General features: G+C 69.2%; 52 protein-coding genes, 2 tRNA genes and 1 rRNA gene (1 of these 55 only partly in view). 29 read left to right on the forward strand and 26 right to left on the reverse strand.

Going from position 1 to position 57327, the window contains the following annotated elements; genetic code table 11:
- Nucleotides 1–5 precede the first annotated feature (5 nt).
- From rrf to DTO57_RS00105, 21 genes are all read left to right on the forward strand, one after another.
- Nucleotides 6–122: ribosomal RNA gene (rrf, locus tag DTO57_RS00005) — 5S ribosomal RNA — on the forward strand.
- Nucleotides 123–253: 131 nt separating this feature from the next.
- Nucleotides 254–2671, forward strand: coding sequence for a primosomal protein (locus tag DTO57_RS00010; RefSeq protein WP_114116207.1), 2418 nt, complete (start codon nucleotides 254–256; stop codon nucleotides 2669–2671).
- Nucleotides 2671–3708, forward strand: coding sequence for an HAD-IIA family hydrolase (locus DTO57_RS00015; RefSeq protein WP_114116208.1), 1038 nt, complete (start codon nucleotides 2671–2673; stop codon nucleotides 3706–3708). The genes DTO57_RS00010 and DTO57_RS00015 overlap by 1 nt, the downstream gene beginning before the upstream one ends.
- Nucleotides 3709–3814: 106 nt before the next feature.
- Nucleotides 3815–4600 (forward strand): TlyA family RNA methyltransferase, encoded by a 786-nt coding sequence (locus tag DTO57_RS00020; protein WP_114116209.1) that lies wholly within the window; start codon nucleotides 3815–3817, stop codon nucleotides 4598–4600.
- 128 nt (nucleotides 4601–4728) lie between these two features.
- Nucleotides 4729–5682: an NAD kinase gene (locus DTO57_RS00025; protein WP_114117220.1), complete on the forward strand. Its 954-nt coding sequence runs from the start codon at nucleotides 4729–4731 to the stop codon at nucleotides 5680–5682.
- 4 nt (nucleotides 5683–5686) lie between these two features.
- On the forward strand, nucleotides 5687–7372 hold the full coding sequence (gene recN, locus DTO57_RS00030; protein ID WP_114116210.1) for a DNA repair protein RecN: 1686 nt from the start codon (nucleotides 5687–5689) through the stop codon (nucleotides 7370–7372).
- A 131-nt stretch (nucleotides 7373–7503) separates the two neighbouring features.
- The gene (locus DTO57_RS00035) at nucleotides 7504–9192 is read left to right on the forward strand and encodes a CTP synthase (RefSeq protein ID WP_114116211.1); all 1689 of its coding nucleotides are present in this window, start codon (nucleotides 7504–7506) and stop codon (nucleotides 9190–9192) included.
- The gene (locus tag DTO57_RS00040) at nucleotides 9189–9752 is read left to right on the forward strand and encodes an NUDIX domain-containing protein (RefSeq protein ID WP_114116212.1); all 564 of its coding nucleotides are present in this window, start codon (nucleotides 9189–9191) and stop codon (nucleotides 9750–9752) included. The genes DTO57_RS00035 and DTO57_RS00040 overlap by 4 nt, the downstream gene beginning before the upstream one ends.
- A gap of 9 nt (nucleotides 9753–9761) precedes the next feature.
- Nucleotides 9762–10664 carry a site-specific tyrosine recombinase XerD gene (xerD, locus tag DTO57_RS00045; protein ID WP_114116213.1) on the forward strand — a complete coding sequence of 301 codons (903 nt, stop codon included), beginning with the start codon at nucleotides 9762–9764 and terminating at the stop codon, nucleotides 10662–10664.
- 146 nt (nucleotides 10665–10810) lie between these two features.
- On the forward strand, nucleotides 10811–11872 hold the full coding sequence (locus tag DTO57_RS00050; protein ID WP_114116214.1) for a hypothetical protein: 1062 nt from the start codon (nucleotides 10811–10813) through the stop codon (nucleotides 11870–11872).
- A complete protein-coding gene (locus DTO57_RS14250; RefSeq protein WP_162785599.1) occupies nucleotides 11872–13473 on the forward strand; it encodes an efflux RND transporter periplasmic adaptor subunit in 1602 nt (533 codons plus the stop codon). Before DTO57_RS00050 ends, DTO57_RS14250 begins: the two co-directional genes overlap by 1 nt.
- Complete coding sequence (locus DTO57_RS00060) at nucleotides 13470–14144, forward strand: ABC transporter ATP-binding protein (RefSeq protein ID WP_114116215.1); 675 nt, start codon at nucleotides 13470–13472, stop codon at nucleotides 14142–14144. Before DTO57_RS14250 ends, DTO57_RS00060 begins: the two co-directional genes overlap by 4 nt.
- Nucleotides 14144–15430 (forward strand): ABC transporter permease, encoded by a 1287-nt coding sequence (locus tag DTO57_RS00065; RefSeq protein WP_114116216.1) that lies wholly within the window; start codon nucleotides 14144–14146, stop codon nucleotides 15428–15430. Before DTO57_RS00060 ends, DTO57_RS00065 begins: the two co-directional genes overlap by 1 nt.
- A gap of 114 nt (nucleotides 15431–15544) precedes the next feature.
- Nucleotides 15545–16405, forward strand: coding sequence for a ParA family protein (locus DTO57_RS00070; RefSeq protein WP_373285633.1), 861 nt, complete (start codon nucleotides 15545–15547; stop codon nucleotides 16403–16405).
- A gap of 32 nt (nucleotides 16406–16437) precedes the next feature.
- The gene (locus DTO57_RS00075) at nucleotides 16438–17232 is read left to right on the forward strand and encodes a segregation and condensation protein A (RefSeq protein WP_114116218.1); all 795 of its coding nucleotides are present in this window, start codon (nucleotides 16438–16440) and stop codon (nucleotides 17230–17232) included.
- Nucleotides 17225–17785 (forward strand): SMC-Scp complex subunit ScpB, encoded by a 561-nt coding sequence (scpB, locus tag DTO57_RS00080; protein WP_114116219.1) that lies wholly within the window; start codon nucleotides 17225–17227, stop codon nucleotides 17783–17785. Before DTO57_RS00075 ends, scpB begins: the two co-directional genes overlap by 8 nt.
- 81 nt (nucleotides 17786–17866) lie before the next feature.
- A complete protein-coding gene (locus DTO57_RS00085; RefSeq protein WP_114116220.1) occupies nucleotides 17867–18631 on the forward strand; it encodes a pseudouridine synthase in 765 nt (254 codons plus the stop codon).
- Nucleotides 18628–19737 (forward strand): prephenate dehydrogenase, encoded by a 1110-nt coding sequence (locus DTO57_RS00090; protein ID WP_114116221.1) that lies wholly within the window; start codon nucleotides 18628–18630, stop codon nucleotides 19735–19737. The genes DTO57_RS00085 and DTO57_RS00090 overlap by 4 nt, the downstream gene beginning before the upstream one ends.
- A complete protein-coding gene (cmk, locus tag DTO57_RS00095) occupies nucleotides 19730–20416 on the forward strand; it encodes a (d)CMP kinase (protein ID WP_114117221.1) in 687 nt (228 codons plus the stop codon). Before DTO57_RS00090 ends, cmk begins: the two co-directional genes overlap by 8 nt.
- Complete coding sequence (gene der / locus DTO57_RS00100) at nucleotides 20406–21935, forward strand: ribosome biogenesis GTPase Der (protein ID WP_114116222.1); 1530 nt, start codon at nucleotides 20406–20408, stop codon at nucleotides 21933–21935. Before cmk ends, der begins: the two co-directional genes overlap by 11 nt.
- Nucleotides 21936–22039: 104 nt before the next feature.
- Complete coding sequence (locus DTO57_RS00105; protein WP_308420489.1) at nucleotides 22040–22528, forward strand: NUDIX hydrolase; 489 nt, start codon at nucleotides 22040–22042, stop codon at nucleotides 22526–22528.
- A 165-nt stretch (nucleotides 22529–22693) separates the two neighbouring features.
- On the opposite strand, the gene DTO57_RS00110 is transcribed toward DTO57_RS00105, so the two are convergent.
- A complete protein-coding gene (locus tag DTO57_RS00110; RefSeq protein ID WP_114116224.1) occupies nucleotides 22694–23083 on the reverse strand; it encodes an RNA-binding S4 domain-containing protein in 390 nt (129 codons plus the stop codon).
- 40 nt (nucleotides 23084–23123) lie between these two features.
- Between DTO57_RS00110 and DTO57_RS00115 the strand changes: the two genes are divergently transcribed.
- The 3 genes from DTO57_RS00115 (at nucleotide 23124) to DTO57_RS00125 (ending at nucleotide 23788) form a co-directional block, all read left to right on the forward strand.
- Nucleotides 23124–23534 (forward strand): nitroreductase/quinone reductase family protein, encoded by a 411-nt coding sequence (locus DTO57_RS00115; RefSeq protein ID WP_114116225.1) that lies wholly within the window; start codon nucleotides 23124–23126, stop codon nucleotides 23532–23534.
- An 89-nt stretch (nucleotides 23535–23623) separates the two neighbouring features.
- Nucleotides 23624–23694 (forward strand) — tRNA-Pro (locus DTO57_RS00120).
- A 20-nt stretch (nucleotides 23695–23714) separates the two neighbouring features.
- Nucleotides 23715–23788: transfer RNA gene (locus tag DTO57_RS00125), tRNA-Pro, on the forward strand.
- A gap of 206 nt (nucleotides 23789–23994) precedes the next feature.
- Here DTO57_RS00125 and DTO57_RS00130 read toward each other — a convergent pair.
- The 7 genes from DTO57_RS00130 to DTO57_RS00160 form a co-directional block, all read right to left on the reverse strand.
- Complete coding sequence (locus tag DTO57_RS00130; RefSeq protein WP_229730363.1) at nucleotides 23995–25146, reverse strand: tyrosine-type recombinase/integrase; 1152 nt, start codon at nucleotides 25144–25146, stop codon at nucleotides 23995–23997.
- Nucleotides 25147–25207: 61 nt separating this feature from the next.
- Nucleotides 25208–25399: a helix-turn-helix transcriptional regulator gene (locus DTO57_RS00135; protein ID WP_308420488.1), complete on the reverse strand. Its 192-nt coding sequence runs from the start codon at nucleotides 25397–25399 to the stop codon at nucleotides 25208–25210.
- A 17-nt stretch (nucleotides 25400–25416) separates the two neighbouring features.
- On the reverse strand, nucleotides 25417–26004 hold the full coding sequence (locus DTO57_RS00140) for a hypothetical protein (protein WP_114116228.1): 588 nt from the start codon (nucleotides 26002–26004) through the stop codon (nucleotides 25417–25419).
- Nucleotides 26005–26093: 89 nt separating this feature from the next.
- Entirely contained in the window at nucleotides 26094–27872 is a 1779-nt protein-coding gene (locus DTO57_RS00145; RefSeq protein ID WP_114116229.1) for a TraM recognition domain-containing protein, read from the reverse strand.
- Entirely contained in the window at nucleotides 27869–28351 is a 483-nt protein-coding gene (locus DTO57_RS00150; RefSeq protein ID WP_308420487.1) for a hypothetical protein, read from the reverse strand. The genes DTO57_RS00145 and DTO57_RS00150 overlap by 4 nt, the downstream gene beginning before the upstream one ends.
- A gap of 69 nt (nucleotides 28352–28420) precedes the next feature.
- Nucleotides 28421–29923 carry an ATP-binding protein gene (locus DTO57_RS00155; protein WP_114116231.1) on the reverse strand — a complete coding sequence of 501 codons (1503 nt, stop codon included), beginning with the start codon at nucleotides 29921–29923 and terminating at the stop codon, nucleotides 28421–28423.
- Complete coding sequence (locus tag DTO57_RS00160) at nucleotides 29917–30708, reverse strand: hypothetical protein (protein WP_114117222.1); 792 nt, start codon at nucleotides 30706–30708, stop codon at nucleotides 29917–29919. Before DTO57_RS00160 ends, DTO57_RS00155 begins: the two co-directional genes overlap by 7 nt.
- 78 nt (nucleotides 30709–30786) lie before the next feature.
- Between DTO57_RS00160 and DTO57_RS00165 the strand changes: the two genes are divergently transcribed.
- A complete protein-coding gene (locus tag DTO57_RS00165) occupies nucleotides 30787–31647 on the forward strand; it encodes a DUF4062 domain-containing protein (RefSeq protein ID WP_114116232.1) in 861 nt (286 codons plus the stop codon).
- Between the two features lie 10 nt (nucleotides 31648–31657).
- Here the strand turns inward: DTO57_RS00165 and DTO57_RS00170 are convergent, their stop codons facing one another.
- From DTO57_RS00170 to DTO57_RS00235, 14 genes are all read right to left on the reverse strand, one after another.
- Nucleotides 31658–33127 (reverse strand): SCO6880 family protein, encoded by a 1470-nt coding sequence (locus DTO57_RS00170; RefSeq protein WP_114116233.1) that lies wholly within the window; start codon nucleotides 33125–33127, stop codon nucleotides 31658–31660.
- A gap of 6 nt (nucleotides 33128–33133) precedes the next feature.
- On the reverse strand, nucleotides 33134–34513 hold the full coding sequence (locus DTO57_RS00175) for a TrbL/VirB6 family protein (protein ID WP_114116234.1): 1380 nt from the start codon (nucleotides 34511–34513) through the stop codon (nucleotides 33134–33136).
- 30 nt (nucleotides 34514–34543) lie between these two features.
- Nucleotides 34544–34813, reverse strand: a complete 270-nt coding sequence (locus tag DTO57_RS00180) for a DUF6112 family protein (protein WP_007926521.1) — start codon at nucleotides 34811–34813, stop codon at nucleotides 34544–34546.
- Nucleotides 34814–34901: 88 nt separating this feature from the next.
- Complete coding sequence (locus DTO57_RS00185) at nucleotides 34902–35168, reverse strand: DUF6112 family protein (protein WP_114116235.1); 267 nt, start codon at nucleotides 35166–35168, stop codon at nucleotides 34902–34904.
- Nucleotides 35168–36772, reverse strand: a complete 1605-nt coding sequence (locus tag DTO57_RS00190) for a M23 family metallopeptidase (protein ID WP_187346593.1) — start codon at nucleotides 36770–36772, stop codon at nucleotides 35168–35170. Before DTO57_RS00190 ends, DTO57_RS00185 begins: the two co-directional genes overlap by 1 nt.
- A gap of 66 nt (nucleotides 36773–36838) precedes the next feature.
- Nucleotides 36839–37528 (reverse strand): hypothetical protein, encoded by a 690-nt coding sequence (locus DTO57_RS00195; RefSeq protein ID WP_114116237.1) that lies wholly within the window; start codon nucleotides 37526–37528, stop codon nucleotides 36839–36841.
- Nucleotides 37529–37574: 46 nt separating this feature from the next.
- Complete coding sequence (locus DTO57_RS00200; protein ID WP_114116238.1) at nucleotides 37575–38585, reverse strand: ParB N-terminal domain-containing protein; 1011 nt, start codon at nucleotides 38583–38585, stop codon at nucleotides 37575–37577.
- Complete coding sequence (locus DTO57_RS00205; protein ID WP_114116239.1) at nucleotides 38582–39505, reverse strand: hypothetical protein; 924 nt, start codon at nucleotides 39503–39505, stop codon at nucleotides 38582–38584. Before DTO57_RS00205 ends, DTO57_RS00200 begins: the two co-directional genes overlap by 4 nt.
- 94 nt (nucleotides 39506–39599) lie before the next feature.
- Nucleotides 39600–40010, reverse strand: a complete 411-nt coding sequence (locus DTO57_RS00210; protein WP_114116240.1) for a hypothetical protein — start codon at nucleotides 40008–40010, stop codon at nucleotides 39600–39602.
- Nucleotides 40007–40705 (reverse strand): helix-turn-helix domain-containing protein, encoded by a 699-nt coding sequence (locus DTO57_RS00215; protein ID WP_114117223.1) that lies wholly within the window; start codon nucleotides 40703–40705, stop codon nucleotides 40007–40009. The genes DTO57_RS00210 and DTO57_RS00215 overlap by 4 nt, the downstream gene beginning before the upstream one ends.
- A 26-nt stretch (nucleotides 40706–40731) precedes the next feature.
- Nucleotides 40732–41637: a bifunctional DNA primase/polymerase gene (locus DTO57_RS00220; protein ID WP_229730361.1), complete on the reverse strand. Its 906-nt coding sequence runs from the start codon at nucleotides 41635–41637 to the stop codon at nucleotides 40732–40734.
- Nucleotides 41638–41663: 26 nt separating this feature from the next.
- A complete protein-coding gene (locus DTO57_RS00225) occupies nucleotides 41664–42758 on the reverse strand; it encodes an ImmA/IrrE family metallo-endopeptidase (RefSeq protein WP_114116242.1) in 1095 nt (364 codons plus the stop codon).
- A gap of 142 nt (nucleotides 42759–42900) precedes the next feature.
- A complete protein-coding gene (locus DTO57_RS00230; protein ID WP_114116243.1) occupies nucleotides 42901–43932 on the reverse strand; it encodes a helix-turn-helix domain-containing protein in 1032 nt (343 codons plus the stop codon).
- Between the two features lie 39 nt (nucleotides 43933–43971).
- Nucleotides 43972–45399, reverse strand: coding sequence for an MFS transporter (locus DTO57_RS00235; protein ID WP_222843206.1), 1428 nt, complete (start codon nucleotides 45397–45399; stop codon nucleotides 43972–43974).
- Nucleotides 45400–45810: 411 nt separating this feature from the next.
- Between DTO57_RS00235 and mobF the strand changes: the two genes are divergently transcribed.
- A complete protein-coding gene (gene mobF / locus DTO57_RS00240; protein WP_070638553.1) occupies nucleotides 45811–49365 on the forward strand; it encodes a MobF family relaxase in 3555 nt (1184 codons plus the stop codon).
- Nucleotides 49366–49373: 8 nt separating this feature from the next.
- Here mobF and DTO57_RS00245 read toward each other — a convergent pair whose 3' ends face one another.
- The 3 genes from DTO57_RS00245 to DTO57_RS00255 form a co-directional block, all read right to left on the reverse strand.
- Nucleotides 49374–50249, reverse strand: a complete 876-nt coding sequence (locus DTO57_RS00245) for a helix-turn-helix transcriptional regulator (protein WP_229730359.1) — start codon at nucleotides 50247–50249, stop codon at nucleotides 49374–49376.
- A 105-nt stretch (nucleotides 50250–50354) separates the two neighbouring features.
- Nucleotides 50355–51518, reverse strand: a complete 1164-nt coding sequence (locus DTO57_RS00250; RefSeq protein WP_070637989.1) for a Cmx/CmrA family chloramphenicol efflux MFS transporter — start codon at nucleotides 51516–51518, stop codon at nucleotides 50355–50357.
- A gap of 263 nt (nucleotides 51519–51781) precedes the next feature.
- A complete protein-coding gene (locus DTO57_RS00255) occupies nucleotides 51782–52783 on the reverse strand; it encodes a DNA-processing protein DprA (protein WP_070638547.1) in 1002 nt (333 codons plus the stop codon).
- Between the two features lie 211 nt (nucleotides 52784–52994).
- On the opposite strand from DTO57_RS00255, the gene DTO57_RS00260 reads away from it, so the two are divergent.
- Together DTO57_RS00260 and DTO57_RS00265 are read left to right on the forward strand one after the other, a co-directional pair.
- On the forward strand, nucleotides 52995–53324 hold the full coding sequence (locus DTO57_RS00260; protein WP_070637987.1) for a sulfate permease: 330 nt from the start codon (nucleotides 52995–52997) through the stop codon (nucleotides 53322–53324).
- Nucleotides 53325–53655: 331 nt separating this feature from the next.
- A complete protein-coding gene (locus tag DTO57_RS00265) occupies nucleotides 53656–54564 on the forward strand; it encodes a DNA adenine methylase (RefSeq protein ID WP_070637984.1) in 909 nt (302 codons plus the stop codon).
- Here DTO57_RS00265 and DTO57_RS00270 read toward each other — a convergent pair.
- Nucleotides 54515–56032, reverse strand: coding sequence for a hypothetical protein (locus DTO57_RS00270; RefSeq protein ID WP_070637982.1), 1518 nt, complete (start codon nucleotides 56030–56032; stop codon nucleotides 54515–54517). The genes DTO57_RS00265 and DTO57_RS00270 overlap by 50 nt on opposite strands.
- Before the next feature lie 521 nt (nucleotides 56033–56553).
- On the opposite strand from DTO57_RS00270, the gene DTO57_RS00275 reads away from it, so the two are divergent.
- A protein-coding gene (locus DTO57_RS00275) for an OLD family protein (protein ID WP_114116244.1) crosses the window boundary here: on the forward strand, nucleotides 56554–57327 show its beginning. It continues 948 nt past the right edge of the window; the window shows 774 of its 1722 coding nt (coding positions 1–774); the start codon lies at nucleotides 56554–56556; its stop codon lies off the right edge, out of view.

A 57327-nucleotide genomic window follows, 5' to 3' on the forward strand; every position in this document is an offset into this window, starting at 1 on the left:
GTTGTTTCGGTGGTTTTAGCGAGAGGGAAACGCCCGGTCACATTCCGAACCCGGAAGCTAAGCCTCTCAGCGCCGATGGTACTGCAAGGGGGACCTTGTGGGAGAGTAGGACACCGCCGGACTTAACGTAAGACAAAAGGGTCGCCCAACGCTGGGCGGCCCTTTTGTGCGTTTGCGGTTTGGTTTAGGCTCGTAGGACGAGCGAAAAAATAACATGTGCGGGCGCTGCCCCGTCTGACATAGGGGAGTGGGCATGGCCACCGACGAGAACAACGACAAGAACGATCGCCGAGACGACGGCGACCGTCGTCCTCGGCGTGAGGCCGGCTCCGACGGTAACGGGGCTCCCCGTTCGGGCGGTCGCGACGGCGGCTATCGCGGCAACCGCGACGGCGGCTCGCGCGGCGGCTACCAGGGCGGCGACCGCCGCGAGGGCGGCTACCGCGGCAACCGTGGCAGCGATTCCCGCGGCGGCCGCTCGTATGAGCGTCGCGAGGGCGGCTATCAGGGGAACCGCGATGGCGGCGCCCGTGGTCCGCGCCGTGACGACGACCGTCGTGGCGGCTACCAGGGCGGCGACCGCCGTGAGGGGGGCTACCGCGGCAACCGCGACGGTGACTCCCGCGGTGGACGCCCCTACGAGCGCCGCGAAGGTGGCTACCAGGGCAATCGGGACGGTGCCCAGGGCGGCTACCGCGGCAACCGCGATGGCGGAAGCCAGGGTGCCCGCGGTCCGCGTCGCGATGACGACCGTCGTGGCGGCTACCAGGGCGGCGACCGCCGCGAGGGCGGCTACCGCGGCAACCGTGACGGTGACTCGCGCGGCGGACGCCCCTACGAGCGCCGCGAGGGCGGCTACCAGGGTGGCCGCGACGGTGCCCAGGGCGGCTACCGCGGCAACCGCGATGGCGGCCAAGGTGGATACCAGGGTGCCCGCGGCCCCCGCCGTGACGACGACCGTCGTGGCGGCTACCAGGGCGGCGACCGCCGCGAGGGCGGCTACCGCGGCAACCGCGACGGTGACTCGCGCGGCGGACGTCCCTACGAGCGCCGCGAGGGGGGCTACCAGGGGAACCGCGACGGCGGGTACCAGGGCAACCGTGGCCCGCGTCGCGATGACGACCGTCGTGGCGGCTACCAGGGCGGCGAGCGTCGTGAAGGCAGCTACCGCGGAAACCGCGATGGCGACTCCCGCGGGGGCCGCTCGTTCGACCGCCGTGACGGCGACCGCGATGGCGGCTTCCGCGGCCAGGGCCGCGACGACCGTCGTGGTGGATACCAGGGCGGCGACCGCCGCGACGGTGGCTACCGCGGCGACCGCGATGGATCCCGTGGGTACGACCGTCGCGACGACCGCGGTTACGGCCGCGACGACCGTTTCGACCGTCGCGACGAGCGCGAAGAGAACCCGCTGGCGCCGCACCGCGAGCGCATCGCGGATCCGATGCTGCCCGAGGACATCACGCCGAAGGACCTCGCGCCCGCGGCTCGCAACGAGCTGAAGACGCTGAGCATGGAGAACGCCGAGCGCGTCGCCCGCCACATGGCGATGGCCGCTCAGGCGATCGACGACGACCCGACGCTCGCTCACGAGCACGCCCAGGCTGCCATGCGTCACGCCGGCCGCGTCGCCGTCGTGCGCGAGACGCTCGCGATCACGGCCTACGCGACCGGTGACTTCGCGCTCGCGCTGCGCGAGCTCCGCACGGTGCGCCGCATCACGGGCCGCAACGACCACGCGGCGATGATCGTCGACAGCGAGCGCGGCGTCGGCCGCCCCGAGAAGGCCCTCGAGGAGGGTCGCTCGGTCGACCGCGAGGCGCTCCCCGTGGCGCAGCGCGTCGAGCTCGCGATCGCGATGTCGGGCGCACGCCTTGACCTCGGCCAGACCGAGCTCGCGCTGCACGAACTCGACATTCCCGAGGACGACCCCAACAAGGCGTACGAGTGGAGCGCCGGGCTGTTCGCGGCCCGCGCCGCTGTGCTCGAAGACCTCGGCCGTTCGGACGAGGCCGCTGAGTGGGCGCATCGCGCCGAGGTGGCGGCCGACGCCGTCGAGACGCGCCTCGCCGAGGACGACACCGTGACGGTGCACGAGATGCACGCCCGCGACCTCGGCCTCGACTGGGAGGACGAAGACGAGTACTTCGGCGACGACGAGGACGACCGCGACGAGCGCGACGCCGATGAGGCTGACGGTGACGTGACGGAAGCTGACGAGGCCGACGCGGACGAGGACGACGCTGATGAGGCTGGTGCCGACGGGGCTGACGACAACACCGACGAGACCGTCAACGACGCCTCGGACGCCGACGCCACTGACGTGACGGCGGCTGACGCCGCCGCATCGGAGGCCGCCGAGGCTGACGCGGACGCCGCGGAGTCCGAGGAAGCGGACGTCGAGGTTGCCGAGACCGAGGCCGAGGCGGAAGCCGACGCCACGGAAACCGAGCCCGAGGACGCCCCCGCGAAGTCGTCGAAGGACGACGAGAAGGCGGCCAAGAAGGCGAAGAAGGCCGCGAAGAAGGCGAAGAAGCTCGCCGACGCCGCGAGTATCGCCGACGACGCGTCGTTCGACCCCGCCGAGGGCGAGCCGACGATCGAGGACGAGGTGAGCGAGATCCTCGCCGAGGCAGGCATCACCGACGACGAGAACGGATCCGAGAAGTAATGGCATTGTTCGGCAAGAAGCTGCCCACCCCGCTCGACGGCGTCGACGTCGTGCTGGCCGACCTCGACGGCGTCGTGTACGCCGGCCCGGGGGCGATCCCGCACGCCGTCGAGAGCCTGAACCGCGCGGAGAGCGAGGGGCGCAAGATCGGGTTCATCACGAACAACGCTTCGCGCACCGACGCGTCGGTGGCGCAGCATCTTGCCGAACTCGGCCTGCACACGGTCGCGGACGACATCGTGACGAGCCCGCAGGCGGCCGTCACGCTGCTCGCGCAGAAGGTGCCGACCGGATCCACGATTCTGGTGGTCGGTGGCGAGGGTCTCGTCACCGAGCTCGAGAAGGCGGGCTACGTCGTCACGCGCAGCGCGGAGGATTCGCCCGCGGCGGTGCTTCAGGGCTTCAACCCCGACGTCGCGTGGACCGACCTCGCCGAGGCCGCCTACGCGCTGAAGACGCCCGAGGAAGAGGGCGGGATCCCGTGGATCGCGACCAACACCGACTGGACGATCCCGCGCGAGCGCGGCATCGCGCCGGGTAACGGCACGCTCGTCTCGGCGGTTCACACCGCGGTGGGTCGCCTCGCGACCGTCGCGGGTAAGCCCGAGGCGCCCATCTTCCACGCGGCGACGAAGCGATTCGGCGCCCAGAAGCCGCTGTTCATCGGCGACCGCCTCGACACCGACATTCAGGGCGCGCAGGCCGCGGGCATGGAATCGGTGCTCGTGCTCACGGGCATCGACCGCCCGAAGCAGGTTCTCGCGGCCCCGCCGCACTCGCGCCCGACCTATATCGTCGGCGACCTGCGCGATCTCTTCGAGCCGTACCCCGAGATCAAGCAGAAGAACCGCGTGACGACGGTCGGATCCGCGAAGATCCGCACGAGCGACGGCCCCGAGATCGAGATCCTCAGCGAGGGTGACAACCAGCTCGATCTGCTGCGCGCCGCAGCGCACGCGATCTGGTCGACCGACCGCGCGATCTTCGGCTTCCACGTTCCCGAGATCCTCTACCGCGACACGTTCCACCGGCAGTGATGATGGATCCGGAATCGATCGAGGAGCTACCGCTCGCCGAGCGCGCGGAGGCGTACCAGCGCGCGCACGACGAGCTCGCGAGCGAGCTCGAGCGGGATCCCGAGGAGTGAGCGCGCGCCTTGACGCCGAGCTCGCCGACCGCGGGCTCGCGCGCTCGCGCTCGAACGCGGCGCGCCTGATCGCCGACGGGCGCGTGCGCGTCGACGGCCGCGTCGCCGAGAAGCCCTCGCTGAGGGTTACGGCCGAACAGGTCATCGAGGTCGACGCCGACCACTACGTCAGCCGTGCGGCGCACAAGCTCATCGCGGGCCTCGACGGTTTCGGCATCGACGTTGCCGGCCGCACGGCGCTCGACATGGGCGCATCGACGGGCGGGTTCACGCAGGTGCTGCTCGAACGCGGGGCGGTGCGCGTCGCCGCCGTCGACGTGGGCCACGACCAGCTCGCCGACGAGATCCGAGACGACGCGCGCGTGAGCACCGTCGAGGGCTACAACGTGCGCTACATGACGCGGGCGTCGCTCGCGGAGGAGAGCGGGATCGACGCCGCCCCGTCCATCGTGACGGGCGACCTCTCGTTCATCTCGCTCTCGCACGTGCTTCCGGCGGTGAAGGCCGTCATGGCGGCCGACGCCGACGTCGTGCTGCTCGTGAAGCCGCAATTCGAGGTCGGCCGCACCGGGATCCGCGGGGGCATCGTCGTCGACGACGCGCGCCGCGAGGCCGCCGTCGCGGGCGTGCTGGCGGAGGCCGAGTCGCTCGGCTTCGTCGTGCACGGCCTGCTGCCGTCGCCGGTCGAGGGCACCCACGGCAACCGCGAGGCGCTCCTTCACCTGCGCGCCGACGGCGAGGCGCGCGACTGGGCCGACGAGATCCGCGGTGCGGTGCGATGACCGGATATCTCCGCGGCGAAGCTGAACGTTCTTCGAACATTTAGACGAATCGCCGACGCGAGCGCCGCATCAGCCCCGGGATCCGACACAATGGGAACCACCTGGCCTCAATGCAGATGGGATGGCTGATGACGAAGCGCAAGATCCTGGTGGTCGCACACGCTCACCGTGACGACACGGTCGAGGCGGCGGTTCGCGTGGTCGACACCCTCGTGCGCTCCGGTGCCGTTCCGGTGATGGACGCCGAAGACCGCGCCGACCTCTCGGTTCTTGCGCCTGTGCTGTCCGACGTCGCCGTTCTCGGCGACGACGTGCCGCTCGACGAGGTCGATCTCGCGGTCGTCCTGGGCGGCGACGGCACGATCCTCCGCGCGGCCGAGCTGGTGCGCGAGGGAACGGCGCCGGTGCTCGGCATCAACATGGGCCACGTCGGCTTCCTCGCCGAGATCGACCGCGACGACATGGACGCGGCGGTCGCCCGCGCGATCGCCGGCGACTACGAGGTCGAGGAACGCCTCGCCCTCGCGGTTAAGGTGCGCGATGGTCACGGCGATGTCGTCTTCGAGAGCTTTGCCCTCAACGAGGTGACGGTCGAGAAAGACAGCCCCGGCCGCATGATCGAGGTCGTGCTCGAGATCGACCGCCGACCGCTATCGAGCTTCGGCGCCGACGGCGTCGTGATCGCGACGCCGACCGGATCCACCGCCTACGCCTTCTCGGCGGGCGGCCCCGTGGTGTGGCCGACGGTGCAGGCCATCACGGTCGTGCCGATCTCAGCCCACGCCCTCTTCGCACGTCCCCTCGTCGTTGGCCCCGAGCACGCCGTGGCGCTCGAGCTGCAGCGCTCGCCCGGAGTGGGGGGCGTCGTCTGGTGCGACGGCCGGCGCAGCTTCGCGCTGCCAGCCGGTGCCCGCGTCTCGGTGCGCCGCTCGCCCGTTCCGGTGCGGGTCGCGCGCCTGCACCCCGCGGCCTTCACCGACCGCCTCGTGCGCAAGTTCCAGCTGCCGGTGCAGGGGTGGCGCGGGCCGAACGGGTCGATGCAAACGACCTCGATCAATATCGTGAAGCCGAAGGCGGAGTGACGTCGTGATCGAACAGATGCACCTGACGGGGCTCGGCGTCATCGCCGACGCCGTGCTGCCGATGGGCCCGGGCTTCACCGCCATCACGGGCGAGACCGGCGCCGGAAAGACCATGGTCGTGACGGGGCTCGGGCTGCTGATGGGGCAGCGCTCCGATAGCGGCACCGTGCGCTCGGGCGATAGCCAGGCCGTCGTCGAGGGCATCTGGAACGTGCCCGCCGAGGGGCGCATCGCCGACCGCGTGCGCGAGGCGGGTGGCGAGCTCGAACCGGCCGGCAAGGGCCGCGGCGAGCTGTACCTCTCGCGTACGATCGCGGCCTCGGGCCGCAGCCGCGCATCGGTCGGCGGGCGCAGCGCCCCCGCGAGCGTCCTCGCCGACCTCGCCGAGATGCTCGTGGCCGTTCACGGCCAGACCGACCAGCTGCGCCTCAAGTCAACGGCCGAGCAGCGCATCACCCTCGACCGCTTCGGCGGCGACCTCGTGCGCGACGCCCGCTCGGCGTTCCGCACGGCATACGACACGTTCACGCGCATCGACCGCGAGCTCACCGAGCTCATCACCGAGCGCGACGCACGTGCCGCCGAGGCCGAGCGCCTGCGCGTGGCGCTCACCGAGATCGAGCAGACGGCGCCGGTCGCGGGGGAGGACACCGACCTCGCCGCCCGCGCCGAGCGCCTCGCGAACGCCGAGCAGCTCCGCGAGGCCGCGATGCTGGCCCGCGAGGCGCTGTCGAGCGAGGAGGGCGAGGGCGACGTGTCGACCCTGCTGAGCGAGGCGCGCCGCGGGCTCGACCGCGCGACGGATCCGGCCCTCGGCCCGATCGCGCAGGCGATCGACGAGATCAGCTACCGCATCGGCGACCTCGCAGTCGAGCTGTCGAGCTACCTCGCCGACCTCGACGAGCAGGGCCCGACCGAGCTCGCCGCCGTCGAGGAGCGCCGGGCGGTGCTCGCCGACCTCTCGCGCAAGCACGGATCCCTCGACGACGCGATCGCGCTGCTCGAGAGCGGATCCGCTCGGCTCGCGGAGCTCGACGACGACGGCGACCGCATCGAGCGGCTCGCCGCCGAGCGCGACACCGCGCGGGCCGACCTCGACCAGGCCGCCGGCCGGCTGAGCGCCGAGCGGCGCACGGCCGCGGCTCGCCTCGGCGAGCTCGCGACGGAGGAGCTGCACGCGCTCGCGATGCCCAACGCCACGCTCGTCGTCGACGTGGCCGATGGCCCCGAGACCTCGCACGGGCGCGACATCGTGTCGTTCCTGCTCGCCCCGCACCCCGGCGCCGAGCCGCGCATCGTCTCGAAGGGCGCGTCCGGCGGCGAGCTCAGCCGCGTCATGCTCGCGATCGAGGTCGTGGTCGCGGCGACGGATCCGGTGCCGACGTTCATCTTCGACGAGGTCGACGCCGGCATTGGCGGCGCGGCCGCGATCGAGGTCGGCCGCCGCCTCGCGAAGCTCGCCGAGAAGTCGCAGGTCATCGCCGTGACGCACCTCGCCCAGGTGGCCGCCTTCGCGGGCAACCACCTGAGCGTCGTGAAGTCGCACGACGGATCCATTACCTCGTCGAGCGTGACGCGCCTCGAGGGCGCCGAGCGCGAGGCCGAGATGGCGCGCCTGTTGAGCGGCATGGCCGACAGCGAGGCGGCGCTCACGCACGCCCGCGAGCTGCTGGGCGTCGCGGCGGGATGACGGATCCGAGGCGGGCGGGTTCTCCCGTCGGAAGCGACGGGTGAGTATGCTCGTGCTCAGTGCTTTCTCAGCGTGCGACCCAGCCGCACACATCTGGAGCCCGGACTCGGGGGATAGGATTGAAGCCCGTGATGCAGACTTCTGACGCGGCGAATACCAACACCATAACCAAGCAGATTTTCGTAACGGGTGGTGTCGTCTCCTCCCTCGGCAAGGGGCTCACCGCCGCCAGCCTGGGAAACCTTCTGACGGCTCGCGGACTGCACGTCGTGATGCAGAAGCTCGACCCGTATCTCAACGTCGACCCGGGAACGATGAACCCGTTCCAGCACGGTGAGGTCTTCGTGACCGACGACGGCGCCGAGACCGACCTCGACATCGGACATTACGAGCGCTTCCTCGACGTGAACCTCTCGCAGGCTGCGAACGTGACGACCGGCCAGATCTACTCGAAGGTCATCGAGCGCGAGCGTCGCGGCGAGTACCTCGGCGACACCGTGCAGGTCATCCCGCACATCACCGACGAGATCAAGCGCCGCATGCGCCTGCAGGCCGAGGCCGAGCGCAAGCCCGACGTCATCATCACCGAGGTCGGCGGCACCGTTGGCGACATCGAGTCGCAGCCCTTCCTCGAGGCGGCGCGCCAGCTGCGCCACGAGCTCGGCCGCGGCAACGTCTTCTTCGTGCACGTCTCGCTGGTTCCCTTCATGGGCGCCTCGGGCGAGCAGAAGACCAAGCCGACCCAGCACTCCGTCGCGGCGCTGCGCCAGGTGGGCATCCAGCCCGACGCGCTCGTGCTGCGCAGCGACCGCCCGGTGACCGAGTCGAACCTCAGCAAGATCGCCCTCATGTGCGACGTCGACGCCGACTCGGTCGTCAACACGGTCGACCTGCCGAGCATCTACGACATCCCGACGACCCTCAACACGCAGGGTCTCGACAGCGTCATCATCAAGAAGCTCGGCCTCGACGACAAGGCCGACGAGGTCGACTGGACCCGCTGGCAGCGCGTGCTCGACGCCGTGCACCACCCGAAGCACGAGGTCACGATCGGCCTCGTCGGCAAGTACATCGACCTGCCCGACGCCTACCTGTCGGTCACCGAGGCCATCAAAGCCGGCGGCTTCGCGCACGGCGCGAAGGTCGGGATCCGCTGGATCCCCTCCGACCTCTGCGAGACCGAAGAGGGCGCGCGCGAGAACCTCGCCGACCTCGACGGCATCGTCGTTCCCGGTGGCTTCGGCATTCGCGGCATCGAGGGCAAGCTCGGCGCGCTGAAGTTCACGCGCGAGCAGGGCATCCCGACGCTCGGCATCTGCCTCGGCATGCAGGGCATGGTCATCGAGTACGCGCGCAACGTCGCGGGTCTCGCCGGCGCGAGCTCGACCGAGTTTGACCCCGAGACGCTCACCCCCGTCATCGCGACGATGCAGGAGCAGGTCGAGATTCTCGACGGCGGCGACCTGGGCGGCACCATGCGCCTGGGCCTGTACCCGGCGAAGCTCGCCGAGGGTTCGATCGCGGCCGAGGTGTACGGCTCGACCGAGGTGCAGGAGCGTCACCGCCACCGCTACGAGGTCAACAACCGCTACCGCGACCAGATCTCGGAGGCCGGCCTCGTGTTCTCGGGCCTGAACCCCGGCCTCGACCTCGTCGAGTTCGTCGAGCTGCCCCGCGACGTGCACCCCTACTACATCGCGACGCAGGCTCACCCCGAGCTGCGCTCGCGCCCGACCGAGGCACACCCGCTGTTCCGCGGCCTCATCGGCGCGGCGATCGAGCGCGCGAGCTCGAGCGAGCTGTTCGAGGTCGCTGAGTGACGAACCTCCGCGACGAGCCCTTCGAGGTCGACGTCACCCGCAGTGACGTCGTCTACAACGGCTACGTGTGGGATGTCCGCGAAGACACGTTTCGCTACGGCAACGCGTCGCTCGTGCGGCACTACCTCGATCACCCCGGCGCGGTCGCCGTCGTCGCGATTGACGACGACGACCGGGTCCTGCTGATCCAGCAGTACCGTCACCCGATCCGCACGCGCGATTGGGAGATCCCCGCGGGGCTGCTCGATGTTAAGGGCGAGGATCCCCGCGACGCCGCGGCGCGCGAGCTCGCGGAGGAGGCCGACGTCGAGGCCGACCACTGGGAGGAGCTCGGCAACTATGCCGTCTCGCCCGGCGGATCCGAGGAGTTCGTGCGCATCTTCCTCGCGACGGGCGTGCGCTCGACGGGCGAAACCTTCGACCGTGACGACGAGGAGGCCGACATCCGCAAGGCGTGGGTTCCCCTCACCGAGGTGCTCGACGGCATCGCCGAGGGGCGCCTGCACAACGGCATCATGACGATCGGCGTGCTCACCGCCGCGCGCCGCCGCGGCATCTAGCCACCCGTCATGCGGCTCGATCGGGCGATCGACAGCTATCTGCGCCACATCTCGATCGAGCGTGGGTTGAGCGACAACACGGTGGCGGCGTACCGGCGAGATCTCGCCGGCTACGCCGCCTGGCTCGCCGGGCGCGACATCGCCGACGCCGATGACGTCTCGCCCGAGACGGTGCGCGAGTTCGCCGAGCACGCCGCGACGGCGGATCCGCCTCCCGCGGCGAGCTCGCTCGCGCGGCTCCAGTCGTCCGTTCGCGGGCTGCACCGTTTCCTCGCCCGCGAGGGCGAGGCGGTCGCGGATCCGACGACGAAGCTCGTGCCGCCGAAGCAGCCCCAGAAGCTACCGAAGGCGCTCACGATCGAGCAGGTCGAGGCGCTCCTCGACGCGCCGAGCGCGGAGGATCCGATCGGGATCCGTGATCGCGCCCTGCTCGAGCTGCTCTACGCGACCGGCGCGCGCGTGAGCGAGGCCATCAGCCTCGACGTCGACGACATGCGCCACGGCGACATCCTGCGCCTTCGCGGCAAGGGCAATAAGGAGCGCATCGTGCCGCTCGGATCCTTCGCCCGCGCGGCCATCGACGCGTACCTCACGCGGGTGCGCCCGGAGCTCGCGGCGAGGGGATCCGCGACGCCGAAGCTCTTCCTCGGCGCACGGGGCCGGCCGCTGTCGCGGCAGAGCACGTGGCTCGTCATCCAGGCGGCCGCCGAGAAGGCGCAACTGACGGCGCACGTCTCACCGCACACCCTGCGGCACTCGTTCGCGACGCACCTGCTTCAGGGCGGAGCCGACGTGCGCGTCGTGCAGGAGCTGCTCGGTCACGCCTCGGTCGCGACGACCCAGATTTACACGCACGTGTCGGCCGATACGCTGCGGGATATGTATCAGAGCGCGCACCCTCGGGCGGTGTAATTCGGCGCCGCGAGATCGTCGTATCGGCGGATTATTACGGTAAGGACATCATCCTTCCGGGGGATGTGGCGTTATGAATATCCTGTCAATGTAGGTATGAGATAGGCCCATACTTCCCGGCGCCCCGTGCGTCAGACAGGACATTCATGCGCAAGCTTCGCCCGATCACGATCCTCGCCACGACCGCCGTCGTGGGCCTCGCCCTCACGGGGTGTAGCGCCGTCACGGGCCTTTTCGGGGGCGGGGAGGACAAGCTCAGCGAGAACGACTCGCCGCTTGCCGAGTACCTGTCGGTGCTTTATGACGGCGACGTGTCGCCGGAAGACATGCAGAGCGAGGCCGACGCCCAGCAGGTGCAGATGGAGGAGGCGATCGCGGCGTGCATGCAGGCCGAGGGCTTCGAGTACATCCCCGACATCGGCACGGGCTCGGGCGTGGTGTTTGGCACCGACGAGGAGTGGGACCCCGATAAGCGAGAGTGGGTCGAGAAGTACGGCTACGGCATCTTCACTTGGCCCGGCATGGACGACGAGCCCTCTGAGGAAGATTTCGAGGAGTACGTCAACCCGAACCAGGAATACATCGACTCGCTCAGCGAGTCGGAGCGCACCGCGTACGAGGAGGCGCTCTCGGGCGAGATGCCCACGGCCGAGCAGATGGAAGACCCCGAGTTCGACTGGAGCAACCTCGAGGGCGGCTGCCAGACCGACGCCATGGACGAGGTCTACAACAACGACGCCATGAACGACCTCTACGAGCAGTACGAGCCGCTGCTGAACTCGATGAGCGAGCTGTACTCGGATGCCCTCGAACTCGACGCCGTCGTCGAGCTCGACGCGAAGTGGGCATCGTGCATGGCCGACGCCGGGTTCACCGACTTTACGACGCAGGCGGAGCCGCAGGAGAAGCTCTCCGAGAAGCAGTCCGAGATCTACGAGAGCGCCTATGGCGACGAGCCCGATTGGGAGAACGCGACCGAGGAAGAGATCAACGCCTACTACGAGTCGGCGGATCCGATGAAGTCGGAGGAGTGGGCCGAGGCCGCGGACGAGGAGATCAAGACGGCGCTCGCCGATCTTGAGTGCCGCGACAAGACCGACTACTCGAACAAGGTTCTCGAGGCACGCTTCGAGCTCGAGAAGCAGTTCATCGAAGACAACAAGACTGAGCTCGAGGCGTTCCGCGCCGCGGCCGAGCAGGCCCTGTAATGGCTCTGCGTCGCAAAAAGAACGACAACGCCGACGCAGCCGAGACCGAGGGTACCGAGGCCGAGAGCGCCTTCGACGCGATCGTCGGCGACGATTCGGATGCGGCGCCCGAGAAGGGCGCGTCGAAGGGATCCGGCGGCTGGGGCCGCGTGGTGCGCGGCAACCGCGGGCTCTGGATCACGGCGCTCGTCGCGGTCGTCGCCCTCGGCGGCGGCATCGCGCTCGGCCACTACGTCGTGTCGCCCTTCGATAAGGCCGCCGGCGAGGAAGCCCCCGAGCCCGGCCTCGTGACCGTGCCGGTCGAGTTCGGCGCGCTCAGCAACGACGTCACGATCCGCGGCGACGTCGGCTATGACGACGCCGTCGAGCTCAAGATCGACACCTCGTCGTTCGAGGGCGCGGCGATCGTGACGGGCCAGGTGCCCGAACGCGGCGCCGAGCTCGGCCCGCTCTCGGTCGCGCTCGAGGTCACGGGCCGCCCCGTCATCGTGCTGCCCGGCGAGCTGCCCGCGTATCGCACGCTGCGCATCGGGGCGTCGGGCCCCGACGTCACGCAGCTGAAGGAGTCGCTCGCCGCCGTCGGTATCGACCCGGGCGATGTCGGATCCGACGTCTTCGATCAGGCGACCGCCAACGCGGTCGGCGCTCTGTATAGCCAGGCCGGCTACACCTCGCCCGCGGCGGAGGACGGCTCGGCCGAGGCCGTCGTCTCGGCCGAGGCCGGTGTGCGCGACGCGCAGCAGCAGATCGCCGACGCGCAGAAGGCCCTGGCCGAGGCCCAGAAGGGCCCGACCGAGATCGAGATCCGCGAGGCCGACGGCGCCGTCGATTCGCTCTGGCGCCAGGTGAAGGACGCCGAGCGCGCGGGGGAGGACGCCTCCGACCTCCGCAACCAGATGGAGATCGCGAAGCTCCAGCGCGCCGCGCTCGACGTCGGAGCCGACACGAGCGCCGAGCAGAGCATGGTCGCGGCGGCGAACGAGGGCCTGACAGCGGCGCAGGAACAGCTCGCGAAGGCGCAGGAGGCCGTGCAGCCGTACCTGCCGTCGAGCGAGGTGCTCTTCATGAACGAGCTCCCGCGCCGCGTCGACGAGGTCGCCGTCTCGCGCGGCGACACCGTCGAGGGCGCCGCCATGACGGTGTCGGGCGCGACGGTGCAGCTGACCGCGAGCGCCGGCGCGACCGAGGCCGAGCTGCTCGAGGAGGGCATGGCGGCGACGTTCGCGATGCCGAGCGGCGGCGACCACGGCGCGACGATCACGTCGATCGGCAAGAACGATGGCGGCCGCGTCTCGGTCGTGCTGGAACCCGATGAGCTAACCGCCGAACAGCTCGACGAGCTGCGCGGCGAGAACGTGCGCGTGAACATCGCGGTCGGCGCGACCGACGGCGACGTTCTCTCGGTGCCGTACGCGGCGCTGACGGCGGGCCCCGGCGGCGAGTCGCGCGTCGAGGTCGTCGAGGGCGACCCCCGCGACGGCGACGCGGCGAAGACCCGCATCGTGACGGTCGAGACGGGCCTCGCCTCGGGCGGCTACGTCGAGGTGACCCCGACAGAAGGTGAGCTCGCGGAGGGCGACCTCGTGGTGGTGGGGTCGTGACGGCCCTCATCGAGCTGAGCGATGTGACGAGATCCTTCCCCGGCCCGCCGGAGGTGCAGGCGCTCAAGGGCGCGAACCTCTCGATCGAGCCGGGGGAGTACGTCTCGATCGTCGGCCCCTCCGGATCCGGTAAGTCGACGATGCTCAACATCCTCGGCCTGCTTGACCGGCCGACGGTCGGCGAGTACCGCTTGGGCGGCGCGCCGACGAGCAAGTTGACGGAAGACCAGCGCGCCGCCGTGCGCGCGCAGACGATCGGCTTCGTGTTCCAGTCGTTCCACCTCATGTCGCGCCGCAGCGTTTTTGACAACGTGCTGATGCCGATGACCTATAGCGGCGTGCCGCGGGGCGAGCGCGCCGAGCGCGCCGCCTACGCGCTCGAGCGCGTCGGGCTCGCGCACCGCCGCGACTTCTTCCCCGGCACCCTGTCGGGCGGCGAGAAGCAGCGCGTCGCGATCGCGCGCGCGGTGGTGTCGGATCCGAAGCTACTGCTCGCCGATGAACCGACCGGAAGCCTCGACCAGCGCACGTCGGGCGAGGTCATGGAGCTCTTCGAAGACCTGAACTCCGACGGCCTGACGCTCGTTATCATCACGCACGACCAGGCCGTCGCCGAGCGCGCGGCCCGCAGCGTGCGCATCTCGGACGGACGATTGAGCGAGGTGGCGTGATGCGGTGGCGGAAGAAGAAGCGCGCCACGGCCATCGAGATCGATAACCTCGTGCGCCCGGTCGCGCGCGGCGATCGCTTCTCGGCGAGCGACCTCGTGTCGGAGGCGACGAGTGACATCGGATCGCGGCCGGGGCGACTCGTCATGACGATTCTCGGCACGGTGCTGGGTATCGGCTCGCTCGTCGCGACGTGGGGCTTCGCCCAGACGGCGGCCGGCCAGATCTCGAGTCAGTTCAACCAGGCGGCCTCGACGCAGGTCTCGATCGAGCCCGAGACGGCGTCGTTCGGCGAGAGCAGCGGCGCGCTCGGGCGGATCCCGTGGGACGCGCCCGAGCGCCTCGGCCGCCTCGCGGGCGTCGAGGGCGCGGCGCTTCTGAGCGACGTGCAGCTCGGCGACGGCGTGACGATCACGTCGGTGCCGCTGAACGACCCCTCCGCGCCGGCGACGGCCGTGCCGCCCGTCCAGGCCACGTCCGCCGACCTGCTCGAGGTCGTCGGCGGCGAGATGAAGACCGGCCGCATGTTCGACGCCGGCCACGACGAGCGCGGCGACCGCGTGGCCGTGCTCGGAACGCGCGTCGCCGACAAGCTCAACATCGCGCGCGTCGACAGCCAGCCGTCGATCTTCATTGGCGGCACGGCCTATGCCGTGATCGGCATCCTGGGTGACGTGCAGACGAACGGCGACCTGCGCGACGCCGTCATCATCCCCACGGGCACGGCGCGGCACGACTTCGGTCTCGTGGCGCCGGATCAGGTGATCGCGCACATCGCCGTTGGTGCGGGCCCGCAGATCGCGGATCAGGCGCCGCTCGCGCTCGCGAGCGATAAGCCCGACTCGCTCAAGGTGCGCGCGCCGAAGGCGGGATCCACACTCGGCGCCGCGGTGCAGGGCGACGTCAACGTCGTGTTCCTGATCGTCGGCGCGGTCTCGCTCCTCGCGGGCGGCCTCGGCATCGCGAACGTGACGCTGCTGTCGGTGACCGAGCGCACGGGCGAGATCGGCCTGCGCCGCGCCCTCGGCGCGACGAGGCGGCAGATCGCCGCGCAGTTCACGGTCGAATCGATCGTGATCGGCGTGCTGGGCGGGCTCATCGGCGCCGCTCTCGGCGTGCTCGCGGTCGTCGGGGTCGCCGCGATTCAGCAGTGGACGGCGGTCGTCGATCCGGTCGTCGCGATCGCTGGCGTCGTCGTCGGCGCGCTCGTCGGGTGGATCTCCGGCTGGTACCCGGCGCGCCGCGCCTCGCTCATCGAGCCGATCACCGCGCTGCGGGCAGGCGGGTGAGTGCGCGGATCCGGGCGCACCCGACGCGCCCGGATCCGCGAACCGCGGGAGAAACTGCGCGCTCGAATGTAACGGTGCGGATACACTCGTTGAAGCGTGTCAGGAGGAACATCGGTGGCGAAAAAGAACGACGACGTCGTTATCGGCCCTACGGGTCGCCCATACAACGGGTTTGCGACACCCGCGAAACTCGAGCGCCACGGCCCCGCCCGCATCATCGCCCTCTGTAACCAGAAGGGTGGCGTCGGCAAGACGACCACGAGCATCAACCTCGCGGCCTCGCTCGCCGAGTACGGGCGCAAGGTGCTCGCCGTCGACTTCGACCCCCAGGGTGCGCTGTCGGCCGGCCTCGGCATCAACACGCACGACATGACGACGATCTACGACCTCATGCTCGACACGAAGCGCGACGCCCACGACGCGATCGTGCACACGCACGTCGAGGGTCTCGACGTGATGCCGGCGAACATCGACCTGTCGGCCGCCGAGGTGCACCTCGTGAACGAGGTCGCCCGCGAGATGATCCTCGCCCGCGTGCTGAGCAAGGTCGTCAAGGAATACGACGTCATCCTCATCGACTGCCAGCCGTCGCTCGGCCTCCTCACGGTTAACGCGCTGACGGCGGCGCACGGCGTGCTCATCCCGCTCGAGTGCGAGTTCTTCGCACTGCGCGGTGTTGCGCTGCTGATCGAGACGATCGAGAAGGTGCAGGACCGCCTGAACCCCACACTCGAGCTCGACGGCCTGCTCGCGACCATGTACGACCCGCGCACGCTGCACTCGCGCGAGGTGCTCGAGCGCATCGTCGACACGTTCGGCGAGAAGGTGTTCGAGACCGTCATCGGCCGCACCGTGAAGTTCCCCGACGCGAGCGTCTCTGGCGTTCCGATCATCGAGTACGCCCCGCAGCACCCCGCCGCCCAGGCGTATCTGCGGCTCGCGCGCGAACTCGTGGACCGCGGCGCGGTCGCATGATCGCCCGGCCGGGCGCGGTCGCGGGGTAAGCCGTGACCACGGATCCGGTGGTCGACGCCGGCTTCCGCGTCTCGCTGTCGAACTTCGACGGGCCGTTCGACCTGCTGCTGAGCCTCATCGGCAAGCGTGAGCTCGACATCACCGAGGTCGCGCTCTCGGCGGTGACCGAGGAGTTCATCTCGTACCTCGCCGACGCCGAATCCGACCTCGACGAGGCGAGCGAGTTTCTCGTCGTCGCCGCGACCCTGCTCGACATGAAGGTCGCGGGCCTCCTGCCGCAGGGCGAGCTGGTCGACGCCGAGTCGGTCGCGCTGCTCGAGGCGCGCGACCTGCTCTTCGCGCGCCTGCTGCAGTACCGCGCGTTCAAGGAGGTCTCCGCGTGGTTCGCCGAGCGGATCCGCGTCGAGGACACCCGGCACGCCCGCGCCGTGCCGCTCGAACAGAAGTACCGCGCGACAACCCCCGAGCTGTCGTGGAAACTCTCGGCCGACGACTTCGCGGCGCTCGCGACCCTCGCGATGACGCCGCGGGAGATCCCCACCGTCGGGCTCTCACACCTGCACGCGCCTCGGGTGTCGATCCGCGAGCAGGCCGCGATCGTGGTGTCGAGCCTCCGCACCCGCGGATCCCTCACCTTCCGCGAGCTCGTCGCCGGATCCGCGGAGAAGGGGGTCGTCGTCGCCCGCTTCATCGCGATCCTCGAGCTCTACCGGCACGCGGCTGTCGCCTTCGAACAGCTCGAGCCGCTCGGCGAGCTCACCGTCAGGTGGGTCGCGGAAGAATGGAACGACGACATGCTCGCCAGCCTGGGATCCGATTATGAGTGACGACCTGAACCGCCGCCTCGAGGCGATGCTCATCGTCGCCGACGAACCGCTGAGCGCGACGGCGCTCGCCGCGGCCGTCGGCTCCCCGCTCCGCGAGGTGCGGAGGGCACTCGCGTACCTCCGCGACGATTACGACGGCAACGGATCCGGCCCGCAGCGCGGCTTCGAGCTGCGCGAGGTCGCGAGCGGGTGGCGCGTGTACGTGCGCGGCGATCTTGACCAGGTCGTGACCGATTTCGTCGGCAGTCAGGCGCCCGCGCGGCTGTCGCAGGCGGCGCTCGAGACGCTCGCCGTCATCGCCTATAAGCAGCCCGTCTCGCGATCGCAGGTCGCGCAGATCCGCGCCGTGAACGTCGACGGCGTGGTGCGCACCCTGCTGGGGCGCGGCCTGATCACCGAGGTGCGCACGGATTCGGAGACGGGTGCCATGCTCTACGGCACCACCGACTTGCTGCTCGAGAAGCTTGGAATCTCGTCGCTCGACGAGCTGCCGCACATTTCGCCGCTGCTCGACGACGGATCGAACGGATTCGACGATCTCGACGGCATTTAACCAGGCGGATCCGCCAAGATAGAAAGACCCATGTCCCAATTTCGGTGGATATGGCACGGCTATTCCAGCAGGAAGTGGGACATGGTGAGCCAGAGCGAAGGATCCGCGGAGGGCGTGCGCTTGCAGAAGGTGCTGGCGAACGCCGGCGTCGCGTCGCGTCGCGTCTCCGAGAACCTCATCGCCGAGGGGCGCGTGCGCGTGAACGGCACGGTCGTCACCGAGCTCGGATCCCGCATCGATCCCGAGGTCGACCTCGTCGACGTCGATGGCCAGGCCGTGCAGCTCGACGTGTCGAAGCGATACGTCATGCTCAATAAGCCCCGCGGCGTCATGAGCACCATGAAGGACGAGCAGGGGCGCCCCGATCTGCGCGAGTTCACGCGCGAGTTCGACGAGCGCATCTACAACGTCGGCCGCCTCGACGGCGACACCTCCGGCCTGCTCGTGCTCACGAACGACGGCGAGCTCGCCAACGTGCTCGCCCACCCGCGCTTCGGTGTGACGAAGGTCTACATCGCGAAGGTCAAGGGCGAGGTTCGCGGATCCACGGTGCAGGAGCTCGTCAGGGGCATCGAGCTCGAAGACGGCCCGATCGCGGCCGATAAGGCCCGGATCCTCGACGTCTCGCGCGGCACCAGCCTCGTCGAGCTGACCCTGCACTCGGGCCGCAATCGCATCGTGCGCCGCATGATGGCGAAGGTCGGCCACCCCGTCGTTGAGCTCGTGCGCCGCCAGTTTGGCCCGCTGCACCTCGGCCCGCTCCGCACGGGCGAGATGCGCGAGCTGTCGAAGGACGAGCGCGGCGCGCTGCTGACGCTCGCGCGCGAGGCGGAGGCCGAGAAGTGACCGATCTCGTGCCGGGCAAGCTGGCGCGCGTTTCCGGATCCGTCCGCATCGTCGGCGCGGGTCTGCTTGGCGCAAGCATCGGACTCGCGCTGATGAAGAACGGCGTCGACGTGATCCTCGCCGACACCTCGCCGGCGCAGCTGCGCCTCGCGGTCGACTACGGCGCCGGCCGCGCCGGGGCCGAGGGCGACGCCCCCGACCTCGTCATCGTCTGCACGCCGCCCGACGTCGTCGCCGACACCGTCGCCGCAGAGCTTTCGCACTACCCGAACGCCGTCGTCACCGACGTCGCCTCGGTCAAGCTCGAGCCGCTGCGCGAGCTGCGCCGCCGCGGCGTGAACCTCGTCAACTACATCGGCTCGCACCCCATGGCGGGCCGCGAGCGCGGGGGCGCGATCTCGGCGCGCGCCGACATCTTCCTCGGCCGCCCCTGGGTCATCTGCCGCGACGGCGAGACGCCCACCGAGGCGCTCGCCCTCATCGAAGACCTCGCCCTCGACCTCGGCGCCGTGCCGATTGAGATGACGCCGGAGGAGCACGACCGCTCCGTCGCGCTCGTCTCGCACGTGCCGCAGGTCGTCGCGTCGCTCCTCGCGGCGCGCTTCGCCGAGGCACCCGAGACGTCGCTGGCACTCGCCGGCCAGGGCGTGCGCGACACGACGCGCATCGCCGCGAGCGCACCCGAGCTGTGGGTGCAGATCCTTGCCGCCAACGCGGCCCCCGTCGTCGAGCAGCTCGACCTCCTCGCGGGAGACCTCGCCCGCGTGGCCGACGCGCTGCGGGATCCGGATGCGCCGGGCGCTCGCCGCACGGCCGCCGACGCGATCCGCGACGGTAACGTCGGCGTCGCGCGCCTGCCCGGCAAGCACGGCCAGCGGCGCATGTTCGAGACCTTCGTCGTGATGGTCGACGACGCCTCCGGTCAGCTCGGCCGCCTCTTCGGCGACCTCGGCGAGCTCGAGGTCAACGTGGAAGACTTCCGGCTCGAGCACTCGCCGGGTGCCCAGCTGGGCCTCGCCGAGATCTCGGTCGATCCGGCGACACTACAGAGGGCGGTCGACGGCCTGTCGGCCCGCGGATGGAGGATTGCGGGTGCGCATGCCTGAGACGTTTTTTGTGGGAATCGACGGACCCGCCGGATCTGGGAAGTCGAGCGTCTCGAAGGAGGCCGCTCGCCGGCTCGGTTTCGGGTACCTCGATACCGGATCCGTGTACCGCGCCCTCGCCTGGCACGTCCTGAACCAGGGCGGGCAGACGACGGATCCCGCCGCCGTCGAGGCCGGCTTCGCGACCTTCGAGCCGCGGATCTCGCTGGATCCGGACGTGCGCACGATCGCGGTGGGCGAGACCGACGTCACGAAGGCGATCCGCACGCCCGAGACGACCGCCGCGGTCGCGGGCGTCGCGAAGACGCTCAGTGTGCGCGCGAAGATCAACGACCTGTTCCGGCAGATCGTGGCCGACGCCGACCTCCCGGGCGTCATCGTCGAGGGCCGCGACATCACGACCGTGGTGGCGCCGGACGCGCCCGTGCGGATCCTGCTCACCGCCCACCCCGAGGTGCGCGCCGCGCGCCGCAGCAAGGAGATGGGCGCGGAAGACGTGGCGAAGGTCGCCGAGGCCATGCGCCAGCGCGACGCGTCCGACTCCACCGTTGTCGACTTCTTGAACGCCGCTGAGGGCGTGACGGCCGTCGATACGACACACTTGAACTTCGACCAGTCCGTTGATGCCGTACTCTCGGTGATCGACGAACGACGAGAGGAAGGCCGCGATGGCCGCTGAATACGACGACGACTACGAGGCGAATGACGACCTCGCCGAGCGCCTGGATGCGCTTGACGAGGATCTGATCGAGGCGCGCGCCGAGGCGCTGCGCCAGAGCCTGGCAGACTACGAGCTCGACGACGACGACGCCGAGCTCCTCGCCGGTATCCAGGTCGACGAGCACGGCAACGAGTACCTGCCCGCGCTGCCCGTCGTCGCGATCGTCGGCCGCCCGAACGTCGGCAAGTCGCAGCTCGTGAACCGCATCCTCGGCCGCCGCGAGGCCGTCGTCGAGGACGTGCCGGGCGTGACGCGCGACCGCGTGACGTACAAGGCCGAGTGGATGGACCGCCGCTTCTCGCTCGTCGACACCGGCGGATGGGAGCCCGACGCCAAGGGTATCGACCGCTCCGTCGCGCAGCAGAGCGAGATCGCGATCGACCTGGCCGACGTGATCCTGTTCGTCGTCGACGCGAAGGTCGGTGCCACGTCGACCGACGAGCACGTCGTGAAGCTCCTGCGCAAGACGAAGAAGCCCGTATTCCTCGTCGCGAACAAGATCGACGACGCCTCTCACGAGGTCGAGGCCGCACCGCTCTGGAACCTGGGCCTCGGCGAGCCGCACCCCATCTCGGCCATCCACGGCCGCGGTGTCGCCGACCTGCTCGACGCCGTCATGGCGAAGACGCCCGAGATCTCGGCCGTCGCGAAGCACGAGATCGGCGGACCCCGCCGCGTCGCGATCATCGGCCGCCCGAACGTGGGCAAGTCGTCGCTGCTGAACAAGTCGGCGGGCGAGGAGCGCGTGGTCGTCAACGACCTCGCCGGCACCACCCGCGACCCGGTCGACGAGATCGTCGAGGTCGGCGGAAAGCTCTGGACCTTCGTCGACACCGCCGGTATTCGCCGCCGCGTGCACATGCACCAGGGTGCCGACTTCTACGCGAGCCTGCGCACCTCGACGGCCCTCGAAAAGGCCGAGGTCGCCGTGGTCGTGCTCGACGTGACCGAGCCGATCAGCGAGCAGGACGTGCGCATCATCGACCTCGTGCTCGAGTCGGGTCGTGCGCTCGTGCTGGCGTTCAACAAGTGGGACCTGCTGAACACGCCGGAGCTCGAAGACAAGGAGCGCCGCTACTTCCTCGAGAAGGAGATCGAGAAGGATCTCGCGCATGTCTCGTGGGCGCCGCGCGTCAACATCTCGGCGAAGACGGGCCGTCACCTCGACAAGCTCGTTCCCGCGCTCGAGGAGGCCCTCGAGAACTGGGATCGCCGCATCCCCACCGGAAAGCTCAACGCCTTCCTCACCGAGCTGGTTGCCGAGCACCCGCACCCGCTGCGCGGCGGCAAGCAGCCCCGCATCCTGTTCGGCACGCAGGCGGGCACGCGCCCGCCGACCTTCGTGCTGTTCACGACGGGCTTCCTGGATCCGGGTTACCGCCGGTTCATCCAGCGTCGCCTGCGCGAGGTGTATCCCTTCGAGGGCACGCCCGTCATCGTGAACATGCGCGTGCGCGAGCGTCGGAAGAAGCACTAACTTCTTTCGCGGGGCGGCCTTCGGGCCGCCCTTTCGCGTTCTCGTATGTCACCGAGTTACGCGGATCCGCCCGCGGGGCGCGCCACGCTCGTACCATGGAGGGCATGACTTCGACGATGCCGTTCCGGCCCCACCACCCGGGGGACGGCTGGGTCGAGGGAGCCGACGGATCCCGTTACTGGGGCCTCTTCGGCGCCGCGGGGCTTCTCGCCTTTGACCGAGAGCGCGGCGTGCTGATGCAGCACCGCGTCGGCTGGAGTCACTTCGGCGGCACATGGGGGTTGCCCGGTGGGGCGCTGCAGGACGCGAGCGAGTCGCCCGTCACGGGCGCGATCCGCGAGGCGCAGGAAGAAGCCGGCGTCCCCGACGGATCCGTCGTGCCGCGCGCCGAGCACGTCTTCGACGTGGGCGTCTGGCGCTACACGACCGTCATCGCGGTCGTCGTCGAATCGTTCGAGCCCGTCATCAGCGACCCCGAGTCGCTCGAGCTGAAGTGGGTTCCGGTCGACCAGATCGAGAACTACCCGCTGCACCCCGGCTTCGCGTCGACGTGGCCCGACGTGCGGGCGGCGCTCGCCCGCCTCACGGCCTAGCGCCGTCTTGAGGCTCGCCCCTCATTCCGGGGTTGCCGTTCTTTGGGTCGCGCCCTCTACAGTGTCGCTCCTCTTGAGGGTTGCCCCCTCGCTTGGGCCGCCCTCTTGAGGGTCGCCATAAATCGTCGCCTGAACGCCCGTCTAGGCGACGATTTTTGGCGACCCTTAGTCGTTGTCGCGGCTGTCGCGGCCGGTGAGGCGGTCGATTTCGCGGCGCTCGCGCTTCGTGGGACGCCCGGATCCGCGATCGCGGTGCACGATCGGGGCATAGAACTCGCGCGGCGGCGGGGGAGGCGTGAGGTCGGCGTACGCCGTCGCCGCGATCGGCGCGCCGACGCGCTTCAGCAGGAGCTTCTCGACCTTGAGGATCTTGTCGAACCCGTTGATGCGCGCCCGCACCTCGTCGCCCACCTTCACGGCGTGCGCGGCCTTCACCGGATCCCCGTTCACTCGCACGTGCCCGCCGCGGATCGCGGTCGTCGCTGCCGAGCGGGTCTTGTACACGCGCACGGCCCACAGCCACACGTCGCAGCGCACGGAGCTCGGATCGGTCATCCCTCTATTGTCGCGCACGCGGTGCTGGCAGGATGAGAGCATGGGCTGGAATCAGGACATCATCGACGAGTTCCGCGAGAACGGCGGCACCGTGAAGACGGGCGGTTTCGGCCGCGGGCTCATCCTGCTGCACCACACGGGCGCGAAGACGGGCATCATGCGCGTCACCCCGGTGATGGCGCTGCGCCCCACGGCGGGCGAGTGGCTGATCGCGGCGTCGAAGGCCGGCGCCGACACGAACCCCGCCTGGTTCCATAACCTCGTCGCAAACCCCGAGACGACCATCGAGGATCCGGACGCCGGCGCCGTGCGCGTCGAGGCCGAGGTTCTCGAGGGGGAGGACCGCGACCGCGTGTGGCGGCTTTTCGAAGCAGCGAGCGCCGGCTTCGCGGCGTACCAGCGGAAAACCGCGCGCACGATCCCGGTGATCATCCTGCGCCGGATCCGCTGACGCGCCCGGGATCCGCCCCCGATTCGCGCGGATCGGGTGGGGCAGGTAGACTTATGGAGTTGTCCCCGTACGGGGTGCAAATGAAATTTCGGGCTGTGGCGCAGCTTGGTAGCGCACTTGACTGGGGGTCAAGGGGTTTACCCCGCTCTGGTCGGCCCGAACAACTGAAAATCCATGCCACGGGCTGTGGCGCAGCTTGGTAGCGCACCTGACTGGGGGTCAGGGGGTCGCAGGTTCAAATCCTGTCAGCCCGACGTAAAAGCCCAGGTGAGAGCAGGTTTCTCACCTGGGCTTCATCATGTCCAGGGATCGGTTTCCGTGGTCCCCCTCTGGTCCCCCTGGAGTGGTGCCGGACGGTCGCCTGTGGACAGCCGGACCGCCTCGGCCCGCTCCCCTGTGGATAAGGGGACCAAAAGGGGACCAGAACGCCTGCGCGGCCACTCGCACCGGCGCGGGCGCATTACAGGCGCCTGGCTGAGGGGCCGCTGCGCCGAGCTTGCTTGCGCTGTCCGGCGGCGGAAAGGAAGGCGTTGGCCTGCTCGGCTGCCGAGGCGAGGTGCCGGTCGTCGGGGTGGAGGTAGCCGCGGGTGGTTTCCATCGAGGCGTGCCCGAGGATGTCTTGGAGGACGTGTAGCGGGATGCCGGCGTCGGCCATCCAGGTCGCCCCGGTGTGGCGCAGGCCATGCCGGGTGAGGTCGGGTAGTCCGAGCTTCGCGACGATGCTGTCCCAGTCGGTGGCGTCGCGGACGGTCGCGGTGGTGAGGTAGCCGCCCTTCGGGCCGACCAGCAACGAGTCTTCGGACCGCTTGCCTTCGGTGAGGCGTTCCAGCACCGGCCGGAGCGGTTCGAGGATCGGCACCCGGCGCTCTTTGCGGCTCTTGGTCGGCTTGGTCACCAGGCCGCCCTTGCCGGGGAACACCTGCCGGCGGATCACCACGAGGTTCTTGTCGAAGTCGACATCCCCGACCTGCAACCCAGACACCTCTGAGGACCGGGCCGCGAGCAGCGCGGCGAGCATCACGAAGTCGCTGTAGGACTGATGCACCTTCCCGCATGCGCGCGCGAGGCGGTTGAGGGTCTTCATGTCCGGGATCGCGTGCGCCCGCGGGGAGGCGTGTTCGGCGGACTGGCCGCGGAAGGCGTTGCGGTTCAGGCTCCGCTTGGCACGGTTCTTCGCGGGGTTGATCTGGATCAGCCCGTCCCGGACCGCTTCATCGAGCACGCGGACCAGCGGCGCGATGGAGTTCTTGATGGTCGACGCTCCGTGGCGTTGCTCCCACTCATCAATGGTGCGGTCGATGATCCCCGCGGTGATCTGGGTGACCGGCAGATGCCCGAGCGCGGGCAGCACCCGCAGCTTCAGCCCGTACCCGTAGGTCTCACCGGTGGAGGTCGGGTCCAGGCCACGCGCCCACCGGTCGCCGATGGAGGTGACGAACTCCAGCAGCGTCATGAACACGTCCATGCCCTTGGTCGAGGAGCTGCGGAGCTGGTCGAAGAACGCGTGCGCGGCCGCCTCATCCCGCACGATCTCCGATCGGATCACCCGGCGCTTGGTGGTCGGGTCCGTCCACCGGGCGCGGGCGCGGATGCCGTAGGAGCGGCGCTCCATGTCCGTGGAGACCTTCACACCGATCGGCGGGACCGGCTTGGGCTCGGCGGTCGGCTGCGGCTCAGCTCTCCGCGGCATGGTCGTGTTCGAGCTCGCTCAGCCAGCGGTCCACGGCGTCGAGCCGGTACCGGGCGATCCCGCCGAGGCGCAGGAACGGCGGCCCCGTGCCCGCCGACCGCCACCGCGACAGGGTGGACTCCGAGACCTTCAAGTACGCCGCGACCTCGCGGCTGTGCATCAGGGGTGACACCACGAGTGGTCCGTCGTCGCTCATGACAGTTCTCCGGTGTCGGGGTCGAGGGTGCGGTAGAACGCTTCCTCGGCGTCGCGGCGAGCCTGGACGTCGGCCATGACGAACTCCACAAACTCGGCGTCGCGGTCGATGATCGGCAGGTCCTCGATCGGGTCGGCGGGTTCCTCACCGGGCCAGACGGTCTGCCGGGTGGGCCGGTCGTGGTCGAGCTTCGTGCCGGACGCAGCGACCCATTCGCGCAGCCGCTGGCGGGCGTCGGCGAAGTCGCGGTGCCATCCCAGCGGTGCGCTGCCGTTCTGCTCGGGGTCGTAGGCGCACAGCCAGTGCAGGTGCAGCGCGGACAGCTCCCATAGTAGCTCCGGGTGGGCGTACCAGGCGGGCGGGATCACCGCGGCGGGCAGACCGTAGGTGTGCCGCAGCCAGTCCACCCACCGGTTCAGCTCCAGCCACTCGACCTCGGCGTCGTCGGCGTTGAGCAGGTTCCAGTTGATCGGGTGCGGGGGCTCAGCGATCAGTGGGTCCTCGAAGCCCTCGTCGCCGCCGTCCAGCTCCGGGCCGGGCAGGTCGCCCGTGGTGGCGTCATCGTCGCGGGGATCGTCGGCCATGGTGTGCTCCTGTCTGCTCTCGCGGTCCCCGGTCATGCCGGGGCCTTGCTGTGGCAGGCAGGTGGGCGCGGAGACGCCTGGGCGTGTGCTCAGGTGTCAGAGCGGCGCAGCAGGGCCTCTGTCTGCGCACGGTCCGCGGTGAGCTGGGTGGCGTCGGGGCGCTGGGGCCACGGGTGCAGGTCGGTGACGATCGGGGGCGCGGAGCGCAGCAGCACGATCCCGGTGCCGAACGGGAGCCGGCGGATGCGGTCGGGCGGGAAGATTGGCACCCGCCGGACGGAGCGCTGGTTGGAGCGGGTGCCGTGGTCACCCAGCGTCACGGAGTCGGTGTACTCGTCGCGTTCCCCGACCAGCGCGCTCAGGTCTTGCAGATCGCGGCTGTTGGACGCGCCGCCGAGGATGACCTTCACGATCGACGCGTCCCAGATCGCGCCGGCCTGATGCTCGTTCCACTTGTCCCTGGCCTGCGCGAGGGACTGGAGCACTGGCATAGTGGTGATGCCCGAGCCGCCGCCTTCGGCCATGAGCGTCGGCAGCGACGGCAGGGGTGAGAGGTTGGCTATCTCGTCCAGCGCGAGCAGCATCGGCGGATCGAGCCGCGCGCCGGCCGATCGTGCGGCGAGGCGGCGGGCGGTCTCGATGAGGTCTTCCACGAGCGCCGCGACGAGCGCGGCGCTGGCCCCCGCGCCGGACCCGGTGGCCAGGAGGAACAGGGTGCCCTTGTGCTGGATGAAGTGCTCGGGGTCGAATCCTTCACCTGGGCCGGGTGAGACGGCATCGAGCACTCGGGGGTCGGCGAGCGATCCGAGGGCGAGGGACACGCCTTGCCAGATGGAGTCGCGGGTGCGGGGGTCGGAGTCGATCATCGCTTCCAGAGACTCGGCCCATCCGGTCGCCGCCTGGCTCGAGCCGGTCAGGATCGCCACCGCGTCGGCAGCGGCGGTCGGGTCGAGGGTCCAGCGGAACAGCTCGGCCGGTGGGCGGTGGTCGATCGCGGCGGCGTGCAGGAGCGCTTGCAGCGCGGCGCGGGTCTTGCCTTCCCAGAACCCGCCGCCGTCGACGCCGCCGGATGAGAGGCCGGTTCCGGCGGCGAGCCCGGTGGCGCGGATCATCGCGGTCTGCGGGGACTCACAGCCACGGATCGGTGACCACCGCATCCCCGCGGGCAAGCCTTCGGCGAGGTGCTGGGGGTCGAAGATCGCGACCGGCCCGACCCGGCTGCGGGCGCGCAGGGTCGCGGTCAGGTTGTCCGGGCGGGTCGAGGTCACCACGACGGCACCGGGGGCGTCGAGGATCGCGGGGATCACCAGGTGCAGGCCCTTGCCGGAGCGGGGCGGCCCGATGACCATGATCGAGTCCTCCACCGACGCCCACACGCCGGTGCCCTTGGAGGCGCCGAGCCGGTAGCCGACATCTTGCGGGCGTGGATCATCCAAGCCCGGGCGGAGGTTCCCGGCGCGGCGCAGCAGCGCCTTCTCGGACGCGGCGGCAGCGACCTCATGCCGGGTGGCGATGCCCGCCATCCGGCGCGGGTCTTGCTCGACTCGGTGCGTGTGACGGCGCAGCCGCGACCAGACCCACACGCCGCCGGTGATGAGCACGGCGAGCAGGAGGCCCGTGACGAGCCAGTAGACGACCGGGCTCATGCCGGGCGCGTCCAGGGCGCCAGCGGGATCGCTCGGATCGAACAGCACACCGATCCCGGACGCGGGACCACCGGCGGGCTGGCTCGTGCCGGTGAAGAATGCCGCGACGGAGCCGGCGCCGCGGAGCACCAAGGCGACGCCGAACAGGCCGACCAGCCCGATCATCGCCGCGTTGGTCAGCTCATCACCGAACGAGCCGGTCTGCCGGCCCTGACTGTTCATGGCAGCCGCCGGATGATCGTGGTGCCGGAGATGCGGCCGAACAGCAGCACCTCCACGACGCCGCCCGCAGCGTCCGGCCCGAGCCGGTCCGGGTCGACCAGGGCGCGGGCCGTGCCGGTGCCGGACACGTCGGTGTGCCCGGTGACGACGGCGACCGCCACGTCCTCTCCGGGAACGAACCCGTCACCTTCGACGGCGTGGAACGCAGGCCGCGGTGTCGGTTCCTCAGGCTCAGGCGTCGGGTGGGGTGCTCGGCGACGTCGGGTCGCGATGATGTCGGTGAAAGTCGTCCCGTCTGCCTCGCGGACCTCGACCCGCGCCGGAGTCGTCCGGTCATCCGTGGCGCGGTCGATGATCTGCCCGAACGAGGCTCGCCGCCACGGCGGCGCGAACGGGTCGGGGTCCAGCCGTATCCCGTCGACGGTGACGGCCACGGTGCCGTCCTTGCGCACGTCGAGCACGACGAGCGGAATGGACACGGGGACGGATTCGGGCTCGGCTCTCCTCATAACGGCGAGGTGGGCCAGCAGCGGACTGCCGCCGCTTGTTCAGGATTCGTGACCCTGCGCAGAGCCGGTCATGCGGGCGGTGGTGTCGAACGCGGCCAGTTCGGCGGGATGAAGCTGGTGCTGGACGACGAAGCTGCGGTCCTTGATCCGCCAGAGCCCTTGCCCGGTGCCCAGTCCCGGCAGGAGGCGTTGCTCGGTGCCGGTGAGCCCGAGCGTGGTGGCGGTGGGGCCGAGCTGGTCGGTCTCTTGCCGGTAGACGATCCGGGTCTCCGCGTTCGCCAGCAGCGAGTTCGCCAGAGCACGGTTCGCTGAGCCGAGGTCACCGACGTTCTCCAGGTCGGTGAGCTTGTGGAACACGAGCAGGTTCGCCAGGCCGTAGTGGCGGGCGAGCCGCCAGTGCGCGTCCATCCGGCGCAGCAGCGCCGGGTGCGACATCAGCCGCCATGCCTCGTCGTAGATGACCCAGCGTCGGCCGCCGTTCGGATCGAGGAGGGCGGCTTCCATCCACGCCGACGAACAGGTCATCAGCACCGAGATCAAGGTGGAGTTCTCGGTGACGCGGGACAGGTCCAGGCTGACCATCGGCAGCGTCGGGTCGAACCTCACCGTCGACGGGCCGTCGAACAGCCCGGCCAGGTCACCGGCGACGAGCCGCCGCAGCGCGTGCCCGACTTGACGGCCATCCTCAGCAAGTCGGCCGTCTGGATCGTCGGCCGGGTCTGGGCGCAGCAGTCGGTCGACCACCATCGGCAGGATCGGCACGTCAGCGTCGCGCACCGCGCCGGCCAGGGCGGTGTCGATCGCGGTGTGTTCCAGCGGAGCGAGCGGCCTAGCCAGGACGGTCTCGGTGAGCGCGCCGAGCAGGTCGCGGCGCCGCGCAGCCAGCGTGGTCGCCCACTCCTGATCGGAGAGGCCACCGGGACGGTAGCCCTCATCGAGCGGGTTGAGCCTGTTGCCCATCCCGTGTCCCAGGATGATCGCTTTCCCGCCGACCGCTTCGGCGACGCCGGTGTGTTCTCCTTTGGGGTCGCCGGGAACGTAGACGCGGTAGCCGAACGGCAGGCTGCGGGTGTAGAGGCTCTTGGCGAGCGAGGACTTTCCGGAGCCGACGATCCCGGCGAGGACCAGGTTCGGGGCGGTGATGATGCCCCGCCGGTACAGCACCCACGGGTCGTAGACGAACGAGGACCCGGAGTAGAGGTCCTGGCCAATGAACATGCCCTGCGGCCCGAGACCTGCTTCGGCCAGGAACGGGTAGTGGCCGGCGAGGACGGCGCTGGTGTCCTGGTGCCGAGGCAGCCGGAACCTCCCCGGCGTGCGGAGCGCGGCTGGTCCGGGTTCGCCGGCCGAGGGCAGGTAGACCGTGGCACGCCGTTCGGCGCGCTTCGCCTCCAGCTTCGCGCGGGCGGTGGCCTTCTCCGCCTGCCGTTGCTCGGCGACGAGCCGGGCGGCTGCTTGTCGCCGCTGCTTTCGCAGCCGCCGTCGTTCGGAGGCCGGTGCGACGAGGACGGCGGTGTGCAGCTTCTCGTCCCGGTTCACCACGAGAGCCCTCGGGTCTGCTTGACGGCGGCGACGCCGGGATGCTCGAACCAGCTGCCGTCCCGGACTCCGCTGTGCCGTCTTGCGGTGTCGCGTCCGGCTGGGCGGTCCGGAGGTGGGACGGGGGTGTCGTCGGTTGGGTCGATCGCATGGTCGGCGGGGATCAGGTGCCGCCGGTAGAGGGCGACGTGCCCGGCCTGCGGGTTGTAGGACATCGCGTAGTCGCCGGTCTCGGCCTGCCGGTCCCCGGCATAGACAGGGGCGTGGTCGTGAACATCGCCGTTCTCCAAGGCGGCGTCGGTGGTCTCGTCGCCGTAGTCCCAGCCGGACAGATGCTCGATCCCCGCCTCGACGCCGTCACGGTCGATGAGGTCGAGAACCCGGTCGGCGTCCTCGCCTTGCAGGAACACGACCCCCACCCAACGATCAACGAGTTGCGTCGGTGGGTTCCAGACGATCCGGCCGGAATGACTCATCGCGGCGTTGAGCCGGTCGTGGGCCTGGTCGATGAGCGTGCCGGCCTGGTGCAGCTCGTCGGCCGCCGACACCGCCTCGACCGCACCGCCGGCCGGGTCGCGTGCTTCGTCGGTCACCTGATGCTGCTGGTTCAGGTGGGCGGTGGCGAGCTGGTCCAGGACTTGCCGGAGCGAGCGCGCCCCTGCCAGCAGGCCACCGATCACCGCGTACGTGTCGGCCGGGTGGTCGAAGCTGCGGGTGGCGTGCGCGAGCCCACGCAACGCCTCGGACGCCTCGGCGGCATCGCGAGCGGGATCGGTGAACGTGGGCATCGCGGTCTCCATCACTTGGTTGCCCGCCAGGTGCGCTTCGCCGGACCGCTGTCCGTCCCTCTCCGTAGGCTTGTAGCCATGCCCTATGTCGCCACTGTGTTGCGCGTGATGATCGCCTCGCCCTCTGATGTGCCGGAGGCTCGCGATGCTGTAGAGAAGGCGGTACACGGCTGGAACGACGCGAACGCGAGGAACAAGGGCGTGATCCTCCAACCGTGGCGTTGGGAAACCTCAGCGGTGCCGGTCATGGGCGCTCACCCGCAGAAGCTGATCAATGCACAAGGCGTCGATGATTCGGACATCGTGTTCGCGCTGTTCGGCGGACGACTCGGCTCACCGACACCTGACGCGATCTCGGGAACCGCCGAGGAAGTAGACCGAGCGCTGGAGCTAGGCAAACCTGTTCATCTCTACTTCTCGACCGCTGCTCTCCCGAACGACATCGATACCGCGCAGCTCGATGCCTTGCGGGCCTTCAAGAAGGACATGCAGGACCGCGGACTCCTCGGCGAGTTCAACAATCCCGAACAGCTCAATCACGAGGTCTGGAAAGCGATCGAGCACGACATCGTGGCCCTGAAACTCGACGCGACACCCGCCGTGCAGTCACAGCCAAGCGGAGTGGACTTCCTGGTTCAGCCCCATCAAGAGCGCGAAGTCTCGGGAGTGAACTCGAAGGGTGCACCGCGCTACACGACGAAGCACTGGCTCGACATCACAAACACTGGCGATCGCGACGCGGAAGGCGTTCTGTTCGAGAGCGTTGGCGAGGACAGTGCCATGTTCATCGCTGGCCCGGAAGGATCCACCACGATCCACCGTGGCCAGACCCGGCGCCTGCCGGTGATGTTCACCTTCGGAGGGTCGGGTGACCCGGTTCTTCGCATCCAATGGGTCGAAGATGATGACGCCAAGCACCGAGACTTCCACGTTGGGTAGTCACCTGTAGCTACACCGTGCGGCACAGCGGGAGCGCCGCCGCGGTGAACGCTGCGGCTTGCTGGCCGATGAGCCGGCGGGTCTCGCAGGAGGCTTGGATCGCGGACTGCTCGATCGCGGCGACTGCGGCTTCCAGGTCATCGAGGGTGGGCGCGGTGATGCTGATGAGGCCGGAGACGCGGAGCACGCCGTGTCCGGCGGTGAGGTCGGCTTCCTGTTGGAGCACGTCGTGGTACTCGGCGGTTTGGGCGGCGTTCTCGATCTGTCCCATCCGTGCGCGCTGGGCGGCATCAGAGAGGTGTTCGACCTTCTTCTTGCGGATGTCGCGGGCGGCCTGGTCCGATCGCATCGGGGTGTAGAGCAGTGAGACGGAGCGTTGGATGCCGGTGGACAGCAGTACGGGGGCGAGGAAGCCCGGGTAGACCATGCTCCGGGGCCATTCGGCGACCCACAGGACGGTGTGCCAGGCCGAGTCGGTGCGCAGGCTGCCCCAGGTCTCGGTGACCGCGACCGGGCCGGCGGTGGCGAGGTCTTGCCCGAGCTTCCCGTGCCGCTCCAGCGTGGCGGCGACGGCCGGGTCGTAGGCCGAGCGCAGGATCACCGCGACCTGGCCGGGGCCGAGCCACCCGACCGGGGTCAGGTCGGCCGACCGCAGCGCGGCGGTCAGGGTCGCCATCTCTTGGCGCAGGACCGCGGCGGCGCCGCGGATGCCGCCGCCGGCGGTCCTGATCTGCCGGGCTGCGGTCTTCATGTCCAGTGAGAGGCTGATCGTGGTGGCGTGCCGTTCCCCGGCGGGACCGGCTCGTTCGATCAGCTCGGTGTAGGTGGTCGCGGCCCAGGAGTCGTCGGCGGTGCCGTGCTCGGCCCACCATTCGGCCAGTCCGGTCCCGGAGTCCGGCAGCGTCCGCTCCAAGACTTGCAGGGTCGCGATCCGCCCGGATCGGCAGACTGTGGCGAGCACCCGCCCCCAGGAGGTGACCCGGCGTTCCTGCTCGCCGGGGTCGAGCAGCACGAACGCGGGATGGGTGACTTCGCAGACCACGGTGAGGGTGGACTGGCGGGGGTCGTGGATCATGCATGCCCCGGTCTCGGGGTCCAGATGCTCGCGCAGCCGGGCCATGTCGCCGGGCATGGCGAGGTTCCCGACCGGGCGCGGGGTGACGATCCGCCGGCGGTACAGCAGTTGCCCGCCGGTGGAGCGCCACAGCCACCAGCAGGCGACGGGCAGCCATTCGACCATCGGCCGCCCGGCGACGGGCACCCAGGTCAGCACCGCGGCGAGCAGCCAGATCGGGGCGGTGTAGGCCAGCAGCATCCCGGCTCCGCCGTAGAACGCCGTCAGTACGGCCAGCCCGCCGATGCCGAGGGTGATGAGCTGTGAGACTGAGAGCCCCAGCAGCACGCCCCGGCGGGTGAGGCGGGAGAACTTCACCGGCGTCAGTTCACTGCCCGGAACCTTCTGATCTGTCGTGGTGGGCATGGCCGATCACTCCTTTCCGGTCTGCGGCGGCTGGGACGGTGCCGGGGTTCGCGGCTGGGGCGCAGACGGCGGGGGCGGTGTCTTCGACGGCGCGGTCTGGCCGCTACCCGCTTGGCCGTCGGCGCCGCTGGCGGCGGTCTCGGCCTGTCCGGCGACTGCTTTGCCGGCCTTCGGGCCGGCTTCGGCCGCGCCCTTGACGACCTGCGCTCCGACGACCACTGCCGCTGCCGGACCCGCCGCCGCAGCACTGGCCCCCGCTCCTGCCGCCGCACCGGACCCTGCGCTGGCTCCGGCGCCTGCGGTGCCAGCGCTGCCGGTGCCGCTGGCTGCGGCCGGTGCCGGGGTGCGCGGCGGCGGGGTGCCGCCTGGTCCGCCGCCAGCCCCCTTCCCGCCTCCCGGGTCGCCGCCCTGGGGGTCATCGAGAACCTTCTTCGGCTCGCCGCCGCCGGGGGTCTTGGAGGGCAGCGGGAGGGGACGGTTCAGGGCGTTCTTGGCTTCCTGCTCGGTGCCCATCTGCTGGTAGAGGTCGAAGCCGATGAACGACACGAACCGGTAGACCATGTACGGGGCGAAGGCCGCGATTCCCATCAGCACGATCCCGGTGATCGGCTCGGTGACCGCGGTGATGTCCGCCTCGATGGGGGTGGCGATCTGGGTGATCGCCAGCAGGAAGATCACCACGAGCACGAGCTTGGACACGATCAGCGCGATCACGAACGCGGCCCACTTGCCGATCCACCCCTTGGTGGCATCCCACGAGGCGCCGGCGAACGCGATCGGCGCGAGCACGACCCCGACCAGCAGCAGCGCCTTGCGGATCAGCAGTGAGAACCAGACGATGAAGACCGCGGCGATCATCAGCCCGGCCAGGAAGATCGTGACGATCGCGCCGACGCCGGGAGCGGCGATGTTGATGCCGGTCAGGCCGGCGGCGAGCAGGATGATCTTGTCGCCCATCGTCTCGGTGGTCTCCCCGGACGCCTGGATGATGCCGATGCAGAGCTGGTCCACGATCTCCAGCGCGAGCGCGGTCAGCGTGACCACAACGAACGCGCCGAGCACCGATTTCGCCGCGCCGAGCGCGGCCCGGGACAGGGCGGTCGGATCACGCTTGATGAGCCCGGTGATGAGTTGCAGGCAGAAGAAGATCAGCACCAGGAACACGCCGATGCCGAAGATCAGGTTGTAGACGCTGGTGAACCCATCGGTCTGGACATCGACCAGGGTGGTCGTGTCGAACACCGCCCACATCGCCTCGATCAGCCAGCCGGCCGCGCCGCCCATCGCCTGGGCGAGCCAGTCGAACGGGGCCGCCACGACCGTCGCAGCAGCTTCCCCGGCCACATCGCACACCGACGAGATGACCGGCACATCGCAGACACCCATCGTGAACCTCCTGTCGTGTCCGGGCCGGCCTCAGACGGCCTGACCGACGTCCCAGAAGAAGTTCACGAGCGTCACCGCCGCACCGCAGATCACCGCGGCACCGCAGGAGATCAGCACGCCGAGCTTCCCCCGCCCGGACAGGTGCGGATTGGAGCTGTTGGCGCCGTAGGCCCACACGATCGCGGACACGATCAGCGCCAAGACGGACAGGATGAGGCCGACCGTCATCACCGCGCCGACGATGGCGCGGAGCTGTTCGATGCCGGGCAGGCCGGAGCTGTTGGGGTCGATGTCGATCACGGCGGTTACTCCCTCGCTGAGCGGATGGCTGGTTCAGCGGCGAGGTGAGCCAGTCACACCCTGAGCGCGTGCTGCCGTCGCGCGGGGGTCAGAGCTGGCGGCCGAGGACGATCAGCCAGTTCACCCACGCCACCCCGGCACCGGCGAGCACGGCGGCACCGACCCCGACAAGCACCCCGACCCGGCCTTTGGAGGCCAGCGAGTGGTTGCCGTGCGAAGCGCCCAGCGCCCAGCAGATCGCCGAGACGACGATCATCAGCACCGCGACGACGAGCACGATCGTGAGCAGCGCACCGATCACCTGTTCCAGGTCACCGATCCCGGCCAGGCCGTCGAAGTCGGGGAACACGTCCATCACGCACCGGCCTTGACGGTGACGTGGAGGTGGTCGAAGTGTCCGCCGGTCACGTCACCGGGGTCGTGGCTTCCGCCGCCGTCGTAGTCGCGCCAGCCTTCGCCATCGCGGGCGATCGACCAGATGCGGCCCTGCCAGATTAGGTACTCCACGCCCAGGGTCTCGGCGTGGTCCTTCATCCAGTTCGTCACCCGCCAGCCGTCCTCGAGTTGCGTGGGGGTGGGATAGGTCCCGATCCGGTTGCCGAAGGTGATGTCGCAGGCGCGTCCCAGCGGGTGCTCGGAGGTGGTGCCGGGCCGGGGCGAGTAGCAGGCCCAGCCGGTGTCGGGGAACCCGGCGCGGGCTTGGGCCACGAGGTGTGCCACCCGGGCGGTGATCTGCCCGTCGCTGGTGGGGTCGTCCACGAGCCGGTCGGGGTCGCCGTCGACCGGGGCGGGTTCGCCCGCGGTGCCGCCGGGGGTGTCACAGCTGGTCGGGGCGCCGACTGCGGCTTCGGGCAGGTCGGCGGCGTTGTGCGCGTTGAGCCAGGCGGCGGCGTCGACGGCCTCGCCGTGGGTGCCGCCGGGGCGGACCTCGAAGTGTAGATGCGGTCCGGTGGAGTTGCCGTAGCTGCCGACATCGCCGATGTGCTGCCCGGCGACGACCCGGTCACCGGCTGAGGCGTGGAGGCCGGATTCCCACATGTGGGCGTAGGCGGTCGCCACCGTCTGGCCGTCGATCTGATGCTCGATGACGATCAGCCCGCCGTAGCCGCCGGAGAACTCCGCGACGGTCACGGTGCCGTCCGCGGCGGCGAGGATCGGGGTGCCGTCGGGGGCGGCGAGGTCGGTGCCGGTGTGGAACGACGACTCTCCGGTGATCGGGTGGACTCGTGGCCCGAACTCGCTGGTGAGCACCCAGGTTCCCTCCGGCAGCGGGAACACTACCCGCGCGGACTGTGCCACCGGAGCCGCCGCGACCACGGACCCCGCCGGACCGGCCGAGCCGGATGCGCCGGTTCCGTCGCTGGCGGCGCCAGTGAGGGCATCGAGGATCGCGTCGGCGACTGGCTGGTAGTTGCGGTAGCGGTCCGGGTAGGCGCTGACTTCGACGGCTTGGGCGGCTTCGCCGGGGTCCATGTGCTGCCAGCCCGGGATGTCCAGCAGCCCCCGCGGGCTCGGGTAGTTCGGGCCGTCCGGGCCGCCGAAGAACGCCCGCGCCTGGTAGGTCGGGTCCATCAGCTCCGCGACGGTGCCCCACCCGGATTGCGGTCGCATCTGGAACAGACCGAGCGAGTCGTGATCCGAGCCGTTGCCGTCGTTGGGGTAGTTCCCGCTGTCGGGGTAGGCGCCGGTGTTCGCCAACTGCCGCAGCGTGCTCTCGGTCAGCGCGGCCATCAGCGCGATCGTGATGCCGGGTCGGCCGACGCCCTCGATCCCGCCGCCGATCGTGATGATCGTGGCCGCGTGCGTGAGTTGCTGCCGGTTCAGCGTGAACGTCTCACCGTTGGCGGTCGTGACCGTCAGCGACTCCGGGACGGCCCCGACGGTGACGGACCCGCCGGGGGTCGCGCAGTTCGCGGCGGCGGGATTCATCAGCACGCCGATGCCGACCAGCCCCAGCATGGGGCCGAGCAGCAGCAGCGCGAGGACGGCGGCGGTGAGCTTCGTCAACACGGTAGGACCCGGCGGCTATCGGAGTGGGTTGTCGAGCTGGGACAGGCGCAGTACATGACACAGGCCGGTGCGCAACTGCGGTGTCGGCGGCGGGCAGGCCAGGAACACCGTGAACGACACCGACTGCTCAGCCGTGACCGGTTCGCCGTTCCAGACGCCCGCGCGGTGGCGGGTGCCCTCGATCGTGACCGCGGTGGCACCAGGAGGGAGCTGCCCGGGCTGGGCTTGCTCGACCGCCTGATCCCATGCCTCCGGTACGAACGAGCGGTCGATGACCAGGCGCTGGGTGGTGGCGTACTGGCGCAGCTCGATCCACGCCTCCCGGGAGGGCAGGTAGGCGGCGATGTCCGAGGCGAGTCCGGCCTGCTCGGCGCCGGAGGGGTCGCCGACCTCCAAGATTCCCGCGGAGTAGTCCAGCGGCATCAGCCCCGAGCCGGTGTCCCACCCGAACAGCGCCTCCGCGACGTTGCGGGCGAACTGATCCGGGTCGTGAGAGGGCAACACTAGCGGCGGCCCTGGCGCCTCCGGGCCGGTCTCGCCGGGCACGGTGACGGTCGGTGCCGGTGCGGGTGCGTCGTCACGGGGTGGTCGTGGGCCGGTGATGAGCCCGTAGACGCCGATACCGACCAGGAGCAGCAGCACGATCCCGGCGGCGATCACGGCGATCAGCCGGCCACGGGACCAGGACGCGAGATTCGTCTTCATACCCGCCAGGTGCGCCCACCCACGACACGCCGGGACCCGGGGTAGTTCAGAGGGCGCGTAGCAGCGGCTGGTCGGGCTGGGTCGCGGTGCGGGCGGTGCGGAGCCGGTCAGCGAAGGCCATCGTGCCTTCGACGGCGGCGAAGAACGCCTCGATCTGCTCGTCGGTCAGGTCGGTCGCCAGCTCGTCCACGTCGTAGTGCGTCCACCACGCGTCCAGCTCGCCCCAGGTCAGCACGAACGCGCGTACCGAGAACCGCGTCGGCCCCTCGTCCCCGTCAGCGGGTCGCGCCCCGGATGCGGCCCGTTTCGGAGCCTTTCCGCGCCGGGTGGTGTGGACGCGGGCGAGCGCTTCGTCGGCCAGCTCGTGCAGCCGCCGGTCCCGCTCGGCACCGGTGTCGGCGTGTGCGTCCCGGAGACGCTGGAAGATCGGATTGACCGGCGCGCCGGCCTCGATCCGCGCCAGCCCGTCACGGGCCTGGCCGCGCAGCTCCTCAGAGACGGCGGGGTCGCCGGTCAGGCGTTGCAGGAACCCGATCTGCTCCAGCCGCGTGTAGGACGACGAGCCGGTCACCATCCGTGCTGCCTGCGCGCGGGCATCACCGAGCGGGCCGGGTGCTGGTGGTCCCGCCGAATCGGCGGGACCATGCTTCCCGGGCTCGTGGCCGTCCTGGAACTGGGTGGCCGCCTTCCTGCGGGCGGCGTCCTCGGCGATGAGTTCCTTGATCTCCCGGTACAGCCCGGCGGCCTCGATCGGGGTGAGGGACTTGTGGAGCTGGTTGTCGTCCTGTTCAGCGAGCAGATGCCCGAGCCGGTCCGAGATGCCCGAACGCACCCACACGCTGACGCGGCGGTGCCCGAGCTGCTTGATCGCCGCGAGCCGCCGCGCCCCGCACACCAGCGTCCCGTCCGGGGTGATCGTCGGCGGCTGCAACAGGCCGTCCCGCTCGATCGACGCCGCCAGAGCGTCGAGGTCGCCCAGGTCGGTGCGGTGCCGGCGCCCGACGGTGATGGAGTCCACCGTCCGCTCCAGCTCGATCCGCCCGTCCGGGGTGTTCATCGGGCGCCTCGCGACGTGTCGGTGCCGCGCGTGTTCGTGCCGGGTGCCGCCAGCGACAGGGTGAGCACGAGGTCGTCGTCGCGCAGCAGCACCGGCAGCGTCTCACCGATCAGCAGCCGCAGCAGGATGCCCCGTCCGGCGCCGGTCGCCGCGAGCTCCGCCGCGGGGCTGCCCAGCAGCGCACGCAGCAGCACCGCCCAGGTCCGGCCCGGCATGTCGAGCAACGCGCGGGCGTGCTTGTCGCGCCGCAGCGTCTCGTAGGCGGTGTGCCGGTTCCCGACCCGGGTCAGCGCCCCGCAGACATGCTCCACCGCCGCCCGCGCGGTCCCCGCCGGCCAGCCCAGCAGCACCAGCAGGGTGATCGCATCCGCGACCGCCGCGGTCGCCGAGGTCGGTTCCGACCCGTCCCGCCCCGCGTCGTCATCGTGTTCCTCGCCGTGCCCGGTGGTGTCATGCGGATCGGTGATCTGGAAGGCGGGGTGGTAGTCGTCCAGTGGGTTCTCCCGGTCGGAGAGCCGTTCGGGGTCGTGGAACACCGAGTAGCGGGGCCGACGCGCCTGGTGGGTCGAGCACAGCAGCCCTTGGCCGCGTTCCTCGGCGATGCAGGTGATCCGCACCGCGTGGGTGACCACCGCCCACGGGTCATCCGCGGTGCGGGCGGCCTTGCTGCGCATCACGTCGAACGCCGCCGACGCGGCCTCCCACGGGTCGAGCCGGTGCTTGTGCGCCAGGGCCGCGTACTTCTCGGCCGCGAACGCCATCAGCTCGCCCGCCACCGGGTCCTGCTCCCACGCTCCACGCCCCGCGGCGTGGAGCCGGTGCAGCAGTGCGCGCAGCCCTTCGCTGCTGCGGTAGTCCTCCGCCCGCTCGCCGCTGCTCGTCGCGTTGGTCGTGCCGGTGGTTGTGGTGTCGTCAGTCATGGTCGGGGCACCTCCTGGCGGGCAGGTGCGCCCGCAGGTCCCTGCGGGTCTGACCTCCGCCAGCCAGGCGTCCACCACTGACCACCGCTCCCGGCTACCGCATCCCGACCCCGGACCGCGCCTGGGCATGGTCCGTGCCGCCGCGACGCCCGAACGCCGACAACGGCGGCAGATGCCGGGCCCGTTCGCCCGCCCACTGCGCGCCCTTCTCGATCGGAGCGCGCAGCCGGCGGCTCCCCGCGGCGGCGAGGTCGATGCCGCCGCGCGACAGCGCCCCGCCGGCACGGGCGAACAGATCGGTCGGGCGCACCCAGTCCACGCCCCGGCCCCGTACCTGCGCCAGCTTCTCCTTCGCGGCCCGGCGGGACGCGGCGTCCCTGATCGCGTCCGGCGTTCCCGTCGCCTCCGCATCCTCGGCCGGCGCGGTCTGTGTCTGCGGGGCGTCGTCCGGCACGCGATGCCGGCGGTACTGCTCGACCGGGTTCGTCTGGTCCTGGTCGTTCATGACGTGACTCCTTCCCTTACGGGCTCGGACCCGGGCGGGCCGGCCTCATCGCTGTGGTGCGCGTCGGGACGCTCGGGGCGGGGCAGCCACCGGCCGACCGTCGAGGGATGCACTCCCAGGTGCCGGGCGATGGCCTTGTTCGACCACTCCCGCTCCCGTAGCTGCGCCGCCTGCGCCCGACGATCCGAACCCGCGTCTTCACCCGCCTCGACGGGGCCGGGCGTGGCAGGCGGGGGTGCGGCCGGTGCGGGCTCGATGCCTGGCACGGTGGCCGTGGCGGGCGGCACCTCGCCCGCTGTCTCTGGCGGGTCGGCGGGACGGGCGCCGGCTCGGGTCAGGACGACGGTCAGATGGGTGATCGCCAGCAGCACCACGGGCGGCACCGCGGCGACGGCGGCCGCGAGCGGGCCGGGCACGTCGGCGTCCGCGGCGACGACCGCGTGCAGGGAGTTCGCCGTCACCGAGACCGCCGCGCCGCCGATCAGCAGCGTCCACGGATACCAGGCCGCCTTCTCACCGGCGAGCGCCACCACGGCGACTGTGGACACCACGATCACGCCATCGACGATCAGTGGCCACGCCCACGCCTGCCCCGCACCGATCCCGGAGCGGCGGGCCAAGTCCGCCAACGCGGTGAACGACAGCCAGAACGCCCCGGCCGCGATGAACACCGTCCCGGCAACGGATGTGACCACCGCCCAGCGCTGCCCCCGCACCCTGTTCACCCCAGGCCCCTCACCGCGCTCGCCCGTGACCCGGGATCACGTCGAGCGAGCCCGCCCGCTGGCGGGCTCGCCGAGGCGGAGCGTTCTCGGCGGGCGGCTCCCGCGTTGACGCTGCGGTAGGCGCTGTAGACGGTGCGGGTGATCTCCCGCTCGGCGAAGTCGGGCTGCTCGGCACGCACCAGCGCATCTAGAGCCTCGGAGACCGGCACGTTCCCCTCAGCCAGGCGGCACGCGGCCCAGAACAGCTTGTAGTTCCGATCGCCCTTGACCTGCCGGGACAGCCACGCCGCCAGCCGGTCCGCGTCTTCCCGTCCCGACGCCTGCCCACCTTGCCGCAATGGGCGGCGTGGCGGTGGCGGATCGAGGAAGTCGCGTAGCCGCACCGCATCCACCGGGGCGACCACACCGGTGGCCACTTGCTCGACCCGGTACGAGACCGAAGTACCGTCCAGTCGCAGCGTCGAGGGCGGGGCGATGACGTAGCCGCCGTCCCCGCGGCAATCCACGCCGGCCTTGCCGACCACCCACGACCGCTGCACCCGCCCCGAGACAGCCGGGAAGTAGGCATGCTGACCCCCGGTGGGCGTGGTCACCGTCGCCAATGGCGCCGGGATCAGACCCGCCCGAGCCGCCCGCGCATACGCCGCGTACCCATCGACACCGTGCACGTCCACATCGATCACAACCAGACCTGAGACGGCGCCGGTCGGGATGCCGATGTTCGCCTCCGGCTGCCACCGCCACCACCCCTGCACGCGCCGCGCGTCGGTCGTCGCGCGCCGGAAACCGGACGAGACGAGGGGCGTCTTCTCACCCGGCACGCACGGGAACACCGGCACCCCGGCCCGTGCCAACTCGCGCGCCGCGACCGACAACGGCAGACCGTCGAGCCGGTCGAACACGGCGGCGAGGGTTCCGGGGGCGACCATCACAGCACCGGCCCCGGCGCCGCCTGCACCCTCCGCGGCTCACGCTCGGGCAGCGGCTCCACCCGCGGCGCCCGCTCCGGTGCCCGTTCTGGTCCAGAGTGTGCGGGTCCGGAGCGTTCGGGGGTGTCGATGCGCAGCGAGGTCGGGTTGCCGTTGCCGAGCTGGATCGTATCGAGCTGGCCCAGAACCTCGGTCGCGGTGCGCCGGACCTTCTCGCCGGTGTCGCGGATGACCTGAACCGGGTCCTTGCCGTCCACGTTCGCCGCCCACCCCGCCACATAGGGGACCGTGTAGTCGCTGGTGTCCATGCCATGCGCGGCAGCGATCATCAACGCCACCGACTCGGCCTCGACCTCACCGGTCCCGCGATGCCGGCGGGCCTCCTGCTGGTTCGGCCCGTGCATCCGGACGTGACCCAGCTCGTGCGCGAGGGTCTTCACCTGCGCGGCCGGGTCCATGTCCGTGCGCACGAGCACTTGCCGGGTGTCGTAGTCGGTCATGCCGTTCGCGCCGCGGATCGCGTCGGCGTCTGGCATCCGCAGCACTTCATACCCCAGCGACTCGACCTGCGCGGCCAGCCCCTCCCACAGACCGGCGGGTGCCTCGCCTTCCAGCAGCTTCGGGCTTGGCAGCTCCGGCAGTTCGGCACCGTGAGTCCGGGACACATCCCACACATGAGCGGGAACGACGCTGACGATCCGGCGCTGCACCACCTCGCCCGGGCGCGGTTTCTCGCCTTTGGTCAGGCGTCGCCACGAGGCGGGGTCCTTCGGCATCGCTGTCGCGAACCTCACCCGGACCGGCGCGCGAATCTCATAGCCGCCGCCGGCCTCGGCCCAGCGGCCCATCTTCTTCCAGTCCTGGAACCCGGCCACCCACGTCGGCGTCGGGGCCGACACCCGGCCCTGCTCGTAGGCGTCCAGGTGCTGCGCCCAGATCAGCAGCGTGTTGTTGAACGACCTCGACCGGAACCGTGCGGCGAACTCCATCGCCCGACGCCAGTCCTCACCCGACACCAGTTCCTCGACCGAGCGCACGATGCGTTCTTCGAGCGCGTCGAGCTTCGCTTCCCGTGTCTCGTTCCTCATCGCCATCGCGGGACCTCCCTCCGCCAGGGCCGCCCCGGGAGGGAGCAGCCGTGCGACCACGAGGTACGCCGGGCGGATCAGGAAGACGAGACGGACGACGGAAACGAGACTGGCGACCGTCAGGCTCCGCGACGAACCCGACTGGTCTCTACCGGACTACCGGAGCGAGGGTGTCCTCGGTTGTCGCACGAGCTGATCCTGCGGATATCGTCGGGGCAGATGCGCGCTTCCGCCGGTTGAGTACGGAACCTTCTCCGTAGCTCAAAGCCCGATAACCGGCGGGAGTCAGCCCGACGCTACGGCGGAACTGGCGCGTAGCGAAATCTGAATCGCTCCAACCCACCTCGCGAGCAATCAGAGCGATCGGCGCATCGGATTCGCGCAGGAGCGCGGCCATCCGCTCGGTGCGAAGCATCGTGAGATAGGCGATAGGAGACTTCCCGAACGCCTCCACGAACAAGCGGCCGAGCTGCGACTTTGAGAGATGTACCTCGTCAGCGAGCTCAGTCGTAGACCATCGTCGCTGGGGTTCAGCACGCAGGAGATCAGCTGCCCTGCGAACTTCCGCTCGCAATGGTGCGAATCGGCGATGTCGTGGCGCGGACGGCCACGTTGTAGTGCGCTGCGTCGGCGACACTCGCACCTGCGAAGTCTTGACGAAGGGCGCGATCACATCGACCAGGCTGAACCAAAGAGCCTGCATCCGGTAGAAGTTCTTCGCGGGTCGTCCTTCGATGCTTAATGCCGCCAACTCATCGAGCCAGGGCATCAGCCCCTGGGTGCGATCCTCGCCGAGGCGGAGTACCTGCGCAGGTTCGGTGTACATCGTTGCTGCGAAGTCCTGGGCGTCGAGACGGTGGCACAAGCTGCCGACGTGCTGCCAGAACACCTGGTCGATCACATAGTCCGTGTCTGCGTAGATCGTCGTTACGGTGATGTGCCCCTCGGGCTCGCTGCCACATAGAGTGTTCGCGCCGAGCAAGATTACGTCGCCGGGCCCGACGGGCTGTTCACCAAACTCACTGAAGAGGATTGCCGAGCCATCGCGAACGACGATCACCTTCACGCAGTCGTACGCGACCGGCAGGCGAGCACGGGAGATGGTTGCGGTACGAACTATGAGTGGTTCGTACCGCAACCCTCGCCTGCTTCGATCAAACGAGCTGTTCGAGGGCGCCATAGAGCACCTCGTCCATCACATTTACGTGCTCGCGGATGCCTACGAACTGCCCATCGAGTCAGTGTTCGTGACTTCGACGTTGGGGAGGGCAATTCGCGCGGCAATGCCGCCTGCAATACAGAGACCAACAATTGCGAGTCCGCTGCTGAGTACGTAGGGCGATAGCCCGTGGGCGATCGACGTAAAACCCAAGCCGACGTAGACGGTGACCCCCGCGGACCCGCCGAGCTGGTCCGAGGCCCGCTGGACCCCGGACGCGACTCCCGCATCCTCTTCTGTGACCTCGGTCACCGCCGCATACTGCAGTCCAACGAGCCCGAATCCCATGCCTGCGGCGATAAACAGCATCGCGGGGGTCAGCAGCCATGCGGGGGCTTCCAACTGCGCAGCTACAGCGATCACGATCATGCCTACTCCTGCGGAACTTAGCCCGACAACGATGCAAGAACGCGCTCCCCAGCGCCCCAAGAGGCGGGGCACGATGGTCACGGCGGCGATGAGTGCCACGGCAAGGGGCAGGAGTAGCAGACCGGCTTCCAGTGGGGAAAGACCGACTTCATCCTGTAGGTAGAACGTGAACAGCAGGAATGATGTCGAAAGCGCCGCGCTCAGTAGTGCAGTCGCAAGATTTGCTCGCACCCGTGTTCGGTTATGGAAGAAGGTCAGAGGAACCAGAGGATTCGCGGCTCGGCGTTCCACTGTGACGAACAGGCCTGCGGCGACACTCGCTCCTACCAGGGCGGCGATTGCTAGCCATGGCAGATTCCCGGTGTTCTCTCCGGCTTCGACCACCCCGAATGCGAACAGCAGGGGTGCGCTCGTCAGCAGGATCGATCCAAGGAAATCCAACGGGGCGCGCTCTTGTTTCTGGTCGCGTGGCAGGAGGACGACCGTGGCGAGCAGTACGAACAGAATGAATGGAACCGCGATGAGGAAGATCCATCGCCACCCCAGGTGTTCGGTGATGATTCCCGAGAGCACGAATCCCAGTACGAGACCGCAGCTCGCCACTGCCGCCCAGACGCTCAGCGCACGGCTGCGAGCCTTCCCTTCGGGGAACAAGAGCACGATCGTTGCCATCGCAGCAGGCAGGGCGAGTGCTTCACCTGCTCCCTGGAGCAACCTGGCGATCACGAGTAGCGCGAAGGAATCTGCGAGCCCTGCCATCAGAGAGGCTGCTCCGAAGATCGCGGTACCGGTGAGAAGGAGGCGGCGGCGGCCAAAGACGTCCCCCAGGCGGCCACCGAGCATGAGCAAGCCACCGCCTGCGATGGTGTAGCCGACGACCACCCATGTCAGGCCGCGCGGGTCAACGCCCAGATCGTTGCCAATGGATGGCAGCGCTACGTTGACCACGGTGACATCTACGGCGATGAGGAATTGCAGGACAGACAGGCACACGAGGACTGCCCAGGAATGTGCGGCCGAAACTTGCGCTGGCCGCGACGATGAGGTGCTGAAAGACATTGAAACTCCGCTGCTCGAATGAAGAATCGGGCGACAACGTGTGTCGCTCCGAACCGACGATCAAGCGACGGAACGTGGAAACTGAAAAGTGAGAAGACGTTCCGCCGCTAGCGGAGCGTCTCCGTCACAGCGGCAGCGGCCGCAGCAGAAGCACCTGACATGCCTCCCATCCTAACCGACAGCAACTACGGATGCTTCGGCCCTGCTGTCCTACGTCCCGCGTTGAGACGCCCCGTCGACGTGGCGCCGGGCTGCGCCAGCCCGCCGCCACCCTCTCGCAGGTCACCAGAGCCACCACACGTCTTTCAGACGAGGCGCGAGCCGTCCCGAGTCGCATTGGATGCGATCGGGCTCGCGGGCTCACCTGCCCTCCGAACGCCGGCGGAAGGAGCAGCCCAGGTGACGGTTTCGATGCGCGTGATGAGCGCGGGCGATGGGTACAAGTACCTGTTGAAGTCCATCGCCGCGGGCGACGGCGACCGGAGCCTGAGCACGCCACTGACCCGCTACTACGCGGAGGCGGGGACGCCGCCGGGCTTCTGGGTGGGCTCGGGGCTGGGCCAGCTCGGGCACGGCGAGCTGGTCGAGCGAGCGCAGGTCTCAGAAGCTCAGCTCGCGCTGTTGATCGGGATGGGCCATGACCCGATCACGGGCGAGCCGCTGGGCCGCTCCTACCAGCAGTTCGCGTCAATCGGAGAACGGATCAAGCAGCGCGTCGACGCCCTCGACCCCGAGTTGGGGCCGGCGACTCGAGCGCAGGAAGTAGCTGCGATCGAGGCGGAGGAAGCCGAGCGCGGCACCCGCCGCGCGGTAGCCGGTTACGACTTCACGTTCAGCGTGCCGAAGTCGGTCTCCACGATCTGGGCGGTTGCCGACGCCGGCACCCAAGCCCTGATCGCGGACGCCCATCATGCGGCGGTTGCAGAGCTGGTTGCGTTCCTCGAACGCGAGGTTGCCGCAACCCGCGTCGGTGCAACCGGCCCGGACGGCGCGGTTGCGCACGTCGATGTCGCCGGAGTCGTGGCCGCGGCGTTCGATCACTACGACAGCCGCGCCGGCGACCCGCAGTTGCACACCCACGTCGTCATCAGCAACAAGGTCCTGACCGTGCAGGACGGGCGTTGGCGGACCCTCGCGGGCCGCCCGATGCACGCGGTGGTCGTCGCGGTCTCCGAGCTCTACAACGCCGCTCTGGCCGATCAGCTCACCCGTGTCCTCGGCGTCGAGTGGGAGGCCCGCGAACGTGGCAGGGACCGGAACCCGGCATGGGAAATCGAGGGTGTGCCCGACGAACTCGTGGCCGAGTTCTCCACCCGGTCACGGCACATCGAGGCCGAGAAAGACCGCCTCATCGCGGAGTACGTCGCCAAGCACGGCAGGCAGCCCTCATCCCGAACGGTGCTGAAACTGCGGGCACAGGCGACACTCGCCACGAGGCCGGAGAAGGAGGTCCGCTCGCTGGCCGATCTCACCGCCGAGTGGCGACAGCGCGCCGGCCGGGTGCTGCGCCGGGAAGCGAACGGCTGGGCGCGCACCCTCACGACGGCGAACGCACAGGCACCACGGCGAGTGCTGCGCGCCGACGACGTGCCACTGGATGTAGTGCGCGAGGTCGGGCAGACCGTGATGGAGACGGTCGGTGAGAAGCGCTCGACCTGGACCCGCTGGAACCTGCACGCCGAAGCATCCCGGCAGTTGATGGGGTGGCGGTTCGCCAGCATCCAGGACCGGGAGGCGATCACCGGGCTCGTGGTCGATGCCGCCGAGCACGCTTCGCTGCGGCTGACGCCGCCGGAGCTGGCGTCGAGCCCGTTGCAGTTCCGCCGCATGGACGGCACCTCCCGGTTCCGCCCGCACGCCTCGACCCTGTTCTCCTCCGAAGCCCTGCTGGCCGCCGAAGACCGACTCCTGACACGCGCCGCTGACACCTCCGGGCAGGTGGTGCCGTTGGAGACGGTCGAGAGGATCGCCCGCAGGCCCGACGCGCGCGGCCGGGTGCTCGGCGAGGATCAGGCCGCGGCCCTTGCCGCGATCGCGGTCTCCGGTCGTGTCGTGGACGTGCTGGTCGGTCCGGCTGGGGCCGGGAAGACGACAGCGATGAACGGGCTCCGGCGGGCGTGGGAGAAGGAGCACGGCGCCGGCTCGGTGATCGGGCTCGCCCCCTCGGCGGTCGCCGCGCAGGTCCTTGCCGATGACCTCGGCATCGCTACCGAGAACACGGCGAAGTGGTGGCAGAACCACATCATGTACGGGACTACGTTCACGGCCGGGCAGCTCGTCATCATCGACGAGGCGAGCCTGGCCGGAACGATGTCGCTGGATCGGCTCACCCGTGAAGCCGAGAAGGCCGGCGCGAAAGTCCTCCTGGTCGGCGACTGGGGCCAGCTCCAATCACCCGGCGCCGGCGGCAGCTTCGCGATGCTCGTGCACGATCGCGACGACGCCCCCGAGCTGACCGATCTGCACCGCTTCACCAACGAGTGGGAGAAGACCACTTCGCTCCAGCTCCGCCACGGACGCGCCGAGGCGATCGACACCCTGATCGAGCACGGCCGGATCACCGGGGGCGATGAGGAAGCGATGATCGACGCCGCCTACACCGCATGGCGACGTGATCTTGCCGCCGGGCGCGCGTCGATCCTGGTCACCGAGACCCACGCGACCGTCACCGAGCTGAACGCCAGGGCGCGGGCGGATCGGATCATCGACGGCACCGTGAATCCCACCCGCGAACTGCCGCTGCGCGACGGCACCGCGGTCTCGGAGGGCGATCTGGTCATCACCCGCGAGAACGACCGGCGGCTCCGTAACGGCCGAACGTGGGTCCGCAACGGCGCCCGCTGGATCGTCACCGGGGTTCGGGAGGACGGGTCGGTCAGCATCCGCCCGGCCGGACGCAGGTTCGGCGGCGGGATCGTCCTGCCGGCCGACTACGTGGCCGAGCACCTGGACCTCGGCTACGCGATCACTGCGCACCGCGCCCAGGGCGTGACCACCGACACCGCGCACGCGGTTGTCACCGCCACCACCACGCGGGAGAACTTCTACGTCTCCATGACCCGCGGCGCCCACAGCAACCACGCCTACGTCGCCGTCGGCCGAGAAGACGTCGAACACGCGGTGCCGCATCCCGGCGACAACCCGAACATCACCGCCCGCTCGATCCTCTACGGCGTGTTGCAGCACATCGGTGCCGAGCTGTCCGCGCACGAGACGATCGCCGCCGAGCAAGACCGCTGGGGCTCGATCGCCCAACTCGCGGCCGAGTACGACACCATCGCGCAAGCCGCTCAGCACGATCGCTGGGCGACCTTGCTCGCCGCGTCCGGGCTCACGGTCGAGCAGATCGAAGACGTGCTCGGCTCCGACGCCTACGGCGCGCTGTCGGCCGAGCTGCGCTACGCCGAGGCCAACCATCACGACCTCGACGCGCTGCTCCCGCGTTTGGTCGCCGCGCGGAGCCTGGACGATGCCGACGATATCGCCTCCGTCCTGCACGCCCGCGTCGCGCGCGCCACCGTCCGGCCCGCTGGCTCAGGCCGCACTCGCAAGTCCCCGAGGCTGATCGTCGGATTGATCCCGCACGCTGGCGGGCAGATGACCGAGGACATGCGGCAAGCCCTGGACGAGCGCCACGAGCTGATCGAAGCCCGCGCCGACGGCGTGCTCCGCGGTGCCCTCAGCGATAAGGAGCCGTGGGTAGCGAAGCTCGGCACGGTGCCGAAGGACAAGAAGCAACAGGCGGCATGGTGGCGCGCTGCTCGCACAGTCGCGGCCTACCGCGACCGCTATCAGATCACCGACACCAGCACCCCGCTCGGCACCGAACCAGAAAACACCAGTCAGAAGATCGACTCCATCCGCGCCCGCGCCGCCCTCAACCGCGCCCAAGCCATCGCTGCCGACAACGCACCGGCGGAGCAACACCGGACGAACGTCGTGGTGCGGCAGGGGCCGAGCCTTTAAGACCGCCGTCAGCCAACCATCTGCGCTGCACGGTCGTGAATCATCGAGCGGTACTTGCGGGGCGTCACGCCGATGCTGCGGCGGAACTGACGTGCCGCGAAGTCAGGATCGCCCCAGCCGACCTTGCGGGCGATCATCGAAATCGGATCGTCTGTCGTGCGGATGAGGCGCGCCATCCGTTCCGTCCGTAGCATCGTCAGATAGGCGATCGGTGACTTGCCGTAGGCATCCACGAACAGTCGGCCAACCTGCGACTTCGACAGATGCAGTTCGGCGGCGAGGTCGCCCACCGACCAATGCCGAACTGGATCGCTCCGCAGCAGTTCAGCGCCTCTTCGTGCCTCTCGCCGTAGTGGGGAGAACCGGCGAACGCGCGGAACCGCCGGCCACGTCGTCGCTCGTTGCGTCGATGACAGGCGCGTATCCGACGTTCTGATGAACGGCGCGATCACGTGTGCGATGGAGAACCACAACGCCTGCACCCGGTAGAAGTTCTCGACCGGCCGGTGCTCAGTGCTGAGTGCCACCAGCTCATCCAGCCAGGGCTCGAGCGCACCGGCCCGACCTTCACCGAGGCGAAGTATCTGCGCGGGCTCGGTATAGATGGTGGCGGCGAAGTCTTGCGCGTCCAGTCGATCCTGCAATAGGCCGACATGCTGCCAGAACACCTGGTCGATCACATAGTCGGTGTCCGCGCAGATCGTCGTGACGGTCACCTGCTCTTCCGATTCCCCGCCACAAAGCGTGTTCGCGGCCAGCAGGATCACGTCGCCTACGTTGATCGGTTTCTGTCCGAACTCGCTGAGCAAGATCGCGCTGCCGTCGCGAACGACCGTCACGGTCACGCAGTTGAATGCCAGAGGCGCGACGGCTGCGCGGATCACTCTGGTTCGAGCTACGACTGGCTCGAACCAGAGTGATCCGCCGTGAAGAGGTGACATCGTGCTGTCGAACCCCGTCGGTGCCGGGTCTTCGTTCCGTGGTCGGTCCTACATGCCGGTTCCTTGGCGCTGGTTTGCGCTGCGCAACCACAGGAGCAGCGCGAGGCCGACGAGTGCTGCGCTGGTCAGGGCGATGCCGTGGGTTCCGACGAGGTGGAGGGCAAGGCCGCCCGCGATGGGGCCGATGATCGCTCCGATGTTGAGTGCTGCGGTGGAGTATGCCCCGGACATGGTTGGAGCCGATTCCGCTTCGGCCATGATCCGCGCGATCAAGGTGCTGCCGACGGCGAAGGACAAAGCGCCTTGCGTGAATGCGAGCGTCCACAGCAGGGCGGGACTGACGGGCGCGAGGCCGAGCGTGACCCAGCCGACGAGCAGGATGGGACTCGCGAGCCCGAGCAACGGACGCCAGTGACGGTCCCCGAGCCGGCCGGCCACGGTGACGCCGAGAAAGGCACCGATCCCGAACAGTGCCAGGAGCCCGGGAATCGCAGCCTCGCTTGCGCCCGCCGGTTGGGTAGCGATCACCGCCAGGTAGGTGAATGTGCAGAATGTCGCTGCGTTGACCAGGACCGCCAAGGTGACAGCGAGCTGCAGCGGTCTCCGGCGCAGTACCGACAGTTCGGCGCCAAGTGTCGCCGGGGTGGTGGCTGTGGCACCGGGCTCGGTCCGGGTCGGCGTCGCCACAAGCACGGCCGCCAGCGCGGGCAGACAGATGACGGCGATCGCCCACAGCGTCATACGCCACCCCAGCATCTCGCCGACGAGAGCGCCGAGGGGGACGCCGGCGATGAGTGCGAGGGTGGTGCCGCCGAGGATCACGGCCAGAGCGCGGGCGCGCTGGCCGGCGGCCACGATCCGACCGACCGTCGACAAGGCCACGGCGAGGAACCCGGCGTTCGCGAGGGCGGCGACGAACCGGGTCAGCAGGAGGACTGTGAAGGAGTCGGTGAGCGCCCCGATGATGTGGGCGATCACGAAGATGGCGAGGAACCCGGTCATCGTCCACCGCGGCGACAGTCTCCGGCCACCGGCGGCCATCGCGGGTGCGCCAATGACCATGCCGACCGCGAACGCGGAGGTCAGCAGACCGGCTTGGCTCAGCGACACGCCGAGCTCAGCGGCGATCGCCGGCAGCAGGCCGGCCAGGACGAACTCGGAGGTTCCCTGGGCGAAGACAGCCAGGGCGAGCAGATACAACAAGAAGGGCATAAGTGTGCTTCCGAAACATGAGAGAGCGGGTACGGGTGCGTATGGCACGACCGGTGTTTCGGATGCGCAAGCTCACACAGACGCGACGCCAAGGAGCGCACGCGAGAAGAGGATGAGGGAAAACGCCAGCATCACGGGCTACCGGTGTACCGGTAGCCCCGCTCTGTCTGATTCAGGCGATCCCATGCCGTCAAGACTACCGGAGAAGCATCGCCGACACCTCGGTGCCCAAACTACAACACCTTGATGCGGGGTGACGGAAGTCAGAGCGAGGGTCCCGGTGCGCCCGAAGACGGCCACCGGTAGCCGAGGTCCCGTCCAAGCTCCGATCGCGCAACAACGCGGTTTGGGGCGTTGGAATCGAGCAGAGCGATCACGTCGCTCGGCTGAGTGACGAGCACGGCGAAGCCTTGCTTGATGAGTTCGTTCGGTCCGGCACTGGCGACGCTGGTCACCGGGCCGGGCACCGCGCCCACGCCCCGGCCGAGTTCGCGTGCGGCGATGACAGTGGTCATCGACCCGGACCGAGGGCTGGCCTCGGGGATCACGGTTAGACCCGAGAGCGCCGCCAGCAGGCGGTTGCGAGCAAGGAACCTATACCTGGTCGGTGCGGCTCCCGGCGGCAGCTCGCTCACCAACAGCCCGACATCCCCAATGCGACTCAGCAGCTCACTGTGCCCGGCCGGGTAGGGGCGATCCAGCCCGCCGGTCAGGACCGCGATCGTCTGACCGCTCGCGGCGAGCACGCTCTTGTGCGCGGCGCCTTCGATCCCGTAGGCACCACCGGAGACGACGACCCGTTCTTCATCAGCCAGGCCCATCGCCAGCTCGCCGGCGACGTGCTCGCCGTAGGGGGTCGCAGCGCGAGCGCCCGTGATCGTGGCCCGATCGCTCAGCGGCGTCGTCAAGAACGAGGCCGCGCCGCGCGTCCACAGCAGGTACGGCGCACGCTCGCCCAGGTTGTTCAGGCCGGCGGGCCATTCCTTGTCCGCCGGGATGAGCGTGCCGAACCCGTGGCGCTCCGCCTGAGCCATCTGATCCAGCAGACCGGGCGTGACCCGCGCCGTCAGTCGTTCGCGCCACATCAGTGCGTCGGCGCGGGCCAGGCCGGGCACCTCGTCGTCGGACTCGATCAGCCGCAGCGTCTCGACCCCGCCGTGACGGGTGAGGACGTGGCCGGTGGCCGGGTCGTTAGGTTCGGCGATCATCGACAAGGCGATCCGCGCCATCCGCTCACCCTGCACCTGCTCCGCCAACGTCGCCATGATCGGTGTCCCTTCCGCTCCAAGGTCACCGACGAGGTACACGCCCGGCTGCCGCCGGGGTTCCCTCTGTCGCGAGTCAGTCGTAGACTCGGTAGCGAGGCAGATTCAGTAAACTACGCGGGTCCTTCGGGACGGCCCCTCGCGGGCACTCGGTTCATAGCCGCCTCCACGACGGAACACCGTCGCGCTATGACGAGGAATGAGGCCCGCAATGCTCCGGACGTGCGTGGCGCTCAGCGCACGAGGCTATGGCGTACTCCGCTACGCACCCACGAATCTGCTGCTCAACGCGATCCGCACACGGCGCGGCCTGAAGTGGGGCGTCCCCGCGATGCTGCTCGCCGGGGTCTACTTCTACGCCGCGGCGATCTGCACCACGATCATCAACGACGGCGGCCCCGGCTGGCTCTACCTGCTGGTCCTGCTGTTGGTCTGGAACGCCTTCAGGTTCCTCTGGATCGGCCCCGTCAGTCTGATCCAGCTCATAAGTGTCCGTGCGGGGGAGCGTCGCGAACGGCAACCGGTGCCGTCCTCGCGGTGACGCGCAGGCGAGCCCACCGCGCCGTAAGGCACTGACCACGACACAGTCGCATTCGGTTGGCGCGTCCCTTCGCGGTGTACCGCATCGATTCGGCGTGTCGATGGCTCTGTGATGTCGTTACGAGTAGTATCCGTTACATGCAGGACCTCACGAGCCTCAGCGACGCGGGCCTCACTGACGTTGATCGAGCGCTGCGTCATGAGCGGCTACGTCGCCGTAAGGCGTGGCGTAACTGCGAGCGCTGCGATCAGGCGTTCCTCGGTCGAGGTGATGCGCGCTTCTGCTCGGCTCGCTGCCGAGTCGCCGCGCATCGAGCAGGGAAGGAGTCCTGATGAGTGACACGCTGCGGGTTGTCGCGTCACGTCGGTACGGAACGCTCTCGCCGCTCCGCTATCCGGGAGGAAAGGCGGCGCTCGCTGGCTTCTTTGGCGACATCATCGATGCCCTCAGGGTCGAGCGCGCACGCTATATCGAGCCATATGCCGGTGGCGTGGGAGCTGGGATTGCGTTGCTCCGCGAGGGCATTGTCGAAGAACTGGTTGTCAACGACATTGACCCTGCGGTGTACGCCTTCTGGAAATCTGCGGTCGGAGACAATGCCAACTTCGTTGAAATGGTTGCGTCCGTCCCACTCACGATCGCTGAATGGCAGAAGCAGCGAGAGATATACAGATCGCGCGATGAGCGAGATTCACTCCGCCTCGGGTTCGCCTTCTTCTTTCTGAACAGGACCAATCGTTCAGGGATTCTGAATGCCGGAGTTATCGGCGGTCAGCGGCAGGAAGGGAGATACAAGATTGACGCCCGCTTCAATCGTGAAACGCTCATCGAACGATTGACTGCGATCGGAGGCCTGGCCGATCAGATCACGGTCTCAGACCTTGACGGCAGGACAGTGATCCAGCGTTACGCTCAGGACGATCGAGCATTTATGTACATCGATCCGCCCTATGTTCAGGCAGGGTCTCAGCTCTACCTCAACGCGTTCGACGGGCGCGATCACACAGCCCTCGCGGCGATCGTCAATACGGTTGAGAAGGCGCACTGGCTCATGACGTATGACACGGCTCCACTGATTGAGAAGCTGTATCGCGAGCACTTCCAATGCCGCTTGGAGCTGACCTACTCCGCGCGGTATCCGGGGCAGGCCGAAGAACTGCTCGTTGCATCGCCCGCGGTCGCCGGTGTGGTCAAGGCGTTGCAGGGGCAGACTGTAATGGCGGACGCAACAAGCGCCTGAGCAGCGGATTGACCACCTTCCACGCCTGCCGAACGTCCTCTGCGGTCACTGACGCATCTGCGCTGTGCGCGATGAGATTGAACCACTGGATAGAGCCATGTTTGTGGGCGTTTCCCGACTGTATGGCGCCGATGGTCGATTTGAGAGTCTTCTCCGAGCCATAGGTTTGCGCGACCACTTTGAAAACCGCACTCAACTCGCCTGTCGCGGGCGTTGCGGAGCCCTCAAAATGGACTTTGATGGTGGCTTCGAGAACAGAGCGCAATAGGATCGCGGACGCGATAGGCAAGTTTCCCAGGTTGATCCGTCGTAGCTCGAAGTAGCGCAGTTTGAGGTTCAGTGGTGCGTTCTCGTAGTCGAGGCCAGACAGATCGAGCGTGTCCTTTGTGTCTGGATGGTTCGGTCCACGGCTTCCTGCTCCGCTCGGAGGCTCCGGCTGGGGTGGCGTTGCCCCGCCGGTCGCGCTGCCGGGACCGCTTGGAGGCATTCCGTGGCTGCCACCTTGCGACGGTCCAGGCGGAGTCGGTGGTGCGGGCGCGGCGGGTGATGGTGTCGGCGTTGCTGTAGTGGGTACACCGTTGAGACGGTCCACGAACGGCTGGTAGGCGTCATCACGCTTCTTGAGCTCCGGAGAGCGGGTGTTGAGCCTTCCAGCGCGAAACTCCCCGACTAGATACTCCAATGCACCGAGCTTCTTCTTTGGAAGTTCCGACGCGATCTTTTCGGGAGTTGAGGACCGAGGAAGCAACATGCCGTCTCTATCGAACTCCACCCCGATCGCAGCCGCGATGTCCTTACTTCGGTACGCGTACTCAAAGGCCGACATCGCCAAGTCGTCGCTGGCGGCGTACTGCCGGAGGGTGTGATCGGAGAATGGCGCAGCGGCAAGGAAGCGTCGCATCACAGCCATCTTCATGAACCTTGCGACCTCGACATCGGGGTACTGCGCCTTGACGTCCTCCACAGTCGTCTGGTCGTCCACGAGTGAGTAGTAGAAGGTTGCTTGTTGGTCGCGGCTCCACCGCTTCTTGGAGATGCCAGTGTGCAGTCGGGCAACGTGCGGGGCGGCGGTCGCGCGATCAGTCGCCACGATCACGCGGATTCGCTCGGGGAGGTTCTCTGCCTCGACTGCGTACCGCTTGAGCAGTGAGCGAACCTCGGCTTCGTGACCAGGCACGATCGTCGGGTCGTAGAGAGCCTTGAGTGCGCTGACGCGCCGGTTGCCTTCCAGGACGATGTACGAAGGCGGCTCGTCCCGTGACTCCGCCGCGATCACGATCGGCACCTCGTTGTCGAAGTAGCCGTCGCGGAGGATCAGCCGCGCCGCGCCGAGGACGTCCTCGGAAGCGAACAGATACTTCAAGGCTCCGGCTTCATCGTCGCGACGCGTCGGGATGCGGTAGTTCTCCAGGTCGAGCAGGAGCCGGCTCAGTTCGACCTCCACGATGGGTAGCTGCTCGTAAGCCATGTCCAGCCTCGTCTCGATGATTCGTCCGGCGATCTACGCCCTCGGTGCCGAACGGACGAGAGCTGTCGTTCAGTCCTAACCGTAGCCGCGCGGTTTCGCGATCGGGCTGAGACACGTCGAGGCGCATCAACCGGAGCTCCGCTGATGCGCGAACGCACGAACTGGTTGCCATAGGCGCCCGTGACGCCGTGACAGTTCTCGACGCGGGCAGGCGCCCAGGCACGGGACCACGGTCATGCAAATCATTCAGCATGCCGGCGACGCCGCGTGGGTCGCCTGAACTGCGGAACCAGACGGAACGAGGCCGAGCTGCCGCTTCGGACGCTTGTACGGAACCTGTCGTCGCGTGTCTCACGGGACGGCCATGGTGCGTCGCCGCCTGGTACTGACCACAGTCCGTGGGACGATAGGCATGGGAGCCGCCGGTTCCGAGCGGGAGAAGGTCCGTTGATTCACGCTCATCGTCCCGTTGCGAGCCGAGCGCTCAGCTTGCATCGGGGGGGGTATGCAAGGAGTAGCCAATGAGGGTCGCGCGCATCCGTATCGGACGCTTCCGGGGTTATCGCCATGCAGCGCTCGTGGTGCCAGAGAACATGGTGCTTGCAGGTGAGCCGCAGGCGGGCCGCACTGACATCGTCGAGGCCCTGCGCCGGGTTCTCGACGCCCGCAGTACTCGGTCCCGCGTGAATCCTCTCGACGTCTACCGACCTGCTGACGGCGATGAAGAGTCCTTGACGGAGGTAGAGGTGACTCTCCTCGACCTCGGGGAGGACGTAGAAACTCTTCTCAGCGAGAATCTGGAAACGTTCGACCGGGCAACCGGGGAGATCGCCACGCCAAGCAACGCGGGCGACGCGGTTCTGGGCGTACGTCTGTGCTATCGCGCACGATATGACCTCGATACGGACACCGGTGAGCACTGGGTGGATTACCCGGCGCGAAGTGATCCCGCTGCCGGTGTGTTCAAGAAGGCGAGCCGGATCGAGCGTGAGTCTCTGCCTGTCCAGTTCGTTGACAGTGCGCCGGCTCTCCAGCTGCGGGCAGAGGGAGTCCTGAGAGCACTCCTTGCTGATGCCGATCCTGGTGGCCTGGACAGCGCCCTCACCGATCTGGATTCGGCCGTCCATGCTGCAACCGGGTCGTTCTCTGAGACGGAGGTGGTCACTAGCGTTCTGGATAAGGTAATTGATTCCGGACCGCAGGCTCTCTTCGGTATCGATGACTCCGCCGACATCAGTTTTCTGGCGGATGACGGTTCTATGGCTGCCCTCCTCAGAGCGCTTCAACCAGCGATC

The sequence above is a fragment of the Microbacterium sorbitolivorans genome, assembly GCF_003327285.1.
Lineage (GTDB): Bacteria > Actinomycetota > Actinomycetes > Actinomycetales > Microbacteriaceae > Microbacterium > Microbacterium sorbitolivorans.

Coding starts and splice junctions, on each gene's coding strand:
- DTO57_RS00230 (WP_114116243.1), bottom strand. CDS start 43,932: ATGGCGCCCTCGAACAGCTCGTTTGATCGAAGCAGGCGAGGGTTGCGG.
- DTO57_RS00195 (WP_114116237.1), bottom strand. CDS start 37,528: ATGAAGACGAATCTCGCGTCCTGGTCCCGTGGCCGGCTGATCGCCGTG.
- DTO57_RS00255 (WP_070638547.1), bottom strand. CDS start 52,783: ATGGCGACGTTGGCGGAGCAGGTGCAGGGTGAGCGGATGGCGCGGATC.
- DTO57_RS00110 (WP_114116224.1), bottom strand. CDS start 23,083: ATGACCGATCCGAGCTCCGTGCGCTGCGACGTGTGGCTGTGGGCCGTG.
- DTO57_RS00190 (WP_187346593.1), bottom strand. CDS start 36,772: ATGCTGGGGCTGGTCGGCATCGGCGTGCTGATGAATCCCGCCGCCGCG.
- DTO57_RS00265 (WP_070637984.1), top strand. CDS start 53,656: ATGAGTGACACGCTGCGGGTTGTCGCGTCACGTCGGTACGGAACGCTC.
- DTO57_RS00035 (WP_114116211.1), top strand. CDS start 7,504: ATGCAGACTTCTGACGCGGCGAATACCAACACCATAACCAAGCAGATT.
- DTO57_RS00270 (WP_070637982.1), bottom strand. CDS start 56,032: ATGGCTTACGAGCAGCTACCCATCGTGGAGGTCGAACTGAGCCGGCTC.
- der (WP_114116222.1), top strand. CDS start 20,406: ATGGCCGCTGAATACGACGACGACTACGAGGCGAATGACGACCTCGCC.
- DTO57_RS00015 (WP_114116208.1), top strand. CDS start 2,671: ATGGCATTGTTCGGCAAGAAGCTGCCCACCCCGCTCGACGGCGTCGAC.
- DTO57_RS14250 (WP_162785599.1), top strand. CDS start 11,872: ATGGCTCTGCGTCGCAAAAAGAACGACAACGCCGACGCAGCCGAGACC.
- DTO57_RS00105 (WP_308420489.1), top strand. CDS start 22,040: ATGACTTCGACGATGCCGTTCCGGCCCCACCACCCGGGGGACGGCTGG.
- DTO57_RS00160 (WP_114117222.1), bottom strand. CDS start 30,708: ATGCCCACGTTCACCGATCCCGCTCGCGATGCCGCCGAGGCGTCCGAG.
- DTO57_RS00175 (WP_114116234.1), bottom strand. CDS start 34,513: ATGGGTGTCTGCGATGTGCCGGTCATCTCGTCGGTGTGCGATGTGGCC.
- DTO57_RS00210 (WP_114116240.1), bottom strand. CDS start 40,010: ATGAACGACCAGGACCAGACGAACCCGGTCGAGCAGTACCGCCGGCAT.
- DTO57_RS00250 (WP_070637989.1), bottom strand. CDS start 51,518: ATGCCCTTCTTGTTGTATCTGCTCGCCCTGGCTGTCTTCGCCCAGGGA.
- DTO57_RS00225 (WP_114116242.1), bottom strand. CDS start 42,758: ATGGCGATGAGGAACGAGACACGGGAAGCGAAGCTCGACGCGCTCGAA.
- scpB (WP_114116219.1), top strand. CDS start 17,225: ATGAGTGACGACCTGAACCGCCGCCTCGAGGCGATGCTCATCGTCGCC.
- DTO57_RS00065 (WP_114116216.1), top strand. CDS start 14,144: ATGCGGTGGCGGAAGAAGAAGCGCGCCACGGCCATCGAGATCGATAAC.
- DTO57_RS00025 (WP_114117220.1), top strand. CDS start 4,729: ATGACGAAGCGCAAGATCCTGGTGGTCGCACACGCTCACCGTGACGAC.
- DTO57_RS00200 (WP_114116238.1), bottom strand. CDS start 38,585: ATGAACACCCCGGACGGGCGGATCGAGCTGGAGCGGACGGTGGACTCC.
- DTO57_RS00165 (WP_114116232.1), top strand. CDS start 30,787: ATGCCCTATGTCGCCACTGTGTTGCGCGTGATGATCGCCTCGCCCTCT.
- DTO57_RS00050 (WP_114116214.1), top strand. CDS start 10,811: ATGCGCAAGCTTCGCCCGATCACGATCCTCGCCACGACCGCCGTCGTG.
- DTO57_RS00010 (WP_114116207.1), top strand. CDS start 254: ATGGCCACCGACGAGAACAACGACAAGAACGATCGCCGAGACGACGGC.
- DTO57_RS00205 (WP_114116239.1), bottom strand. CDS start 39,505: ATGACTGACGACACCACAACCACCGGCACGACCAACGCGACGAGCAGC.
- DTO57_RS00085 (WP_114116220.1), top strand. CDS start 17,867: ATGGTGAGCCAGAGCGAAGGATCCGCGGAGGGCGTGCGCTTGCAGAAG.
- DTO57_RS00115 (WP_114116225.1), top strand. CDS start 23,124: ATGGGCTGGAATCAGGACATCATCGACGAGTTCCGCGAGAACGGCGGC.
- DTO57_RS00260 (WP_070637987.1), top strand. CDS start 52,995: ATGCTCCGGACGTGCGTGGCGCTCAGCGCACGAGGCTATGGCGTACTC.
- DTO57_RS00235 (WP_222843206.1), bottom strand. CDS start 45,399: ATGTCTTTCAGCACCTCATCGTCGCGGCCAGCGCAAGTTTCGGCCGCA.
- DTO57_RS00170 (WP_114116233.1), bottom strand. CDS start 33,127: ATGCCCACCACGACAGATCAGAAGGTTCCGGGCAGTGAACTGACGCCG.
- xerD (WP_114116213.1), top strand. CDS start 9,762: ATGCGGCTCGATCGGGCGATCGACAGCTATCTGCGCCACATCTCGATC.
- mobF (WP_070638553.1), top strand. CDS start 45,811: ATGCGCGTGATGAGCGCGGGCGATGGGTACAAGTACCTGTTGAAGTCC.
- DTO57_RS00185 (WP_114116235.1), bottom strand. CDS start 35,168: ATGGACGTGTTCCCCGACTTCGACGGCCTGGCCGGGATCGGTGACCTG.
- DTO57_RS00130 (WP_229730363.1), bottom strand. CDS start 25,146: ATGGAGCGCCGCTCCTACGGCATCCGCGCCCGCGCCCGGTGGACGGAC.
- DTO57_RS00140 (WP_114116228.1), bottom strand. CDS start 26,004: ATGGCCGACGATCCCCGCGACGATGACGCCACCACGGGCGACCTGCCC.
- DTO57_RS00145 (WP_114116229.1), bottom strand. CDS start 27,872: ATGAACAGTCAGGGCCGGCAGACCGGCTCGTTCGGTGATGAGCTGACC.
- cmk (WP_114117221.1), top strand. CDS start 19,730: ATGCCTGAGACGTTTTTTGTGGGAATCGACGGACCCGCCGGATCTGGG.